Annotated in this window: 55 protein-coding genes, 1 tRNA gene and 2 riboswitches (1 of these 58 only partly in view); of the genes, 39 read left to right on the forward strand and 17 right to left on the reverse strand. The window is 72.5% G+C overall.

What is annotated here, in order from left to right; all coding sequences use genetic code 11:
* Positions 1 to 231 precede the first annotated feature (231 nt).
* From ACH4FX_RS32295 to ACH4FX_RS32310, 4 genes are all read left to right on the forward strand, one after another.
* Complete coding sequence (locus ACH4FX_RS32295) at positions 232 to 1596, forward strand: FAD-binding oxidoreductase (RefSeq protein ID WP_398484980.1); 1365 nt, start codon at positions 232 to 234, stop codon at positions 1594 to 1596.
* Positions 1597 to 1654: 58 nt separating this feature from the next.
* Positions 1655 to 1948 (forward strand): ribosomal protein L7/L12, encoded by a 294-nt coding sequence (locus tag ACH4FX_RS32300; RefSeq protein WP_398484981.1) that lies wholly within the window; start codon positions 1655 to 1657, stop codon positions 1946 to 1948.
* A gap of 104 nt (positions 1949 to 2052) precedes the next feature.
* Positions 2053 to 3513, forward strand: coding sequence for a dihydrolipoyl dehydrogenase family protein (locus ACH4FX_RS32305; protein WP_398484982.1), 1461 nt, complete (start codon positions 2053 to 2055; stop codon positions 3511 to 3513).
* Between the two features lie 171 nt (positions 3514 to 3684).
* On the forward strand, positions 3685 to 4095 hold the full coding sequence (locus ACH4FX_RS32310) for a VOC family protein (RefSeq protein WP_398484983.1): 411 nt from the start codon (positions 3685 to 3687) through the stop codon (positions 4093 to 4095).
* Positions 4096 to 4142: 47 nt separating this feature from the next.
* On the opposite strand, the gene ACH4FX_RS32315 is transcribed toward ACH4FX_RS32310, so the two are convergent.
* On the reverse strand, positions 4143 to 4619 hold the full coding sequence (locus ACH4FX_RS32315; protein WP_398484984.1) for an SsgA family sporulation/cell division regulator: 477 nt from the start codon (positions 4617 to 4619) through the stop codon (positions 4143 to 4145).
* Positions 4620 to 4865: 246 nt separating this feature from the next.
* Between ACH4FX_RS32315 and ACH4FX_RS32320 the strand changes: the two genes are divergently transcribed.
* Both ACH4FX_RS32320 and ACH4FX_RS32325 read left to right on the forward strand, forming a co-directional pair.
* Positions 4866 to 6497, forward strand: coding sequence for an RDD family protein (locus tag ACH4FX_RS32320; protein WP_398484985.1), 1632 nt, complete (start codon positions 4866 to 4868; stop codon positions 6495 to 6497).
* Positions 6498 to 6636: 139 nt separating this feature from the next.
* On the forward strand, positions 6637 to 7413 hold the full coding sequence (locus ACH4FX_RS32325; RefSeq protein WP_398484986.1) for an RDD family protein: 777 nt from the start codon (positions 6637 to 6639) through the stop codon (positions 7411 to 7413).
* Between the two features lie 141 nt (positions 7414 to 7554).
* Here ACH4FX_RS32325 and ACH4FX_RS32330 read toward each other — a convergent pair whose 3' ends face one another.
* Complete coding sequence (locus tag ACH4FX_RS32330; RefSeq protein WP_398484987.1) at positions 7555 to 7869, reverse strand: hypothetical protein; 315 nt, start codon at positions 7867 to 7869, stop codon at positions 7555 to 7557.
* Between the two features lie 381 nt (positions 7870 to 8250).
* Here ACH4FX_RS32330 and ACH4FX_RS32335 point away from each other — a divergent pair, with 381 nt between their 5' ends.
* Together ACH4FX_RS32335 and ACH4FX_RS32340 are read left to right on the forward strand one after the other, a co-directional pair.
* Positions 8251 to 10656 (forward strand): immune inhibitor A domain-containing protein, encoded by a 2406-nt coding sequence (locus ACH4FX_RS32335; protein WP_398484988.1) that lies wholly within the window; start codon positions 8251 to 8253, stop codon positions 10654 to 10656.
* 115 nt (positions 10657 to 10771) lie between these two features.
* Positions 10772 to 11083, forward strand: a complete 312-nt coding sequence (locus ACH4FX_RS32340) for a hypothetical protein (RefSeq protein WP_398484989.1) — start codon at positions 10772 to 10774, stop codon at positions 11081 to 11083.
* A gap of 79 nt (positions 11084 to 11162) precedes the next feature.
* Here the strand turns inward: ACH4FX_RS32340 and ACH4FX_RS32345 are convergent, their stop codons facing one another.
* Together ACH4FX_RS32345 and ACH4FX_RS32350 are read right to left on the reverse strand one after the other, a co-directional pair.
* A complete protein-coding gene (locus tag ACH4FX_RS32345) occupies positions 11163 to 11759 on the reverse strand; it encodes an isochorismatase family protein (protein ID WP_398484990.1) in 597 nt (198 codons plus the stop codon).
* Positions 11760 to 11904: 145 nt separating this feature from the next.
* Positions 11905 to 13233, reverse strand: a complete 1329-nt coding sequence (locus ACH4FX_RS32350; RefSeq protein ID WP_398484991.1) for a nicotinate phosphoribosyltransferase — start codon at positions 13231 to 13233, stop codon at positions 11905 to 11907.
* Positions 13234 to 13326: 93 nt separating this feature from the next.
* Here ACH4FX_RS32350 and clpS point away from each other — a divergent pair, with 93 nt between their 5' ends.
* From clpS to ACH4FX_RS32405, 11 genes are all read left to right on the forward strand, one after another.
* Positions 13327 to 13686, forward strand: coding sequence for an ATP-dependent Clp protease adapter ClpS (gene clpS, locus ACH4FX_RS32355; RefSeq protein WP_398484992.1), 360 nt, complete (start codon positions 13327 to 13329; stop codon positions 13684 to 13686).
* On the forward strand, positions 13686 to 14306 hold the full coding sequence (locus tag ACH4FX_RS32360; RefSeq protein ID WP_398484993.1) for a DUF2017 domain-containing protein: 621 nt from the start codon (positions 13686 to 13688) through the stop codon (positions 14304 to 14306). Before clpS ends, ACH4FX_RS32360 begins: the two co-directional genes overlap by 1 nt.
* Before the next feature lie 510 nt (positions 14307 to 14816).
* Positions 14817 to 16292, forward strand: a complete 1476-nt coding sequence (locus ACH4FX_RS32365; protein ID WP_398484994.1) for an amino acid permease — start codon at positions 14817 to 14819, stop codon at positions 16290 to 16292.
* Between the two features lie 90 nt (positions 16293 to 16382).
* Complete coding sequence (locus tag ACH4FX_RS32370) at positions 16383 to 16805, forward strand: Mov34/MPN/PAD-1 family protein (RefSeq protein WP_398484995.1); 423 nt, start codon at positions 16383 to 16385, stop codon at positions 16803 to 16805.
* Positions 16806 to 16873: 68 nt separating this feature from the next.
* A riboswitch (cobalamin riboswitch) is annotated at positions 16874 to 16948 on the forward strand.
* Between the two features lie 58 nt (positions 16949 to 17006).
* Positions 17007 to 18005, forward strand: a complete 999-nt coding sequence (locus tag ACH4FX_RS32375; protein ID WP_398484996.1) for an ABC transporter substrate-binding protein — start codon at positions 17007 to 17009, stop codon at positions 18003 to 18005.
* A 6-nt stretch (positions 18006 to 18011) separates the two neighbouring features.
* A complete protein-coding gene (locus tag ACH4FX_RS32380; RefSeq protein ID WP_398484997.1) occupies positions 18012 to 19058 on the forward strand; it encodes a FecCD family ABC transporter permease in 1047 nt (348 codons plus the stop codon).
* A complete protein-coding gene (locus ACH4FX_RS32385; RefSeq protein WP_398484998.1) occupies positions 19055 to 19885 on the forward strand; it encodes an ABC transporter ATP-binding protein in 831 nt (276 codons plus the stop codon). Before ACH4FX_RS32380 ends, ACH4FX_RS32385 begins: the two co-directional genes overlap by 4 nt.
* A gap of 40 nt (positions 19886 to 19925) precedes the next feature.
* A complete protein-coding gene (locus tag ACH4FX_RS32390; protein WP_398484999.1) occupies positions 19926 to 20714 on the forward strand; it encodes a (2Fe-2S)-binding protein in 789 nt (262 codons plus the stop codon).
* A gap of 101 nt (positions 20715 to 20815) precedes the next feature.
* Positions 20816 to 20929 (forward strand): putative leader peptide, encoded by a 114-nt coding sequence (locus ACH4FX_RS32395; protein WP_312024637.1) that lies wholly within the window; start codon positions 20816 to 20818, stop codon positions 20927 to 20929.
* A 155-nt stretch (positions 20930 to 21084) separates the two neighbouring features.
* Entirely contained in the window at positions 21085 to 21390 is a 306-nt protein-coding gene (locus ACH4FX_RS32400; RefSeq protein WP_398485000.1) for a MoaD/ThiS family protein, read from the forward strand.
* Positions 21390 to 22340, forward strand: a complete 951-nt coding sequence (locus ACH4FX_RS32405) for a PLP-dependent cysteine synthase family protein (RefSeq protein WP_398485001.1) — start codon at positions 21390 to 21392, stop codon at positions 22338 to 22340. Before ACH4FX_RS32400 ends, ACH4FX_RS32405 begins: the two co-directional genes overlap by 1 nt.
* Before the next feature lie 261 nt (positions 22341 to 22601).
* On the opposite strand, the gene ACH4FX_RS32410 is transcribed toward ACH4FX_RS32405, so the two are convergent.
* On the reverse strand, positions 22602 to 23108 hold the full coding sequence (locus ACH4FX_RS32410; protein WP_398485002.1) for a type II toxin-antitoxin system PemK/MazF family toxin: 507 nt from the start codon (positions 23106 to 23108) through the stop codon (positions 22602 to 22604).
* Positions 23109 to 23470: 362 nt separating this feature from the next.
* Between ACH4FX_RS32410 and ACH4FX_RS32415 the strand changes: the two genes are divergently transcribed.
* Positions 23471 to 24223: an MBL fold metallo-hydrolase gene (locus tag ACH4FX_RS32415; RefSeq protein ID WP_398485003.1), complete on the forward strand. Its 753-nt coding sequence runs from the start codon at positions 23471 to 23473 to the stop codon at positions 24221 to 24223.
* Between the two features lie 98 nt (positions 24224 to 24321).
* Here the strand turns inward: ACH4FX_RS32415 and ACH4FX_RS32420 are convergent, their stop codons facing one another.
* Positions 24322 to 25590, reverse strand: a complete 1269-nt coding sequence (locus ACH4FX_RS32420) for a PTS transporter subunit EIIC (protein WP_398485004.1) — start codon at positions 25588 to 25590, stop codon at positions 24322 to 24324.
* A gap of 275 nt (positions 25591 to 25865) precedes the next feature.
* Positions 25866 to 27176, reverse strand: coding sequence for a PTS transporter subunit EIIC (locus ACH4FX_RS32425; protein ID WP_398485005.1), 1311 nt, complete (start codon positions 27174 to 27176; stop codon positions 25866 to 25868).
* A gap of 226 nt (positions 27177 to 27402) precedes the next feature.
* Between ACH4FX_RS32425 and ACH4FX_RS32430 the strand changes: the two genes are divergently transcribed.
* The 5 genes from ACH4FX_RS32430 (at position 27403) to rdgB (ending at position 30085) form a co-directional block, all read left to right on the forward strand.
* Positions 27403 to 27636: a glucose PTS transporter subunit EIIB gene (locus ACH4FX_RS32430; RefSeq protein ID WP_003986022.1), complete on the forward strand. Its 234-nt coding sequence runs from the start codon at positions 27403 to 27405 to the stop codon at positions 27634 to 27636.
* Between the two features lie 152 nt (positions 27637 to 27788).
* Positions 27789 to 28520, forward strand: coding sequence for a ribonuclease PH (rph, locus tag ACH4FX_RS32435; RefSeq protein ID WP_398485006.1), 732 nt, complete (start codon positions 27789 to 27791; stop codon positions 28518 to 28520).
* Between the two features lie 144 nt (positions 28521 to 28664).
* Entirely contained in the window at positions 28665 to 28832 is a 168-nt protein-coding gene (locus tag ACH4FX_RS32440) for an SCO1431 family membrane protein (protein WP_398485007.1), read from the forward strand.
* Positions 28833 to 29062: 230 nt separating this feature from the next.
* The gene (locus ACH4FX_RS32445; RefSeq protein ID WP_398485008.1) at positions 29063 to 29473 is read left to right on the forward strand and encodes a hypothetical protein; all 411 of its coding nucleotides are present in this window, start codon (positions 29063 to 29065) and stop codon (positions 29471 to 29473) included.
* Positions 29474 to 29482: 9 nt separating this feature from the next.
* Positions 29483 to 30085 carry an RdgB/HAM1 family non-canonical purine NTP pyrophosphatase gene (rdgB, locus tag ACH4FX_RS32450; RefSeq protein ID WP_398485009.1) on the forward strand — a complete coding sequence of 201 codons (603 nt, stop codon included), beginning with the start codon at positions 29483 to 29485 and terminating at the stop codon, positions 30083 to 30085.
* 72 nt (positions 30086 to 30157) lie between these two features.
* On the opposite strand, the gene ACH4FX_RS32455 is transcribed toward rdgB, so the two are convergent.
* From ACH4FX_RS32455 to ACH4FX_RS32470, 4 genes are all read right to left on the reverse strand, one after another.
* Positions 30158 to 30243: transfer RNA gene (locus tag ACH4FX_RS32455), tRNA-Leu, on the reverse strand.
* Between the two features lie 42 nt (positions 30244 to 30285).
* Positions 30286 to 30942, reverse strand: a complete 657-nt coding sequence (locus ACH4FX_RS32460) for an HNH endonuclease signature motif containing protein (protein ID WP_398485010.1) — start codon at positions 30940 to 30942, stop codon at positions 30286 to 30288.
* A complete protein-coding gene (locus ACH4FX_RS32465) occupies positions 30939 to 31601 on the reverse strand; it encodes an HNH endonuclease signature motif containing protein (protein ID WP_398485011.1) in 663 nt (220 codons plus the stop codon). Before ACH4FX_RS32465 ends, ACH4FX_RS32460 begins: the two co-directional genes overlap by 4 nt.
* Before the next feature lie 161 nt (positions 31602 to 31762).
* Positions 31763 to 33301: an MFS transporter gene (locus ACH4FX_RS32470; RefSeq protein WP_398485012.1), complete on the reverse strand. Its 1539-nt coding sequence runs from the start codon at positions 33299 to 33301 to the stop codon at positions 31763 to 31765.
* Positions 33302 to 33791: 490 nt separating this feature from the next.
* Here ACH4FX_RS32470 and ACH4FX_RS32475 point away from each other — a divergent pair, with 490 nt between their 5' ends.
* Positions 33792 to 34307 carry a hypothetical protein gene (locus ACH4FX_RS32475; RefSeq protein WP_398485013.1) on the forward strand — a complete coding sequence of 172 codons (516 nt, stop codon included), beginning with the start codon at positions 33792 to 33794 and terminating at the stop codon, positions 34305 to 34307.
* A complete protein-coding gene (locus ACH4FX_RS32480) occupies positions 34307 to 35599 on the forward strand; it encodes a sensor histidine kinase (protein WP_398485014.1) in 1293 nt (430 codons plus the stop codon). The genes ACH4FX_RS32475 and ACH4FX_RS32480 overlap by 1 nt, the downstream gene beginning before the upstream one ends.
* Before the next feature lie 99 nt (positions 35600 to 35698).
* On the opposite strand, the gene bcp is transcribed toward ACH4FX_RS32480, so the two are convergent.
* Complete coding sequence (gene bcp, locus ACH4FX_RS32485) at positions 35699 to 36166, reverse strand: thioredoxin-dependent thiol peroxidase (RefSeq protein ID WP_398485015.1); 468 nt, start codon at positions 36164 to 36166, stop codon at positions 35699 to 35701.
* A 223-nt stretch (positions 36167 to 36389) separates the two neighbouring features.
* Here bcp and ACH4FX_RS32490 point away from each other — a divergent pair, with 223 nt between their 5' ends.
* From ACH4FX_RS32490 to ACH4FX_RS32500, 3 genes are all read left to right on the forward strand, one after another.
* On the forward strand, positions 36390 to 36710 hold the full coding sequence (locus ACH4FX_RS32490) for a DUF3618 domain-containing protein (RefSeq protein ID WP_398485016.1): 321 nt from the start codon (positions 36390 to 36392) through the stop codon (positions 36708 to 36710).
* A 101-nt stretch (positions 36711 to 36811) separates the two neighbouring features.
* Positions 36812 to 37114, forward strand: coding sequence for a co-chaperone GroES (locus tag ACH4FX_RS32495; RefSeq protein WP_176564603.1), 303 nt, complete (start codon positions 36812 to 36814; stop codon positions 37112 to 37114).
* A 68-nt stretch (positions 37115 to 37182) separates the two neighbouring features.
* Positions 37183 to 37255, forward strand: a riboswitch (guanidine-III (ykkC-III) riboswitch).
* A gap of 34 nt (positions 37256 to 37289) precedes the next feature.
* A complete protein-coding gene (locus ACH4FX_RS32500; RefSeq protein WP_189306382.1) occupies positions 37290 to 37610 on the forward strand; it encodes a multidrug efflux SMR transporter in 321 nt (106 codons plus the stop codon).
* Positions 37611 to 37695: 85 nt separating this feature from the next.
* Here ACH4FX_RS32500 and ACH4FX_RS32505 read toward each other — a convergent pair whose 3' ends face one another.
* The gene (locus tag ACH4FX_RS32505; RefSeq protein WP_398485017.1) at positions 37696 to 40116 is read right to left on the reverse strand and encodes a transglycosylase domain-containing protein; all 2421 of its coding nucleotides are present in this window, start codon (positions 40114 to 40116) and stop codon (positions 37696 to 37698) included.
* Positions 40117 to 40409: 293 nt separating this feature from the next.
* Here ACH4FX_RS32505 and ACH4FX_RS32510 point away from each other — a divergent pair, with 293 nt between their 5' ends.
* From ACH4FX_RS32510 to ACH4FX_RS32525, 4 genes are all read left to right on the forward strand, one after another.
* A complete protein-coding gene (locus ACH4FX_RS32510; RefSeq protein WP_398485018.1) occupies positions 40410 to 41207 on the forward strand; it encodes an ABC transporter permease in 798 nt (265 codons plus the stop codon).
* 70 nt (positions 41208 to 41277) lie between these two features.
* On the forward strand, positions 41278 to 42042 hold the full coding sequence (locus ACH4FX_RS32515; RefSeq protein WP_398485104.1) for an ABC transporter permease: 765 nt from the start codon (positions 41278 to 41280) through the stop codon (positions 42040 to 42042).
* Positions 42043 to 42051: 9 nt separating this feature from the next.
* Positions 42052 to 43089 (forward strand): ATP-binding cassette domain-containing protein, encoded by a 1038-nt coding sequence (locus ACH4FX_RS32520; RefSeq protein WP_398485019.1) that lies wholly within the window; start codon positions 42052 to 42054, stop codon positions 43087 to 43089.
* Positions 43090 to 43106: 17 nt separating this feature from the next.
* Complete coding sequence (locus ACH4FX_RS32525; RefSeq protein WP_398485020.1) at positions 43107 to 43820, forward strand: DUF1707 domain-containing protein; 714 nt, start codon at positions 43107 to 43109, stop codon at positions 43818 to 43820.
* A 111-nt stretch (positions 43821 to 43931) separates the two neighbouring features.
* Here the strand turns inward: ACH4FX_RS32525 and ACH4FX_RS32530 are convergent, their stop codons facing one another.
* The gene (locus ACH4FX_RS32530; protein ID WP_398485021.1) at positions 43932 to 45221 is read right to left on the reverse strand and encodes an SGNH/GDSL hydrolase family protein; all 1290 of its coding nucleotides are present in this window, start codon (positions 45219 to 45221) and stop codon (positions 43932 to 43934) included.
* A 315-nt stretch (positions 45222 to 45536) separates the two neighbouring features.
* Between ACH4FX_RS32530 and ACH4FX_RS32535 the strand changes: the two genes are divergently transcribed.
* From ACH4FX_RS32535 to ACH4FX_RS32550, 4 genes are read left to right on the forward strand one after another with little or no spacing between them, the layout of a single operon-like run.
* Entirely contained in the window at positions 45537 to 46910 is a 1374-nt protein-coding gene (locus tag ACH4FX_RS32535; RefSeq protein ID WP_398485105.1) for a DUF445 domain-containing protein, read from the forward strand.
* 20 nt (positions 46911 to 46930) lie between these two features.
* On the forward strand, positions 46931 to 47770 hold the full coding sequence (locus ACH4FX_RS32540) for a class E sortase (protein ID WP_398485022.1): 840 nt from the start codon (positions 46931 to 46933) through the stop codon (positions 47768 to 47770).
* Between the two features lie 11 nt (positions 47771 to 47781).
* Positions 47782 to 48015, forward strand: a complete 234-nt coding sequence (locus ACH4FX_RS32545) for a DUF3311 domain-containing protein (protein WP_398485023.1) — start codon at positions 47782 to 47784, stop codon at positions 48013 to 48015.
* Positions 48012 to 49592, forward strand: coding sequence for a sodium:solute symporter (locus ACH4FX_RS32550; protein ID WP_398485024.1), 1581 nt, complete (start codon positions 48012 to 48014; stop codon positions 49590 to 49592). The genes ACH4FX_RS32545 and ACH4FX_RS32550 overlap by 4 nt, the downstream gene beginning before the upstream one ends.
* Here the strand turns inward: ACH4FX_RS32550 and ACH4FX_RS32555 are convergent.
* The 3 genes from ACH4FX_RS32555 to ACH4FX_RS32565 form a co-directional block, all read right to left on the reverse strand.
* Positions 49570 to 50628, reverse strand: coding sequence for an SCO0930 family lipoprotein (locus ACH4FX_RS32555; RefSeq protein WP_398485025.1), 1059 nt, complete (start codon positions 50626 to 50628; stop codon positions 49570 to 49572). The two genes, ACH4FX_RS32550 and ACH4FX_RS32555, sit on opposite strands and share 23 nt — an antisense overlap.
* Before the next feature lie 236 nt (positions 50629 to 50864).
* The gene (locus ACH4FX_RS32560) at positions 50865 to 52439 is read right to left on the reverse strand and encodes an NADH-ubiquinone oxidoreductase-F iron-sulfur binding region domain-containing protein (RefSeq protein ID WP_398485106.1); all 1575 of its coding nucleotides are present in this window, start codon (positions 52437 to 52439) and stop codon (positions 50865 to 50867) included.
* 129 nt (positions 52440 to 52568) lie between these two features.
* The gene (locus tag ACH4FX_RS32565) at positions 52569 to 53279 is read right to left on the reverse strand and encodes a hypothetical protein (RefSeq protein ID WP_398485026.1); all 711 of its coding nucleotides are present in this window, start codon (positions 53277 to 53279) and stop codon (positions 52569 to 52571) included.
* 441 nt (positions 53280 to 53720) lie between these two features.
* On the opposite strand from ACH4FX_RS32565, the gene ACH4FX_RS32570 reads away from it, so the two are divergent.
* Positions 53721 to 54105, forward strand: the beginning of a protein-coding gene (locus ACH4FX_RS32570) for a PucR family transcriptional regulator (protein ID WP_398485027.1). 671 nt of this gene lie beyond the right edge of the window; 385 of the gene's 1056 nt are visible here — the first part of the coding sequence; its start codon is at positions 53721 to 53723; the stop codon falls past the right edge of the window.

A 54105-nucleotide genomic window follows, 5' to 3' on the forward strand; every position in this document is an offset into this window, starting at 1 on the left:
CACGCCCCTTTGGGTGGCGTTCGGGGGGGTGCAGGCCGGGGGCGCAAACCTGTGCCCGCGGGCCCCCCCCGGCCCCCCCCCCCCCCCCCCCCCCCCCCGCGCCCCCCCCGGCCCGCCCCGGGGGGGCCCGCGGCCCTTCCCGCGGGGAGCGGCGCTCCCGCACCCGGGGACCACCACCCGGGTGCGGGAGAGGATCTTCCGTGTACGGCCCACGGATGGGAGGCTGGCGGTATGGACCTCATCGCACGTCTGCGCGACGGCCTCCCCGCGGAAGCGATCCTCACCGACCCGGACGTCACCGGCGCCTACGCCCACGACATGGCGAGCTTCTGCGCGGCCGGCACCCCCGCCGTGGTCGTCCTGCCGCGCACCGTCGAGCAGGTCCAGCACGTGCTGCGCACCGCCACCGCACTGCGCGTCCCGGTCGTCCCCCAGGGCGCCCGCACCGGCCTGTCGGGCGCCGCCAACGCCAGCGACGGCTGCATCGTGCTCTCCCTGGTCAAGATGGACCGGATCATCGAGATCAACCCCGTCGACCGGATCGCCGTCGTCGAGCCCGGCGTGGTCAACGCGGTGCTCTCCCGCGCCGTGAGCGAGCACGGCCTGTACTACCCGCCGGACCCCTCCAGCTGGGAGGAGTGCTCGATCGGCGGCAACATCGGCACCGCCTCCGGCGGCCTGTGCTGCGTCAAATACGGCGTCACCGCCGAGTACGTCCTCGGCCTGGACGTCGTCCTCGCCGACGGGCGGCTGCTGAAGACCGGCCGGCGCACCGCCAAGGGCGTCGCCGGCTACGACCTCACCCGCCTCTTCGTCGGCTCCGAGGGCAGCCTCGGCATCGTCGTGCGCGCCGTGCTCGCCCTCCGGCCCGAGCCGCCCCAGCAGCTCGCGCTGGCCGCCGAGTTCCCCTCCACCGCCGCGGCGTGCGAGGCCGTCTGCCAGATCATGGCGCGCGGCCACGCCCCCTCGCTGCTCGAACTCATGGACCGTACGAGCATCCGCGCCGTCAACGCGATGGCCAACATGGGTCTGCCGGACAGCACCGAAGCCCTGCTGCTGGCGGCCTTCGACACCCCCGAACCGGCCGCCGACCTGGCCGCCGTCGGCGCGCTGTGCGAGGCCGCCGGCGCCACCGAGGTCGTACCGGCCGGGACCGCGGCCGAGTCCGACCTCCTCCTCCAGGCGCGGCGGCTGACGCTCACCGCCCTGGAGCGCGTCCGGTCCGCCACGATGATCGACGACGTGTGCGTACCGCGCTCGCAGCTCGCCGCGATGCTCGACGGCACCGCCGCCATCGCCGAGAAGTACGGCCTGACCATCGGCGTCTGCGCGCACGCGGGCGACGGCAACACCCACCCCACCGTCTGCTTCGACCCCGGCGACGCCGACGAGTCCCGGCGCGCCCGCGAGTCGTTCGACGAGATCATGGCGCTCGGCCTGGAACTGGGCGGCACGATCACCGGCGAGCACGGCGTCGGCGTCCTGAAGAAGGAGTGGCTGGCCCGCGAGCTGGGCCCGGTGGGCCTGGAGATGCACCGCGGCATCAAGGCGGTCTTCGACCCGCTGGGCCTGCTCAACCCCGGGAAGCTGTTCTGAGCGGGCCGTACGGGGGTACGGACACCGGGCCCGACCGGCACCTTCTAGGGTCAGGGCCATGAACTCCGACCTCTGGACCGCCATCGCCATCGCGGCCGTCATCATCGTCGTCCTCGCCTCCGCCGGGGACGCGCGCCACAAGACCCTCGACCGCCGGCTCCGGTACATGGACCGCAAACTCGACCTGATCATGGAGCACCTGGGCATCGAGGAGACCGGCCCCGAGGGCATGGCCGAGATCGACGCGCTGCTGCTCAAGGGCAGGAAGATCGAGGCCATCAAGCGCTACCGGGAGCTGACCGGCGCGGGTCTCGCGGAGGCCAAGGAGGCGGTGGACCGGCGGGAGCGCTGATCACCGGCCGTCCGGCGGACACCCCGCCACATGTGGCCGGGCCGGGCACCCGGGACGAGGATGGAGCCGATGGCCGCGACGCCGATCCCAGGGAGCGATGAGCGATGCCAGCCACCACAGAGGCCGACGGGGCCGCCGGACAGGACACGTACGACGTCGTCGTACTGGGCGCCGGGCCCACCGGTGAGAACGTGGCCGACCGGGCGCACGCCCTCGGCCTGAGTACGGTGATCGTGGAGAGCGAACTGGTCGGCGGCGAGTGCTCGTACTGGGCCTGCATGCCCAGCAAGGCGCTGCTGCGTCCGGTCACCGCCCGCGCCGACGCGCGCCGGGTGCCCGGCCTGCACCACGCCGCGTCGGCGCCGCTCGACACCAAGGCGGTGCTCGCGCACCGCGACGCCTACGCCTCCCACTGGCAGGACGACGGCCAGGTCCGATGGCTGGAGTCGGCCGGCATCGACTTCGTCCGCGGCCGGGCCCGTCTCGACGGCCCCCGGCGCGTCGTCGTCGCCACCGGCACCGGCGAACGCGCCCTGACCGCCCGGCACGCCGTCGCCGTGTGCACCGGCAGCCGCGCCGTACTGCCGGACCTCCCCGGGCTGGCTGCCGCCCGCCCGTGGACCAGCCGCGAGGCGACCAGCGCCCAGTCCGTGCCGCCGCGCCTGGTGGTGGTGGGCGGCGGGGTCGTCGGCGTCGAAATGGCCACCGCCTGGCGGGCCCTGGGCTCCGCGGTGACCCTCCTGGTGCGCGGCGGCGGGCTGCTTCCCAAGATGGAACCGTTCGCGGGCGAACTGGTCGCCGAAGCGCTGGCCGAGGCCGGCACCACCGTACGCACCGGCGTCTCGGTGACCGCGATGCGCCGCGAGATGCCCAACGGACCCGCCACCGTCGTGCTCGACAACGGCGAGGAGATCGTCGCCGACGAGGTGCTGTTCGCCACCGGCCGCGCGCCGCGCACCGACGACCTCGGCCTGGAGACGGTGGGCCTGGAGCCCGGCTCCTGGCTGGAGGTGGACGACACCTGCCGGGTACGCGGCGTGGCGGACGGCTGGCTGTACGCCGTCGGCGACGTCAACCACCGCGCGCTGCTGACCCACCAGGGCAAGTACCAGGCCCGGATCGCCGGCGCCGCCATCGCGGCCCGTGCCCGGGGCGGCACCGGCCTGGACACCGGCCGCTGGGGCGCGCACGCCGCGACCGCCGACACCGCCGCCGTACCCCAGGTCGTCTTCACCGACCCCGAGGCCGCCTCTGTGGGCCTGACCGCCGCCGAGGCCGAACGCGCCGGCCACCGCACCCGCGTCGTCGACCACGACCTCGGTTCGGTCGCGGGCGCCGGCCTCTACGCCGACGGCTACCGCGGCCGCGCCCGCATGATCGTCGACCTGGACCGCGAGGTGCTCCTCGGCGTCACCTTCGTCGGTCCCGCGGTCGGCGAACTGCTCCACTCGGCGACCGTCGCGGTGGCCGGCGAAGTCCCCCTCGACCGCCTCTGGCACGCGGTGCCCGCCTACCCGACGATCAGCGAGGTGTGGCTGCGGCTGCTGGAGACGTACCGGGGCTGAGGACACCGGACCGGCCGCGCCCGGACCCGCGGCGCAGGGCGCAGGTCCGGGCGCGGCCGGTCCGCCGACGTAGGTCGGATTCCCGATGGCCGCGCGCGGGACGCCGCCGTACGGTCAGGAGTGCAGGGCTCAACGGGCCTGAAAAGCACCGGACTTCGCAGGAGGCTCACCGTGTCCGTACACCTTGACCACACCATCATCCACGCCACCGACAAATTCGCGTCCGCCCGCTTCCTCGCGGGCCTGGCCGGGCTGGACGAGCCGACGGCGTTCGGCCCGTTCGCCGCCGTGCAGGTCGCGGACGGCCTGACCATCGACTACGCCGAACACGTGGTCGAGCGGGACGCGATCGTGCCCCAGCACCTCGCCTTCCGGGTCTCCGAGGAGGACTTCGACGCGATCTTCGCCCGGATCCAGGAGCGCGAACTGCCGTACTGGGCGGACCCGTACCGCCGCAAGCCGCAGGAGATCAACCATCTCGCGGGTGGCCGCGGGGTCTACGTCAGCGACCCGGACGGCCACGCCATCGAGTTCCTCACCCGCAAGCACAGCCTGGCGGACCTCGGTACCGGGACTTCCTGACCCTGCTCCGCCCCTGATACGTCCGGCCCGGACCGTACGGCACGCCCTCAGGCCCCGGCCTCCGGCGACTCGTCGGACGGCCACGGGTCGGACAGCCACAGGTCGTCCCGCGGCGCCATGGCGAACAGTTCGCTCAGCCCTTTGTCCAGCCCCAGGTGCTCGTGCTCGGTGCCCGGCGGCACCACCCGCAGCGTGCGCTCCAGCCACGCCGAGACCGCCGCGGCCGGCGCCTCCAGCAGCGCGTCGCCGTCCGGGGAGCTGAGCGCCATGCAGATCAGGTTGCGCCCGTCCACCTTCGCGGGCCACACCCGCACGTCACCGTGACCGCACGGCCGGAACACCCCCTCGACGAGCAGTTCGCGGGCGAACGTCCAGTGGACGGGGGTGTCCGAGCCGATGTGGAAGGTCACGTGGATGGCGTAGGGGTCGTCCGTACGGTAGGTCAGCCGGGCCGGTACGGGAATGCTGCGCTCCGGCGACAGGACCAGACCCAGCTCCAGCTCTCGTTCCACCACGGTGTGCATGCGGTCCGCCTCTCTCTCTACCTGCTGCGGGCCCATGGGACGGGGCCCGCACCTGGATAGAGGCCGTGGCGCGCAGACCATTACGCGACTTCGCACAACTTTTTTCGCGGGCCTCTTCCAGGTGGTCCGGCCCGGCCGGGGCGCCCGGCCCGACCCTCCGTCTGATAGATGTGGACGCTGCGTTGCGGCAGACTGCACATGCCCCACCCACCACACCAGGCCGAGAACAGATACGGGACTTCGGACATGAGCGCCCCTTCCTCAGGATCCGCCGGCGGCAGCCCCACGCCAGGCTTCTACCCGGACCCGTCCATCCCCGGCTACATCCGGTACTGGAACGGTGCCGCATGGGTGCCGGGCACCAGCCGTCCGGCGCCCGCCGAAGGCGAGGCGCTGCCCGCACCGCCGCCCGCCGCCGCCGCACCGGCCCCCGCGCCCACCCCCGCCGTGGAGGAGACCGGGCCGGTCTTCCTCGACGAGGAGGAGCCCGACGGGCCGGCCGAGGCGGGCGGTGCTCCCGGCGCGGGCGCGCCGGCCTCCGCCTGGCAGGCCGACACCGCCCGGCAGAACGGCTTCGGGGGCGAGCCGGACCGCCGTATCTCCTGGGGTTCGCCCGAGGAACAGCGGCAGGCCGGGCTGCCGCAGCAGCGGGACGAGGCCGCCGCTCCCGCCGGGGCCCCGGCGGAGGGCGAGACGGCCCCGCGCTCCGAGGGCACGGTCACCATCCGCGCCGTACGGGACGACGAGGGCCCGCGCGGCGACCACGGGACGACCACGATCCGCGCCGTACGCCCCGGCGGGAACACGGGCGGCAAGAGCGACACGATGGCGATCCGGGTGGCGCCGCAGTCCGCGCCGCAGTCCGGCCCCGCGCCGTCGTCGCCCGTGCCCGGCACCACGGCACCGCAGCCGCTGCCGTCCACCGGAGCGCAGCAGCCGGCCGCTCCCGGGCCGCGGCAGGGGGTCGCGCAGCCGGGCCCCGGCGGTCCGGTCCCCGCCGCCCAGGGCCCGGCCCAGCAGGCGCCGCAGGGCCCCGTACAGCCGCAGTCCGGCCCCGCGCCCGCCGCACCGCCGGTCCAGCACCAGCCGTTCCCGGCTCAGCAGGCTCAGCAGGCTCAGCAGGCTCAGCAGGCTCAGCAGGCTCAGCAGGCTCAGCAGGCACCGGCTCCGCATGTGCCGGTGCACCAGGCGCCGCCGCAGCCCGCCCCGGGCCCCGCTCCGCAGGCTGCCGCCCCGGCCCCGGCCCCGGCCCCCGCCCCCACTCCGCAGGCCCAGCCCGGCGGCCCCACCCCGTTCTCCGGCTTCGCGCCGCAACAGGACGGCGGGGCGGCGGAGGGCGTCGTACCCTGGAAGCCGCCGGCCTCCGACCCGTTCCTCGCGGCGGCGCAGGCGCAGGGCCGCCCGGCCTCCCTGGGCCGCCGGTTCGCCGCGCGCCTGATCGACACGCTGGTCCTGGCCGCCATCACCGGCGCCGCCGCCGTACCACTGTGGGGCCCGGCCGTCGACCACATCGACGCCAAGGTGGAGGCCGCCAAGCAGTCCGGGCGCGAGGTCACGGTCTACCTGCTGGACGGCACGACCGGCCCCTACCTGGCCATCGTGCTCGCCGTGCTGCTGATCGGCGGTGGCCTGTACGAGGTGCTGCCCACCGCCAAGTGGGGCCACACGCTCGGCAAGAAGCTGTGCGGCGTCAAGGTGCTGGACATCGAGAGCCACGACACCCCGCCGCTGTCCGCGGTGATCAAGCGCTGGCTGGTGTACGGGGTGCTCGGCGTCCTGGCGGTCGGCGTCGTCAACGCGGTGTGGTGCCTGTTCGACCGCCCGTGGCGGCAGTGCTGGCACGACAAGTTCGCGCGTACGTTCGTCGCGGAGAAGTAACGCCGGGAAGCAGCCCGAGAAGCCCCGGGAAGTCCCCGGGAGCACCTCGGAAAGCGCCCTCCGCCGCGCCCGGCCCGGCCGCTCACCCGGACGGCCCTCCTCGGATGCGGGGACCGGCGGACCGGGTTCGACTCGGGCCATGAGCACCGACCAGCCCAGGCCCGGCTCCGGCGGCGAACCGCCGGAGGACGACCCGTTCCTGAAGAAGCCGCAGGAACCGCCGTCGGGCGGCGCTCCGTACCGGGACGAGCCGGCCGGTGGCCCTCCGTACGGCGGCCGGCCGGCGGACGGCTCCCCGTACGACCGGCCCGCCAACGCCACCCCGTACGGCGAGCCGCCTGCCGGCGGGGACCCGTACGGCGGCGCTCCGCCGCCCGGCGGGCCGCCCCCGCCCCCGTACGGCGGTGATCCGTACGGCGGCAACCCCTACGGCGGCCAGTACGGCGCCGCCGACCCGCTCGCCGGGATGCCGCCGCTGGCGGGCCGGGGCCGCCGGCTGGTGGCGCGCATCATCGACTGGATCATCGTCTGTGTACCGGTCGGCCTGATCATGAGCGCGGTCGTCGGCGGCTTCGACTACTGGACGACCGACGGCACGGACACCGGACGCCAGGCGTCCGTCTCCTTCGTGACGATGCTCGTCTATCTCGTCTACGAGGGGCTGATGCTCACCAGCCGCGGCCAGACCGTCGGCAAGATGGTGATGAAGATCCGGGTGGGGATGCTGGAGAACGGCGCGGTGCCGGCCGGACAGGCGGGGTGGGTGCGGGCGGCGGTCTACACGCTGCCGGAGATCGTGCCGTGCTGCGGCTTCATCTTCTGGCTCGTCAACGTCCTGTGGTGCACTTGGGACAAGCCCTACCAGCAGTGCCTGCACGACAAGGCCGCGAAGACCGTGGTGGTCTCCGCGGCCTGACGGGCGGCGGTCCGGGCCCGGCGCGTCCGGCGCCCCGAGCCCCTTACGGCGCGGCTCCGGCGCGTCAACCGGCGGTCGGCGCACCCCTCCTGCGAGCGGTGCCCGGCCGCCTACGCGCGTCCACCAGCCACGGACGGATGACTAACGGGAGTGCTCGCTGACGCGGGTCCGGGAGGAGACGCCCGCGTGGGGGCGCTGGCGCGGCAGGCGCGCGGCCGGCGTACCGGTGGCGGCCGGCAGGTGTGCGCCCGCGCGCCGCGCCGCACGGCGCGCCACATGAGAAGCCCCCGGCAGCGGCGCCGTGATGGCGACCAGCAGGCCGAGGGCGAGAGCGGCGACGGCGATGACCGCGATGCCTGCGCCGTTGCTCGTCTGGGAGAGCAGCAGCATGGCGAGGGCCGAGAAGACGACGGTGGCCGAACCGTAGGCGAGCTGTGCGGCAGTCGGACGAGGCATGGCGGATCCGTCCTCAAGAGGTCGGCAGGGGTGTGGTCGACAGGGGCGCGCGCCGTCAAACGACTCTACGGTCCTTACTGCCCGAGCGGAACTGGCGGTAAGCGTGACCTAACCCACGGTTCCGGAGCATAGGGGGCGCACGGATTCATCCCTGGTTTGAACGTCCCTGACCGGTGCATCGATCGGCGTGTGCGGAGCACGCCGTGGGGGAGGCGCCGGGGGGAGTGCGGGTACGTACGGAAACGTGCACGGAAGTGTCCGATAGACGCAACCCAGGGGTCGAAAACCGTACTTCTCTGTCGTGACCAAGTCAAGGTCTGTCTTTTCCCCTCCCCTTCCGGTCAAATGCTGGCATCCAGTGACCGTTTCCTTAGGGGAGGAATGCGCCAAGTGAGAGCCAAGAGACGGGCGTTCAGACCGGCCGCCCTGGCCACCGCCGCCGCCGCGATCGGGGCGGCCGCCCTGTCTTCCGGCGCGCCGGCGCAGGCCGACGACGGCCACCGGCCGCTCGCCGTCCAGCGGCAGGACCCGGGAACCCCCGCCAGGCAGGCCGTCGACCACGACCTGAAGGGCCCGTTCAGCGACCAGCAGGCGGCGCAGCGCAAGGAAGCGCTCCAGCAGGTCATCTCCGGCGACGCCACGCCGACCCGGCGCGGCGCCTCCCAGGTCGTGAAGGTGGGGGGCAAGTACGTCGAACTCGCCCGCGAGAAGACCGACAAGATCTTCACCATCCTGGTCGAGTTCGGCGGCAAGGTCGACGACACCACGATGTACGACCCGGACGGCGACGGCCCCAAGCCCCCGGTGAAGAAGTACGGCGGCAAGCCGGGCCCCGCGCACAACACCATCGCGCAGCCCGACCGCCGCAACGACAACTCCACCGCCTGGCAGAAGGACTACGACCGCCGGCACTTCCAGGACCTGTACTTCTCGCACGACAAGAACAAGGAGTCCCTGGCCAAGTACTACGAGAAGCAGTCCTCGGGCCGCTACTCGGTCGACGGCGAGGTCTCCGACTGGGTCAAGGTCGACTGGAACGAGGCCCGTTACGGGTCCAACTACTGCGGCTCCACCAACTGCCCCAGCGCCTGGGACCTGATCCGCGACGGCGTCAACCGCTGGGCCGAGGACCAGAAGGCCAAGGGCCGCACCGACGCCCAGATCAAGGCCGACCTCGCCAAGTACGACCAGTGGGACCGCTACGACCACGACGGCGACGGCAACTTCAACGAGCCCGACGGCTACATCGACCACTTCCAGATCGTGCACGCCGGCGAGGACGAGTCCGCGGGCGGCGGCGCGCAGGGCACCGACGCCATCTGGGCGCACCGCTGGTACGCGTACGGCAGCGACTCCGGCCGCACCGGCCCGGCCGGCAACAAGGCCGGCGGCACCCAGATAGGCGGCACCGGCCTCTGGGTCGGTGACTACACGATGCAGCCCGAGAACGGCGGCCTGGGCGTCTTCGCCCACGAGTACGCCCACGACCTCGGTCTGCCCGACGAGTACGACACCACCGGAACCGGTGAATCCTCCGTCGACTCCTGGTCGTTGATGTCCGGCGGCTCCTGGCTCGGCCGCGGCAAGGACTCCATAGGCGACCTCCCCGGCGACATGAGCGCCTGGGACAAGCTCCAGCTCGGCTGGCTGAACTACGCCAAGGCGAAGGCGGCCACCCGGTCCACCCACAAGCTGGGCGTGGCCGAGTACAACACCAAGGACAAGCAGGCCCTGGTCGTCGAACTGCCCGCCAAGTCGGTCCGCACCGACATCGTCAAGCCCGCCGAAGGCTCCCACCAGTGGTGGAGCGGCATGGGCAACGACCTGAAGAACACCCTCACCCGCACCGTGGACCTCACCGGCACGAAGAAGGCCGCGCTGACCCTCAAGGGCTGGTGGGACATCGAGCAGAACTACGACTACGCCTACGCCGAGGTCTCCACGGACGGCGGCGCCAACTACACGCCGCTGGACGGCACCGCCGACGGCAAGCCGATCTCCCGCGACGGCAGCGACCGGCCCGCGCTGACCGGCACCTCGGGCGCCTACCAGGACCTGGTCTTCCCGCTCGACGCCTACGCCGGCAAGAAGATCGAGCTGCGCTTCCGCTACCAGACCGACGGCGGCGCCGCCCAGAAGGGCTTCACCGCGGACACGGTCACCGTCACCGCCGACGGCAAGCCGCTGTTCACCGACAACGCCGAGGCCGGCGACAACGGCTGGACGGCCAAGGGCTTCTCGCGCATCGGCGCGTCCTTCACCAAGGACTACCCGCGCTACTACATCGCCGAGAACCGGCAGTACGTCTCGTACGACAAGACCCTGAAGACCGGTCCGTACAACTTCGGCTGGGCGTCCACCCGTCCGCAGTGGGTCGAGCACTTCCCCTACCAGAACGGCGTGCTGATCTGGGTGTGGGACACCTCGCAGCCGGACAACAACGTGGGCCGGCACCCGGGGTACGGGCAGATCCTGCCGGTCGACGCCCACCCGAAGGCCGAGAAGTGGTCGGACGGCAAGCTGATGCGCAACCGCTTCCAGACCTACGACTCGACCTTCACCCGGCACCGCACGGACGCGCTCACCCTCCACAAGGACGGCAAGGTCACCAAGATCAAGTCGAAGCCCGGGGTGACCGTCTTCGACGACCGCAAGGGTGACTACTACGACGAGACCAACCCGACCGGTGGCGTGATCGTTGCTGACACCAACACCCGGATCACGATCCTCAAGGAGGCCGGGAACGGCTCCACGGTGACCCTCCAGGTGGGTCCCTCCACCAGGTAATCAGCAAAACCGCAGGTCAGAAGCTAATCGGCCGTCGCCCCCTAGCGGGCGGCGGCCGATCGCGTTTAGATGCATCCTGCGAGTTCTTGTTGACACCGAGTCTTACGGGGTAACCATGCCGACCACCGGAGGAGGGTTCACCAGGCTTCCGGGCGGAAGCGTGGTGGTCGCCCTCGCACTGCCCAGACCGGGCGACCACGGCCACCGCGTCCGCGTCCTGGTCCACGCCGTCAACCGCCAGCGCGCCCTGACCAGGCTGCGCAACCTGGGCCTGCGCGCGGTCTACCTGCGCGGCAACACGGAACCGCCCACCCCGGACGAGATCACCGCCGTCCTGCACCACCCCGACGGCCTGGTCTGGCGGGAGTCCCCCGAGGACGACACGGAGTCGTGGCACCCGATACGGGCGCTGCTGCGGCCCGCCTGAGGCCCTCGGAAGGGCGCCCGGGCCCGCCCCCGGCGGACCGGCGGCGCAGGGCGCGCAGCCACCGAGTGAGCCCGGCCCCTCAAGCGGCGATGATCACCGGCTTGCCCGTGAGCTCGACCCCGGCGCCCCGCATCTCCGCCACGGCCCGCTCCGTCGTCCCCGGCGCCACTCCGGCCGTCAGGTCCAGCAGCACCCGCGTACGCAGCCCCTCCCGCACCGCATCCAGGGCCGTGGCCCGCACACAGTGGTCCGTGGCCAGCCCGACCACGTCCACCTCCGTGACCCCGTGCGCGCGCAGCCAGTCCGCCAGCGGGCGCCCGTTCTCGTCCACGCCCTCGAAGCCGCTGTACGCGGCGGTGTGCGCGCCCTTGGAGAAGACCGCGTCCACCGCCCCTGACGTGAGCGCCGGCGCGAAGTTCGGGTGGAAGCCGCTGCCCTCCGTACCGGCCACGCAGTGCGGGGGCCAGGACGTCGCGTAGTCCGGGCGCGCCGAGAAGTGGCCGCCGGGGTCGATGTGGTGGTCGCGGGTCGCCACGACGTGCCGGTAGCCGCTGCCCGCCGCCTGCCCCACCAGATCGGTGATGGCGGCGGCCACGTCCGCACCTCCTGCCACGGCGAGGCTGCCGCCCTCGCAGAAGTCGTTCTGCACGTCTACGACGATCAATGCCCGGTGCATGGTGCGAGCCTTCCGGCTGGGGAGCGGTGGGGGAGTGGGCGCGGAGCGATGTGACCGAGGGTAGCCACTGCCCGCGCCGAGGGGGAGTGGGCACCGGGAGCGCGGACGGGCCGGCGCCGCGGCCCGCGGCTGCCCCCGGGCCCCCTCACACCTGCTCCGTGGGCAGCACGGCCTCCCCCCGCGACAGCTGCATCGCGGACATCGGCAGCCCGCCCCGCGCCGCGATGTGCCGCTCCCGGGGCGCGTCCAGGGGCTCGCGGGCGACCACCTCGCCGCCGCGCACCAGCGGCACGGCCAGCTGCCGGTCGGCCAGCTCCGGCGGTACCGGGCCGGTCCCGACGACCTCCGCCTCGGCGACGCCGTGCTCGTCCAGCCGGCGCGCCGCCCACTTGCGGCCGCCGAGCGACGCCTTGCCGCCCATGGACTTCTTCGCCACCGGCCGCAGCGGCGCGTCCGGCGCGTCGCTGTCCGCGCGGGCGACCAGCTTGTAGACCATCGAGCAGGTCGGGTGGCCGCTGCCGGTGACCAGCTGTGTGCCCACGCCGTACGCGTCCACCGGCGCCGCCGCGAGCGAGGCGATGGCGTACTCGTCCAGGTCGCTGGTCACGACGATCTTCGTGTGGTGCGCGCCCAGCTCGTCCAGCTGCTGGCGCACCCGGTGGGCGAGCAGCAGCAGGTCGCCGGAGTCGATGCGGACCGCGCCGAGGCCCGGGCCGGCGGTCTCCACGGCCGTACGGACCGCCTCGGCGACGTCGAAGGTGTCCACCAGCAGCGTCGTACCGCTGCCCAGCGAGTCGACCTGGGCCCGGAACGCGTCCCGCTCGCTGTCGTGCAGCAGGGTGAAGGAGTGGGCGCTGGTGCCGACCGTCGGGATGTTGTAGCGGAAACCGGCCGCCAGGTCGGACGTGGAGTGGAAGCCGCCGACGTACGCCGAACGGGCGGCGGCCACCGCCGCCAGCTCGTGGGTGCGGCGGGCGCCCATCTCGATCAGCGGCCGGTCACCGGCCGCGACCGCCATGCGGGACGCGGCGGCGGCCACCGCGGAGTCGTGGTTGAGGATGGAGAGGATCACCGTCTCCAGGAGGACCGCTTCGGCGAAGGTGCCCTCCACCCGCATGATCGGCGAGCCGGGGAAGTAGACCTCGCCCTCCGGGTAGCCCCAGATGTCGCCGCGGAAGCGGTAGTCGGCCAGCCAGTCCAGCGTGCGCGCGTCCAGGATGCCGCGCTCGCGCAGGAAGCCGAGAATCGTTTCGTCGAAGCGGAAGTTCTCCACCGCGTCCAGCACCCGGCCGGTCCCGGCGACGACCCCGTAGCGGCGCCCTTCGGGCAGCCGCCGGGTGAAGACCTCGAAGACCGAGCGGCGGTCCGCGGTCCCGGACCGCAGCGCGGCCTGCAGCATGGTGAGTTCGTACTGGTCGGTGAAGAGCGCAGTCGACGGCACGGCCACCGGCAGCCCCAGGTCTGCTGTGTTCATGGTGAGGATGCTACCTCCCGTACTCGTCACTCTGACGATTTCCCCGGGCCTTTCCCCGGGCCGTTTGTGCGATGCCCCACCACGGGTGGCAGCATGGACACCGTGAGCGCCGACCCGTCTGCCACCATCGCCCTTCGATCGACGCGCTGCGCGCTCAGCGCCCCCGTGGAGATCGAACGACCCGAGTCCAGCGAGGCACCCTCCGAGGTGCCCGACCCGGACGTGCCCTGGGTCACGTTGGTGCACAACGACCCCGTCAATCTCATGAGCTACGTGGCGTACGTCTTCGAGACGTACTTCGGCTACTCGAAGAGCAAGGCCCGGCAGCTCATGCTCGACGTTCACCACAAGGGGCGGGCGGTCGTCTCCAGCGGCAGCCGCGAGGAAATGGAGCGTGACGTGCAAGCGATGCACGGCTACGGCCTGTGGGCGACCCTCACACAGGACCGCTGATGGCCGGCCACTTCGAGCCCCTGCCCGGCGGCGGCGCGGCCGCCCCCCTCGACGAGGTCGAGATCTCCATCCTGCGCAGCCTCGCCGTCCAGCTCATGGAGCTGATCGGACCGGGCGAGGAGGCGGCCGAGGGCGAGGACCCGCTCGCCGCGCTGTTCACGGAAGGGCCCAGCGAGCCGCCCTCCGACCCGGCGCTGGCCCGGCTCTTCCCGAACGCCTACGGCGGCCCGGACGAGGTGCCGGACGACGCCACGCAGGCCGCCGCCGCCGAGTTCCGCCGCTACACGGAGAACGACCTGCGTGCCCGCAAGCGCGAGGACGCGCTCGCCGTCGTACGGGCCCTGGACGCGCTCGGCCCGGTCGGCGGGGCGGGCGGTACGGACGCGGAGGGCGCCGTGGACGGCGCGGTGCTGCGTCTGAAGCCGGACGAGTCGCGGCAGTGGCTGGGGGCCCTGAACGACCTGCGGCTGGCCATCGGCACCCGCCTGGAGGTCACCGACGAGGACGAGGGCGGCGAGCTGCTGCGGCTGCCGGACAGCGACCCGCGCAAGCCGATGGTGATGGCGTACCTGTGGCTGGGCGGCCTCCAGGAGAGCCTCATCGAGACGTTGACGGCCTGAGTCTGCGGGCGTACGGGGTGGCGGAGACGGCCCGTGCCGGCCTCCCGGCCGGTGATATTCGTCGCTCCCGGTGCGGCGTCCGGAGTCGTCCACCCCGGCGGTCCGGCGCCTCCGGGCGGCCCGCTCCGGCCCCCGCCCGGGGGCCCGCGGCCCGTCCCGCGCCCGGCTTCCGGGGCGCCGCGCGCCCCGCGGATGCCCCGTCCCGGATGTCCGGTTCGGCGGGGCCCGCTCAGCGGACGCTCAAATCCGGATAACGATCGCGTCACCGGCCCTGACTACCCAGCAGCCCATTACAGCATTTATCCTACTTTTCTTGTGCTCGGCTCCACGACATCACTGGTAGCTGTGCGCGGGGCCGTGATAGATGTTCACGACCTGCCGTGAGTGACGCCACCCCTGTTGCTCCGGGAGCGCTTGGCCGGCCGACCGTCGGCGTGCAGGAACTCCATCCGGGGGGATCGGAACCCGATCCGGACAGACCGGGTCGGAATGGAGAAGGGCGCACCATCCATGACCTCTGTGCAGGTCGAAAAGAAAGCAAGCGGCAGCGACGCCGCGGGATCTGCCTCCGAAGAGGGGTACCAGCGGGGGCTGGGAAACCGGCAGATCCAGATGATCGCCATTGGCGGCGCCATCGGAACCGGCCTGTTCCTCGGAGCGGGCAAGGCGATCTCCAAGGCAGGACCCAGCATCATTCTGGCCTACGCCATCGTGGGCCTGGTCATTTTCTGCATCATGCGGGCCCTGGGCGAGCTGCTCATGTACCGCCCGGTGTCGGGCTCCTTCTCGGAGTACGCCCGTGAATTCCTCGGTCCGTTCATGGGATTCGTGACGGGGTGGACGTACTGGCTGTTCTGGGTGGTCACCGGCATCACGGAAGTGACTGCAGCCGCCACCTATGTGCAGTACTGGAACAAGGGAATACCCCAATGGGCGTCCGCCCTGGTCTTCACGGTCGCCCTGTTCGGAATCAACCTGATCTCCGTGAAGCTCTTCGGTGAGCTGGAGTTCTGGTTCTCGATGGTCAAGGTCACCGCGATCATCGGCATGATCCTCATCGGTCTCGGCGTGATCACCATCGGATTCTCCGACGCCGGTGACACCGCTTCCTTCACCCTGCTGTGGTCGGACGGCGGATTCTTCCCGAAGGGCATCGGCGGCACGCTGATGACCCTGCAGATCGTGATGTTCGCCTTCCTGGCGGTCGAACTCGTCGGTGTCACCGCGGGCGAGGCCACCAACCCGAAGAAGGTCCTGCCCAAGGCGATCAACACCGTGCCGTGGCGGATCGGCCTCTTCTACATCGGCGCGCTGATCATCATCCTGTCCGTCGTCAGCTGGACCGTCTTCAAGCCGGGCGTGAGCCCGTTCGTCGCGGCCTTCCAGCAGATCGGCCTGCCGGCCGGCGCGGCCATCGTCAACTTCGTCGTGCTGACCGCGGCGCTGTCCTCGGCCAACTCCGGCATGTACTCCACGGGCCGGATGCTGCGCGACCTCGCGCTCAACGGACAGGGCCCGAAGCTGTTCACCCGCCTGAGCAAGAACGGCCTGCCGACCTGGGGCACCGGTGTCTCCGTCGCGATGATGCTGTTCGGCGTGTGGATCAACTACCAGTGGCCGGGCAAGGCGTTCGACCTGGTGGTCTCCTTCGCGACGATCTCCGGCATGTGGGCCTGGATCATGATCCTGCTGTCCCAGCTGCGCTACCGCGCCAAGGCCAACCGCGGCGAGCTGCCGCAGTCGGAGTTCAAGGCGCCCGGCGCCCCGTACACCTCGATCTTCGCGCTCGCCTTCATCGGCATGGTGATCGTGATGATGGGCGTGGACCCGGACGCCCGGGTCTCGCTGTACGCGGCACCGTTCTGGGCGCTGGTCCTGGGCGTCAGCTACCTGGTGCTCAAGGCCCGCAACCCCGACATGTTCGGCAAGTCGACCGCTGCCGCCGTGGGGGCGGATGCGGCCGGCAAGGGCGGCGGGAAGAGCTGAGAACCGCCCGCGCCAGGCGGGCGGTCCAGCATGCGGGCCGGTTCGTACCAACCTTCGGTACGGGCCGGTCCGCCTGCTTATTCTGGCCCCATGCTGACCCTTACCAAGGCCCTGTACGACCAGATCGTGGAACACGCCCGCAAGGACCACCCGGACGAAGCGTGCGGCATGGTCGCGGGCCCGGCCGGCAGCGGCCGCCCCGAGCGGTTCATCCCGATGCTCAACGCCGCCCGCTCGCCCACCTTCTACGAGTTCGACTCGCAGGACCTGCTCAAGCTCTACCGCGAGCTGGACGACCGGGACGAGGAACCGGTGATCATCTACCACTCGCACACCGCGACCGAGGCGTACCCGTCCCGTACGGACATCTCCTACGCCAACGAACCCGGCGCGCACTACGTTCTGGTCTCCACGGCCGACACCGACGACGCGGGGCCGTTCCAGTTCCGCTCGTTCCGGATCGTGGACGGCACGGTCACGGAGGAGGACGTCGAGGTCGTGGACGCGTACTGACCACCGCGACGGCCGGCGCCGTCCGCGCACCTGACACACTGTGCCGCATCACCTCGGGCGGCAGGACCCAGGAACCCGGTGCGAATCCGGGACGGTCCCGCCACTGTGACCGGGCCGCCGCACGGCCCGGAAGCCAGGAACTGACCTGCCGCCCTCAGCACACCGACCAGGGGACGCGGATCCCCCGGAGGAGGCACGGCCATGTCCAGGTCCCGGTCGCGCGCCCTGCGCGCGCTCATATCGGCGGCGCTCCTGCTGCCGCTCGCCGCCTGCGGCAGCGGCGGCGACGACGGCAAGTCGTCCGGCAAAGCAGAGGCCAAGGCGGCCGGCTTCCCGTACACCGTCACCAACTGCGGCGTCCGCACCACCTTCGAGGCACCGCCGCGGCGCGCGGTGACCATGAACCAGCACACCACCGAGATCATGCTCGCCCTCGGCCTCAAGGACCGGCTGGCGGGCACCGCCTACCTCGACGACAAGGTGCTGCCCCAGTACGAGAAGGACTACAAGAGCGTCAAGGTCCTCGCCAAGGAGTACCCGTCGTACGAGACGCTGCTGGGCGCCAACCCCGACTTCGTCTACGGCGGGTACGCCAGCGCCTTCGACAAGGGCGAGGGCCGGGAACGGTCCGCACTGGAGAAGTCCGGCATCAAGACCCGGCTGAACATCGAGTACTGCTCGCGCGGCAGGACCGGTGTCCAGCAGCTCGCCCAGGAGATCCGCGAGGTCGGCGCCACCTTCGGGGTACGCGACCGGGCCGAGGCCCTGGTCAAGAAGGCCGAGACGTCGATCGCCGCCACCCAGGACCGGCTGAAGGGCGTCGCCCCGGCCTCCGTCTTCGTCTACGACAGCGGCGACTCCGCCGTGCACACCGCGGGCGGCCAGGGCATCGGCAACGAGATCATCTCCCTCGCCGGCGGCCGGAACGTCTTCGCGGACCGGGCCAAGACCTTCACCGACGTGTCCTGGGAGCAGATCGTCGAGCGCAAGCCGGAGATCATCGTGATCTACGACTACGGCGGCACCACCGTCGAGGCCAAGAAGAAGCGGCTGCTGGACGACCCGGCGCTCCAGGACGTACCGGCCGTGAAGAACAAGCGGTTCGCGGTGCTGCCGCTGTCCAGCGCGGTGCTCGGCGTACGCGTACCGGACGCGGTCCGGTCGCTGGCCGGACAGCTGCACCCGGACGCCTTCAAGTAGCCCCCGGTGACCTGCGAGACCGCGGCACCGCCGCGCCGGCTGCGCTACACCCTCGTGCTGACCGTCCTGCTCGCCGTCCTGCTCGCGGCGGCACTGGCCGGCCTCGTCCTCGGCTCCGTCCACGTCCCGCCCGGCGACGTGCTGCGCATCCTGTCCGGGGACGCGCCGCCCGGCCCGTACCCGACCATCGTGCTCGACGTCCGGCTGCCGCGGGTGCTGCTCGGCGCCGTCGTCGGCGCGGGACTGGCCGTCATCGGCACCGTCCTCCAGGCACTGGTCCGCAACCCGCTCGCCGATCCGTTCCTGCTCGGCGTCTCCTCGGGCGCCTCGACCGGCGCCGTCATGGTCGTCGTCCTGGGCATCGGCAGCGGCGTGGCCACCACCGTCTCGATGCCGCTGGGCGCCTTCGCGGGCTCGCTGGCCGCGCTGGTCGCCGTGTACGCCATGGCCCGGCGCGGCGGCACCATGACCACCGGACGGCTGGTGCTGGCAGGCGTCGCGGTGCAGTACATCCTCTCCGCGCTCACCAGCCTCGTCCTGGTCACCGCGGCCGAGGCCGAACACCTGCGGGCGATCATGTTCTGGACGCTGGGCGGCCTCGGCCAGGCCCGCTGGAACACGCTGTGGCTGCCCGCCGCCGTGCTGCTCGCCGGGCTCGTCCTGCTGCTCGCGCTCGCCCGGCCGCTGGACCTGCTGCTGGTGGGGGAGGAGGGTGCCACCGTCCTCGGCCTGGACACCGGCCGCTTCCGCGCCGCCGTCTTCGTCCTCGCGTCGCTGGTCACCGGTGTGCTCGTGGCGGCCAGCGGCTCGATCGGCTTCGTCGGCCTGATGGTGCCGCACGCCGTACGGATGCTCGTCGGCGCCTCGCACCGGGCCCTGCTGCCGGTCGCGGCACTGGCCGGCGCGGTCTTCGTGGTCCTCGCCGACCTGCTGGCCCGGACGGTCGCGGGGTCCCAGGAGATCCCCGTCGGGGTGGTCACGGCGCTGGCCGGCGGACCGTTCTTCCTGTGGCTGCTGCGCCGCACGACGCGTACGGAAGGGATCACCGGATGAGCGGCCGGACCACGGACGCGGCCCCCGCCCCCGCCGAACTGCGGGCCGAGGGCCTGTCGTACGGCATCGACGGACGGCACCTGGTCGACGGCGCCGACCTCCACGTCGCGCCCGGCGAGACGGTGGGCCTGGTCGGCCCCAACGGCAGCGGCAAGACCACCCTGCTGCGCTGCGTCTACGGCACCCTGGCCCCCACCCACGGCCGGCTCACCCTCGACGGGCGGGACCTGGCCGGGTTCTCGGCCAAGGAGCGGGCCCGGCGCATCGCCACCGTCCCGCAGGACGGCGGCGGCGCCTTCGAACTGACCGTGCGCGAGATCGTCGCCATGGGCCGCTCCCCGCACAAGCGCTTCTGGGAGACCGACTCGGCGGCCGACGCGGCCCTCACCGACCAGGCCCTGGCCCGGGTGGGCGCCGCGGCGCTGCACGACCGTTCCTTCGCCGCGCTCTCGGGCGGCGAGCGGCAGCGCGTACTGGTCGCGCGGGCCCTCGTCCAGCAGCCGTCGCTGCTCGTCCTCGACGAGCCGACCAACCACCTCGACATCCGCTACCAGCTCGACATCCTCTCCCTCGTCTCCGGCCTCGGCACCAGCACCCTGCTCGCCCTGCACGACCTCAACCTCGCCGCGTACTACTGCGACCGCCTGTACGTGCTGCGCGCGGGCCGCGTCGTCGCCCACGGCACGCCGCACGAGATCCTCACGCCCGGCCTGCTGGCCGACGTGTACGAGGTCGCCGCGGAGGTCGGCGTGCATCCGGTGACCGGGGCGCCGACGGTGGTGTATCTGCCGCCGGACGCGGCGAACCGTGCGGCGGGGCGGCGATGAGCGTCCGTGCGGAGCGGCCGTCCCCGGCGGCGGGGCGGCGATGAGCGCATACGAGGAAGGGGCCGCGCACGGCGGGGCGGACGGCACGCTCGCCGCCCTCGCCGTACACGGCCCTCGCTACCGCCTCGGGCTCGGCGCCCCGCCGCCCGGCGCGTCCGGCTGGCTCGCCGCCGACCGGCTGCTCGACCCGCACGGCCCGGAACTCGCCCGCCTGCTGGAGACCGAGCACCGGGGCAGCGGTCACCGCACCGCGCACGCCGCCGCCCTCACCCTCATCGCGGTCTACGCGGGCCGGGTCACCGCGGCCGCCGTCCTGCACTGGGCGCTGACCGGCCGCGTCCTGGACGTACGGCCCGGCAACGTGCTGCTGCGTCCGGACCCCGGACACGGCATCGCGGAGGTACGGCTACGGACGTTCCGCATGCTGGACGCGCCGGAGACGGACGCCGAAAGCGTGGCCACCGTCCAACGCACCGTCCTCGGCCGGCACTTGCTCCCCCTGGCCGACGCCCTGCGCGAGCGCACCCGGGCCGGCCTGCGGCAGCTGCGCGGGGGAGTGGCCCACGGCTGCGCGACCGCCCTCGGCGCCTCCCGCGCCGCCCCGGAACTGCTGGCCCGCCGCTGGGCCGGCTTCCTGGACGGAGCCCCCGGCGGGCTCGCCGCGCTCGGCGATGTGCCCACGGTCACACGGCCGGACGGCACCCGGCGCCTGGTCTACCTCCGCCGGACCTGCTGCCTCTTCTACACGAGCGCCGAAGCCGTACGCTGCGCCAGCTGCTGCCTGACCAGCAGGGACGACCGGATCGCGGCGTACGAGGGCCGCCGCTGAGCCGTACCGCCGCCGCACCGCGTCCCACCTGGCGTACAGCGACCGTCCGTATCGCAAGACGAGGTTCCAGTCACCGGACCGGGAATCGATACGATGACCGCATGGTTTTCCACGACGTGAGCGAGAAGACGCCGGGCATGTTGCTTGTGGCGCGGCTGCACGTCGACCTGTGCCGCCTTGCCAGCGCCATCTGTCCGAAGCGCGCTGCCGCCTGACGCCGCCGGACACCGGCCGCGCGGCGGTCGCCGCGCGCAGCACCCCTGCGCGGGCCCCTCGCGCCCTCCCGCACAGCGCCATCCGCGGCGCCTGCCCCGGCCTGCGCCGTCCGCATGCCCAGCCCGCACGTCACCGCCCTCCCACAGGAGCTCTCATGGCCATCGAGGTCCGTATCCCGACCATCCTCCGCACCTACACCGACGGCCGGAAGGCCGTCGAGGGCAGCGGGGACACCCTCGCCGACCTCATCGCCGACCTGGAGAGCCGCCACACCGGCATCCGCGAGCGCCTCGTCGACGGCGACCAGCTGCGCCGCTTCGTGAACGTCTACCTCAACGACGAGGACGTGCGCTTCCTGGAGGGCATCTCCACCAAGCTCAGCGACGGCGACAGCGTCACCATCCTCCCGGCCGTGGCCGGCGGCTCGGGCATGTCCGACGACCCCCGGGAACAGCGCTGATGCGGTACGACTCCCCGCTGGCGGCGGTCGGCAACACCCCGCTGGTCCGCCTGCCGCGGCTGTCGCCCTCCGCCGACGTCCGCATCTGGGCCAAGCTGGAGGACCGCAACCCCACCGGCTCGGTCAAGGACCGCCCCGCGCTCCACATGATCGAGCAGGCGGAGAAGGACGGCCGGCTCACCCCCGGCTGCACGATCCTGGAACCCACCTCGGGCAACACCGGCATCTCGCTGGCGATGGCGGCCAGGCTCAAGGGCTACCGGATCGTCTGCGTCATGCCGGAGAACACCTCCGCCGAGCGGCGCGAACTGCTCGCCATGTGGGGCGCCGAGATCGTCTCCTCACCCGCGGCGGGCGGCTCCAACACGGCCGTACGGGTCGCCAAGGAACTGGCCGCCGAGCATCCCGACTGGGTGATGCTCTACCAGTACGGCAACCCCGACAACGCCGGCGCCCACTACACCACCACCGGCCCGGAGATCCTCGCCGACCTCCCGTCCATCACCCACTTCGTGGCCGGCCTGGGCACCACCGGCACCCTCATGGGCGTCGGCCGCTACCTGCGCGAGTACGTCCCCGGCGTGCAGATCGTCGCCGCCGAGCCGCGCTACGACGACGTGGTCTACGGGCTGCGCAACCTCGACGAGGGCTTCGTGCCCGAGCTGTACGACGGGTCGGTGCTCACCTCCCGCTTCTCCGTCGGCTCCGAGGACGCCGTACGCCGCACCCGCGAACTCCTCGCCGAGGAGGGCATCTTCGCGGGCGTCTCGACGGGCGCCGCCCTGCACGCGGCGATCGGCGTGGCCCGCAAGGCGGTCAAGGCCGGGCAGCCCGCCGACATCGCCTTCATCGTCGCCGACGGCGGCTGGAAGTACCTCTCCACCGGCGTCTACACGGCCGAATCCACCGAGGCCGCCATCGAAGCGCTCCACGGCCAGCTCTGGGCGTGACGCACGGGGCGGGCCCCGGCGGGCCGGCCGGTGTGCTCGGTGCGCCGTACGGATCAAGGCTCCTGCCGTACGGAACTCCCGGCGCAGCGCGCTCGAACGGGCGGCCGCTGAACGGGCCGCCCTCCGGCAGCGTATGAAGCGGCGATGCCGGAGGCGGACGTCCCCCGTCGCCTGCCTCCGGCATCGCCGCGCCGCCAGTAGTGCGGCCCCGCCGTCCCCTCGGGGCACGACCGTTCATCGCCTCTCCAGTGGCGCGACCGTTCACCGCCCCCTCAAGCGGCGTACCCGCTCCCACAGAGCCGTGTCGACGGTTCCCGCGCGGCGGCGGAAATCCCGTAGCAAAACGTTCCGCGGCTCGTCCGTCTCCAGGTAGCTCGCGCGCTGCCGGCCGTCCTCGACCGTGCCGGGCGGCAGCGGGAGGACGCCCGGCCGGTCCGGGTGGTGCCGGGTGGTGATCTTGGCGACGCGCGCCGTCCGGCCGCGTACCGACAGCACCAGGCAGGGGCGGTCCTTCGCGCCCGGCCCGTCCTCGTACGGCACCATGGCCCACCAGATCTCACCCGCGCGCGGCGTGCGGACGCCGGGCCGCGCGGGCTCCGTGGGCCGTCCGCCGGGGCGCGTCCGGTCGCGGGCCCGCGCTCTTGGCCTGAAGCGCGCGCCCCACCGTCCCCGTGCGCCCCGCGCCCGCGCCCGCCCGTCCACGAGCGCCGCCACCAGTGCCAGCGCCGCGACCACGGCCAGTGCCGGCCACCACCCCGTGACGTCCAAGCCCGCTCCCTCCGAGATCCCGGCCCCACCGCGACCGTACCGGCCGGCGCCGCCGCGGAGCAGGGCCGTACGGGCCGGACGCGGGACGGGCGGCACCCCCGTGTAGGCGTCCGGCAGCGGGGAACCACAGGGAGGGAACCCGGCCCTGTACACACCCACCCGGACTGGTGATTCCGCCCACAGCTCGCCCCGCCGGAGGAGCCACCGGCCCTTTCGCGCCTTACCCTCGTGGGCACCGCAATGACCGCTCGGACCCGGCACGGACGCCCGCCGGGCGAGGCCGGCGGGGACCGGCGCACGCCCCCGCCGGAGCCCCGCATGGACCCGCCGCTCCGCCCCCAGCCACGGAGGTTCACGCCCGCATGAAGCTCACTGTCGTCGGTTGCTCGGGGTCGTTCCCTTCCACGGAATCGGCCTGTTCGAGCTACCTCTTGGAGGCCGACGGCTTCAGGCTGCTCATCGACATGGGCAACGGCGCCCTGGGCGAGCTGCAGCGCCACTGCGGTCTCTACGACCTCGACGCCGTACTCCTGTCGCATCTGCACGCCGACCACTGCATCGACCTGTGCGGCTACTTCGTCGTGCGCTACTACCGGCCCGACGGCGGCCGTTGCGCGCCGATGCCGGTGTACGGGCCGGCCGGCACCGAGCGCCGGCTGACGGCCGCGCACGCGGACCTGCCGACCGACCAGGCGATGAGCGAGGTCTTCGACTTCCGCACGCTGTCCCCGGGCACCTTCACCGTCGGTCCCTTCACCATCCGTACGGACCTGGTCAGCCACCCCGTCGAGGCGTTCGGCTTCCGTATCGAACACGACGGCAAGTCGCTGACGTACTCGGGGGACACCGGGGTCTGCGACGCCCTGGACGGCCTCGCCGCGGGCACCGACTTCTTCCTGTGCGAGGCGTCCTTCACGCACGGCAAGGAGGACATCCCGGACCTGCACCTCAACGGGCGCGAGGCCGGGGCGCACGCCGCGCGCGCCGGCGCGGGACGGCTGGTCCTGACCCACATCCCGCCGTGGACCGACCCGGGTATCAACCTGCGGGACGCGCAGGAGGTCTTCGAGGGCCCGGTCGAGGTCGCCAAGGCGGGCGCGGTCTACGAGATCTGAGCCCGGCGGACCCGTGGCCACCGGCCCGCACCATGCGGCAGGCCCCCGCGATCACATGATCGCGGGGGCCTGCCGTCGGACGGGGTGCCGGGCGGGGTCTACTTGCCCTCGGCCTTCTGGAGCTCGGCGAGTTCCTCGTCGGTCTCGCGGCCCGGTGTCTTGATGTCGAACTTGATGATCGCGAACCGGAAGATCACGTAGTACACGACCGCGAAGCACAGACCCACCAGGGCGAGCATCCACGGCTTGGTCGCGATGCCCAGGTTCAGCACGTAGTCGATCGCGCCGGCCGAGAAGCCGAAGCCGTCCTTCATGCCCAGCGCCCAGGTCAGCGCCATCGAGACACCGGTCAGTACGGCGTGGATCGCGTACAGCACCGGGGCGATGAACATGAACGTGAACTCGATGGGCTCGGTCACGCCGGTGACGAAGGCGGTGAGCGCGAGCGAGAACATCATGCCGCCGACGACCTTGCGGCGCTCGGGGCGGGCACAGTGCACGATCGCCAGGCAGGCGGCGGGCAGCGCGAACATCATGATCGGGAAGAAGCCGGTCATGAACTGGCCGGCGCTCGGGTCGCCCTCCAGGAAGCGGGCGATGTCACCGTGCTTGCCGTGGTAGTCGCCGGCCTGGAACCAGGGGAAGGAGTTCAGCAGGTGGTGCATGCCGACCGCGATCAGACCGCGGTTGGCGACGCCGAAGATGCCCGCGCCGACCGCGCCGGAGCCGACCAGCCACTCACCGAAGCTGTGCAGACCGGTGCCGAGGACCGGCCAGATGTAGCCGAAGACGATGCCGATGACCAGACCGGCGAAGGACGACAGGATCGGGACCAGGCGGCGGCCGCTGAAGAAGCCGAGCCAGTCCGGCAGCTTCTTGCGGCTGTAGCGCTGGTAGATCAGGGCCACCACGATGCCCATCACCACGCCGCCGAGCACCTTCGCGTCGGCGGGCGCGGCCTCCTGGACTATCTTCCCGTCGACCACCTTGGCGATCTTCGGGAGGCTGTCGTCGCCGAACGTCGCCAGCACCTTGCTGAAGACCAGGTAGCCGACGACGGCGGCCAGACCGGTCGAGCCGTCCGCCTTCTTGGCGAAGCCGATGGCGATGCCGACGGCGAACAGCAGCGGCATGTTGTCCAGGAGCGCGCCGCCACCGGCCGCCATGAACTCCGCGATCTTGTTCAGGAACGCCGGCAGCGACTCCTTGCCGAGCATGTCCGCCTGGCCGAGGCGGACCATGAGTGCCGCGGCGGGCAGCGTCGCGATCGGCAGCATGAGGCTGCGGCCGATGCGCTGGGCGACGGCCATGGCGCCGGAGCCGCGGCGCTTCTTGTCGGGAGCCGCCGTAGCGGTGGCCGAACTCATCGGATTCCTCCTGGGGAGGCGGGCCCTCGGGGAAAGGGGGGATGGCCCGCTGGCTTGGTCTACACCACTCAGTGGTTTAGACCATTCTTAGCATGTCGCCCACACATAAAGGAATCCGTTGTTCCTCAACGTTTAGATCACACACCAAGCGGCCCTCAAGCCGGGATACTTGAGGGCCGTCCGGACGGGGCCGACCGGGCCCGTCCGGCGCGGGTGCGACGGGCCCGGACGCTCCCCGCGCGCCCGCCCCGCCTGCTGCGGATTCCGCCGCCCGGCTACTTCAGATTCTGCTGCTCCAGTTCCTCTTCCACCTCTTCCGGTTCCCGGCCCGGAGTGTGCAGGTCGAACTTGGTGATCACAAAGCGGAAGAGCACGTAATAGACGACCGCGAAGCACAGACCGATCGGAATGATCAGCCACGGCTTGGTCGCCAGCCCCCAGTTGATCACGTAGTCGATCAGACCGGCCGAGAAACTGAAACCGTCCTTGACGCCCAGCGCCCAGCTCACCGCCATCGAGACACCGGTCAGTACCGCGTGGATCGCGTACAGCACCGGCGCGATGAACAGGAACGAGTACTCGATCGGCTCGGTCACACCGGTGACGAAGGAGGTCAGGCCGACCGACAGCATCAGACCGCCGATCTCCTTGCGGCGGTGCGGCTTGGCGCAGTGCGTGATCGCCAGCGCCGCGGCCGGCAGCGCGAACATCATGATCGGGAAGAAACCGGTGGTGAACTGCCCGGCCGTCGGATCGCCCGCCAGGAACCGGTTGATGTCGCCGTGCACGGACGTACCGTCCGGCTTGGTGAAATCACCGAACTGGAACCACATGAACGTATTCAGGAACTGGTGCATCCCGATCACCAGCAGCGCCCGGTTGGCCACGCCGAAGATGCCCGAACCGGTGGCCCCCAGATCCGTCAGCCACTTGCTGAAGCTGGTCAACGCATCGCCGATCGGCGGCCAGACCCACAGACACAGCGCCGCGAAGGCCAGCCCGACGAAGGCCATGATGATCGGCACCAGACGGCGCCCGTTGAAGAAGCCCAGCCAGTCCACCAGCTTCACCCGGTGGTAGCGCTGCCAGATCCACGCGGCGAAGAAGCCCATCACGATGCCGCCGAACACCCCCGGATTCTGGAAGCCCGCCGGCGTGGCCTTCCCCTCCCCGTCGACACACACCCCGCTCCACTGCCCGGCTGTGGCGTACGCGGAGCCCGCCGCGCAGTCCTGCGGGAACTGGTGCAGCACCGAGTAGTAGACGAGGAAGCCCACCACCGCGGCCAGCGCTGTCGAGCCGTCCGCCTTCTTCGCCATCCCGATCGCCACACCCACGCAGAACAACAGCGGCAGACCGAGCGACGAGTCCAGCAGCGCGCCGCCCGCGCCCGCGAACACCTTCGCCACGTCCTCCCAGCCCAGACCGTCCGCGCCGAAGACGTCCGGCTGGCCGAGGCGGTTCAGGATGCCCGCGGCCGGCAGTACCGCGATGGGGAGCTGGAGGCTGCGCCCCATCTTCTGCAGGCCCTGGAAGAGGCCCGCCGACCGCTTCTTCTTCGGTGCCGCCGCCGCGTTCGAACTCATCCGCGTCCTTTCGGCCCCCGGCCCGCAGCGGGCCGGCTCGGTACGTGCCGCATACTTGTGGTGTAGACCATTTGTGGTGCGTTTCGGACCCCCGGAAAGCGCCGCCGGGTGGTCGCCATCTTTCGCCAGACGGCGGACATGCGCCCGGGCAACTGGGCTGAACGTGCGTTACCGTGTGATCACCGAGCGGCACCGCCGCCGGTGGCCGAGACAAGCAGGAGTGGACATGGCCAGCAAGGCTGAGAAGATCGTCGCCGGGCTCGGCGGGCTCGACAACATCGAAGAGGTCGAGGGCTGCATCACCCGCCTCCGCACCGAGGTCGCCGACCCCTCGCTCGTCGACGAGGCCGCCCTCAAGGCCGCCGGAGCGCACGGCGTCGTGAAGATGGGCACCGCCATCCAGGTCGTCATCGGCACCGACGCGGACCCGATCGCCGCCGAGATCGAAGACATGATGTGAGCCGCTGAACGGAGCGACTCCCACGAGGGGCCCGGCACCCGCCGCACGGCGGGGCCGGGCCCCTCGGCACAGCCGCCCCCGCCCCACCCTCCGGGACGGGACCTCACCCGATCCGGAACCGGCCCCTCTACAGAGCCGATAGGGTCGGGGCCATGTCTCGTATCGACGGCCGCACCCCCGACCAGCTCCGCCCCGTCACCCTGGAACGCGGCTGGAGCAAGCACGCCGAAGGCTCCGTACTGGTCTCCTTCGGCGACACCAAGGTCTTCTGCACCGCCTCCCTCACCGAGGGCGTCCCGCGCTGGCGCAAGGGCAGCGGCGAGGGCTGGGTCACCGCCGAGTACGCGATGCTGCCGCGCTCCACGAACACCCGCGGCGACCGCGAATCCGTCCGCGGCAAGATCGGCGGCCGGACGCACGAGATCTCCCGCCTCATCGGCCGCTCGCTGCGCGCCGTCATCGACTTCAAGGCACTCGGCGAGAACACCGTCGTCCTGGACTGCGACGTCCTCCAGGCCGACGGCGGCACCCGCACCGCCGCCATCACCGGCGCCTACGTCGCGCTGGCCGACGCCATCGCCTGGGCCCGGACCAAGAAGACCATCAAGGCCGGCCGCCAGCCGCTCATCGGCACCGTCTCCGCCGTCAGCGTCGGCATCGTCGGCGGCGTACCGATGCTCGACCTCTGCTACGAGGAGGACGTGCGCGCCGAGACCGACATGAACGTCGTCTGCACCGGCGACGGCCGCTTCGTCGAGGTCCAGGGCACCGCCGAGGCCGAGCCGTTCGCCCGCGAGGAGCTCAACGCGCTCCTCGACCTGGCCGTCGCCGGCTGCGCCGGCCTGGACGCCGCCCAGCGCGAGGCGCTCGCCCGCACGCTGTGACCGCGCCCGCCCCGCTTGACGCGCCGGCCCCCGCAACGGCGGGCCGGCGCGCCGCGCACCACCCCGCGCCGCCCGCCCTGTGACCTTTCCCTCGTGGGATCTGCGTCTCTAGGAATCCGGCGAACCGCCGCGCACCGTGGACGCATGACCAGTTCCGCTGCCACCGCCACCACCGCCGCGGCACCCGCCGCCACCGCGTCCCGGGCCCGCACCGGCGGCCCCAAGGACGACTCCAACCTGCTGGAACACATCGTGGGCTGGACGCTCGTCGTCGTCCTGGCCATGCTGCTCACCCAGACCGGCCTGGTCTGATCACCCGGATCGGCGTGCTCTGATCACCCGGATCGGCGTGGGCTGATCACCCGGGCCGGCGTGGCCTGATCATCCGGACCGCCCCGGTCCGACGGCCGGGGCGCCCGCCCCGCCGCCGCTTCCTGCCGCGACTTCCTGCCGCGACCCTGTCAACCAAAACCCGTCCGGCGGCGTTATCCCTGGTACCGATGCACCACCGTGCACGGCACATACAGGGGAGGATCCGTTCCATGGCCGTACGCCGCCGCACCGCATCCCGCCGTCCCACGGCCGCCACCGCCGTCGCCCTGGCCACGGCCGCGCTGGCCGTACCCCTGCTCACCGCCTGCGGAACGGTCGAGAAGGCCGTCGGCTGCGCCAAGATCGCCACCACCTTCGCCAACGACCTGGACGCGCTCACCCAGGACCTGGGCAACGCCGCCGACAGCCCGCAGGACGCCCGGCGCGCCGTCGACCGGCTGAACACGGACCTCGGCAAGATCCAGAAGTCGACGGACGACCCCGACGTGCAGAAGTCGCTCGGCGAGCTGACCACGGCCCTGGACAAGGCCGACGACGCGGTACGCGACGGCAGGGTCCCCGACCTCGACGGCCTGAAGAACGCGGCGGCCTCGCTCACCAAGACCTGCACGCCGGGATAATCGGGTCCCATGAAGCGCCTGATCCTCGCCACCCGCAACGCCGGCAAAATCACCGAACTCCGCGCCATCCTGGCCGCCGCCGACCTCGACGTCGAACTGGTCGGCGCCGACGCGTACCCGGACGTCCCCGACGTCAAGGAAACCGGCGTCACTTTCGCCGAGAACGCCCTGCTCAAGGCACACGCCCTGGCCCGGGCCACCGGGCACCCGGCCGTCGCCGACGACTCCGGGCTGTGCGTCGACGTCCTCGGCGGCGCGCCCGGCATCTTCTCGGCCCGCTGGTCGGGCCGGCACGGCGACGACCGGGCCAACCTGGACCTGCTCCTCGCCCAGCTCTCCGACATCGCCGACGGCCACCGCGCGGCGCACTTCGCGTGCGCCGCGGCGCTCGCCCTGCCCGACGGCACGGAACGCGTCGTCGAGGGCCGCCTCGAAGGCACCCTCCGCCACACCCCCGCCGGCACCGGCGGCTTCGGCTACGACCCGATCCTCCAGCCCCTCGGCGACACCCGCACCTGCGCCGAACTGACCCCCGCCGAAAAGAACGCCATCAGCCACCGCGGCAAGGCGTTCCGGGGCCTGGTACCGGTGGTGCGGGAGCTGTTGGGCTGAGGAGGGGCGGCCTGCCGTACGACGAAGGCCCGGCCCGCACCTTCACGGGACCGGGCCTTCGATTCAAAGGCGTGCGGCCGGAGGGACTCGAACCCTCACGGGGAATTACCCCCACTGGTACCTAAAACCAGCATGGCTGCCAATTACATCACGGCCGCTGGGCATTGCCATGGTACTGGTTGCCGAACGCCGCACGAGAGCTACTCCCGGGGACGGCCGCCCCGGCACCAAGTGGATGTGGCGGCGTGACAGTTGGGACAGAGCAGGCGGAGGTTGTGGGGCCGGTTGTCGCTCCAGTCCCCGTTGATGTGGTCGATCTCCAGCGTCATCGGCAGCCCCTGCCATACCGGCCCGGTTCCGCACCCCGCGCACCGCTCGGCGACGCCGCTCTCCCATAACGCCCGTCGCAGCTGCGCTGCGCCGGTGCGGCGCCCGCTGTCGTGCTTCCTGAGAATGTCGTGTGCGGTTCGTCGGTTGTGCGTCTTCTTCCCCCGCCCGTGGGCCTGGCCCAGGAAACGGCTGGTGTCGATGGCGTACTCGTCGACCCAGCATCGGAAAAGTGCGCGCGTACGGGCATTCACCGGCCTTTTCAGGTGCCGCAGGGCGGCTGCGACGGAACAGCAGCAGGCGACAGCGTCCTGAAGCTCTTCCCTCGTGGGACGCGGATGCGCGGATCGGCTTCGCACGGCTTCGAAGTGCGAGATGTCGATCCCGAAGTGGGCGAAACGCCGCAAGAGGTGCCGCCGCAGTTGGTGATAGGGGCGCACGCCGCAGAAGGCGATGACCTCGTCGACGTTCTTGCACTGCCGGGCGGCTTCCTCCAGCAGTTCCCGGGTATAGCGCATGGTGCTGCTCACCGCCGTACACCCGCCCGCCCGGCTCGGGTGCCTTTGCTGCGGCCGCGATAGGAGTCCGTCACCGAGTGGCAGTTGGGGCAGAGAATCCGGAGGTTCTCCAGGCGGTTGTTCCGCCAGTCGCCGTCAAGGTGATCGACTTCGAGCGGGATGGTGCTGCCGTGCCAGACCGGTCCTGTACCGCACCACGCACACTGGTCCGTCACGCCACGGGCAAGCATGGCCGCCTTCAAGCTGCTGCTCGGCACCCGGCGGGCTCCGGTGGCCGGCATTTCCACCAGCAGGCGATCGCCGCAGCGACGGCGGGAAACCGGCTTCGTACGGCTTCTGCCCGTGAAGTGCGACGTGTCGATCCCCAGGGCGCGGATACGGCGGCTGATGTGGGTGTGGTGTCCGCCCACCACGTCGAGGCCGAGGTGCCGCAGTACCTCGCAGACGTTCGTGGAGGAAGCCACCGCGTGCTCCAGCACTTCCCTGGTCCAGCGGACACCGTCACCCGTGAAGTGCGAGGTGTCGATGCCCATCGACCTCATGCGCTCGCGGAGATAGCGACGCCCCGGCCCCTTCGGATCCACGCCCAACGCGACCAGCGCCTCCGACAGCGTATGAGACGAAGCCGCCGCCTCTGCCAGGCGTTCGCGGGTGTAGGGACTGGTCGGCATGTGATCCCCCGTTACGGTTCCGGCCGTTTATCGGCCGTGCGTTGTGCCTTCGAACTCTTCAACGACCTTCGCCCCGCCCGGTTACGCCAGGTGGCGCAATGAACGGCGGCGGCCCCCGTCCGTCATGGACGAGGGCCGCCGCGCGGGAAGAACGGGCCGGGTCAGAACCGGGGGTCCGGGGACTGGGCCGTGACGATTTCGACCGCCTCCTCCTTGGTGGCCACGGCCGGCGGGGAGCCCTCCAGGGGCTGCTGGGCGGTTTCCTTCATGCAGGCGACGGCGATGGCGCCGACCAGGGCCGCGCCCATCGCGTAGTAGGCGGGGACCATGTCGTTGCCGTCGGCGGCGTCCATGAGGGCGGTGATGACCAGGGGGGTGGTGCCGCCGAAGAGGGAGACGGCGAGGTTGTAGCCGATGGACAGGGAGCCGTAGCGGACGCTGGTGGGGAAGAGGGCCGGCAGCGCGGCGGACATGGTGCCCAGGAGGCAGACCAGGCAGAGGCCCAGGATCAGCATGCCGGGGATGATCGCGGCCAGGCTGCCCGCCTTGACCAGCAGGAAGGCGGGGACGGAGAGGACGAAGAAGCCCAGCATGCCGGTCATCAGCAGGGGCTTGCGGCCGAAGCGGTCGTTGAGCTTGCCGACGGAGCTGATGATGCACATCAGCACGACCATGGTGCCGATGACGATCAGCAGACCGTGCGCCTCGTCGTAGTGGAGGGTGTCGGTCAGGTAGGTCGGCATGTAGGACAGCAGCATGTAGTGGCAGATGTTGTACGCGCCGACCAGCGCGATGCACAGGATCAGCATCGGCCACTGCTGTGCGAAGATCTCGCCGAGCTTCTTCTTGGGGGCGTTCTCCGAGAGGTGGGAGAACTCGGTCTCGGTCTCGGTGACGGACGCCTCGCCGGTGTGCGTCTGGGAGGCTTCGAGCTTCTGGAAGGCGGGGGTCTCGTCGAGCCGCATCCGCAGGTAGAGGCCGACCAGGCCGAGGGGGCCGGCGACCAGGAACGGGATGCGCCAGCCCCAGTCGTGCATGGTCTCGGAGCCGAGCCAGGTGTTGAGGACGAGGACCAGGCCGGCGGCGCCGGTGTAGCCGGCCAGGGTGCCCATCTCCAGGAAGCTGCCGAAGAAGCCGCGCTTCTTGTCGGGCGCGTACTCGGCGATGAAGGTCGAGGCGCCGCCGTACTCACCGCCGGTGGAGAAGCCCTGGACCATGCGGAAGACGATGAGCAGGACGGGGGACCACAGGCCGATGCTGGCGTACGAGGGGATCAGGCCGATGCACAGGGTGCCCGCGGCCATCATGATCATGGTGAGGGCGAGGACCTTCTTGCGGCCGATGCGGTCGCCGAGCGGTCCGAAGAACGCGCCGCCGATCGGCCGGACGAGGAAGGCGACCGCGAAGGTGGCGAAGGAGGACAGCAGGCTGACCGTGTCGCTGCCGCCCGGGAAGAACACCTGGCCGATGGTGACCGCGAGGTAGCTGTAGATGCCGAAGTCGAACCATTCCATGGCGTTGCCGAGTGCGGCGGCCTTCACGGCGCGTTTGACGACGCGCTCGTCGGTCACCGTGATGTCGGTGCGCCGCAGCCGGGGGTTGCGGCGGCGGGCGACGGCCCGGAAGAGGTTTCTGTGGCGTTTGAACGCCTCCGGGTCCCGGTCGGTCGTGGGTTCGGCTTCGGTGCTGCCGGTCGGCACGAGTCGAGTCCTCTCGGTCGGTCAGCGCGCTCATGCGCGGCAGGTGGGTCGCAACAGTCGTGGGCGGCCTCACGGTGTGCGCGGCCGTCGGCGGTCGCCGGTGATCACCCAAAGGTGGTCGTACGACTGGAGCGCCTGCGCGCTGGAGCGCGGCTCAAACCACTCTGACCCCACAACGCGATGTACGTCACGTGTCCTGCGCCGTCCGGAGCAGCGGTTTCTCCCGGTTTCGGGCTGGATTTCGCCAGGGGTGCGACGGCTGCTGTTACAGGACTGGTACAAAGCCGAGTGGTCACCGAAGCGTCCGGGCAATCAGCCTGTGTGGCGGGGAGGGGAAAGTTGCGGGTATCGAAACCGCCCTTATGCTCCGAACCGTTCGTTCTGCGGATACCTCGCGTACGTGTACCGCGTTCCGCGCGCGCGTGACGCGTTCGGCCGTGGTGGCCCGTTCCGCGCCGGCACGGGGCCGCCGCCCCGGAAGGAGAAGTTCATGACCGACTGCGAAGGCTCCCGCCGGTTCAGCGGGCGCACCGCCCTGGCGACCTTCGCCGCGGTCACCGCGCTGGCGGCGGCCGGTGTGTGGTTCAGCCAGGCGACGGACCGCGCGTCGGCGGTGGACGCGGCGCCGAAGACGTCGGCGGTGCGGGACGTGCGGTCGTCGGGGAAGGCGACCGGCGGGCTGCCCGGGCTGCCCGGGGTGCGCGACTGCGGGTTCGGGGAGCCGGAGATCAAGCCGAAGGTCATCACGCTGACGTGCGCCGACGCGGGCATGGTGGCGACCGGTATCACCTGGGAGCGGTACGGCGCGGCGGAGGCCGAGGGCAAGGGCGTGGTGCAGGTCGAGAAGGCCGCCGCCGGGGCGGGCGCGGACGCCGGGTTCCCGGCTCGGTTCCGGCTGTACGGGGCGAAGACGGTGGACGGCGCGCGGGCGTTCACGGGGCTGGAGGTCACGTACGAGGGCTCGACGCCGCTCGGTGACTCGACGGAGATGTACAACCTCGCGTGATGGGCATCCGAGGCCGGATCGCCCTGGCCATTTCGTGCGTGACGGCGCTGGCGGTGGTGGTGCTCGGGTTCGCGGTGCACCACATCGCGGACGCGGAGCGGGAGCGTTCGGCGCGCTCCTACCAGGACGACCGGCTCAGTTCGGCGCTGCAGATCTACGAGCGGGACGGCACGCTGGCGCTGGGCGCCCAGCTGGACGACGCGACGCTGCCGAGTCCGCTGCGCGCCGCGGTCTTCGACGGCAAGTCCGGTACGTACGTGAGTCAGGGCGAGGACCCGCGGGTGTGGGCGGCCACCGGGGTGGGCGGCGGGGCCGGCGGGCAGCCGCGGACGCTGTCGGTGTCGGCGGCGTTCCCGGACAACGACCCGGCCCAGGAGGCGCTGGACCGGGCGCTGCTGATCGCGGGCGTCGGCACGGTGGTGCTGATGGCCGGGGTGTCGTGGTTCGTCTCGCAGCGGCTGTCCCGGCGGCTGCGGCACAGCGCCGCAGCGGCGCGCCGGATCGCCGCGGGCGAGCCGCCGGACGCCCAGGCGCTGGCGGCGTCCGGCCGGGACGAGGTGGCCGAGCTGGGCCGTTCGGTGCACCACATGGCGACGTCGCTGGCCGCGCGGGTGGAGGCGGAGCGCAAGTTCACCGCGGACGTGGCGCACGAGCTGCGTACGCCGGTGGCCGGGCTGGTCGCGGCGGCCGAGCTGCTGCCGCACGAGCGGGCCGTCGAGCTGGTGCGGGACCGGGCGCAGACCATGCGCAACCTGGTCGAGGACCTGCTGGAGGTGTCCCGGCTGGATGCGGGCGTGGAGTCGGCGCAGCTGGACGCGGTGGACCTGCCGTCGCTGGTGCGCGGCATCGTGGGCCGGGCGGAGCGGGTGCGCGGCATCACGGGTGTCGAGGTGGTCGTGGTGGGCCCGGCGCAGGTGGTGGAGACCGACCGGCGCCGAGTGGAGCGGGTGCTGGTCAACCTGCTGGCGAACGCGGCGAAGCACGGCAGGCCGCCGGTGGAGGTGCGGGTCGAGGGCGCGCGGATCGTGGTGCGCGACCATGGGCCGGGGTATCCGCCGGAGCTGTGCGCGGAGGGGCCGCGCCGGTTCCGTACGGCGGCGCCGGAGCGCGGTACCGGTCACGGCCTGGGCCTGACGATCGCGGTGGGGCAGGCGGAGGTGCTGGGCGGCCGGCTGGTCTTCGGCACGGCCGAGGGCGGTGGTGCCGAGGCGGTGCTGGAGCTTCCGGAGCCGTCCGGTCCGGAGGGCGCTGCGGAGCCGGTGGAAGAGCGGGGGGCGGTGGCGGCCCCGTAGGGGGCCGTGCCGGACCGGGGCCCGCGGGGGCCGGGCCGGTGCCTGGGAGACACCGGCCAAGGCCGTCACGGCCGCCCTGTCGGCCGCCGGGCCAGGCTCTTACAGCCCCAGATCCTTGATGATCTTCGCGACGTGGCCGGTGGCCTTCACGTTGTACAGGGCGCGCTCGACCTTGCCCTGCTCGTCGACGATCACGGTGGAGCGGATGACGCCGGTCACGACCTTTCCGTACAGCTTCTTCTCGCCGAAGGCGCCGTACGCCTCCAGGACCTTCTTCTCGGGGTCGCCGAGCAGGGTGACCGACAGTTCCTCCTTCTCGCGGAACTTCGCGAGCTTCTCCGGCTTGTCGGGGGAGATGCCGATGACGTCGTAGCCGTGGCCGGCCAGGAAGTCGAGGTTGTCGGTGAAGTCGCACGCCTGCTTGGTGCAGCCGGGGGTCAGCGCGGCCGGGTAGAAGTAGACGATGACCTTGCGGCCCCGGTGGTCGGCGAGGGAGACCTGCTTGCCGTCCGCGTCGGGGAGGGTGAAGGCGGGGGCGGTGTCGCCGGGCTGCAGTCGCTCGCTCATGGCTCTCCTTGGGCGTGGGTGGGGCGTGGGTGGTGGTCGGGTGGCGGGTGCGCGGCACACGGGGGCCGCGTGCGGCGACGGGTGCGCGAGCGGGTCGCGCCCCGTTTCGTCATGTCCCGAGATTACTGAGCCGCCCCGAAAGGGGGTGCTGTGGGGCGCCGGGGCGGCCGGGCTGACAGACTGTCCGCACGGAAGACGGATCGAGACGACCGGAGGCAGCGCGGTGTCGGAGGCCAGGACCCCTGCGCAGATCGAGAAGGACATCGTCCGCAGGCGGCAGGAGCTCGCCGTGACGCTGGACGAGATCGGCGTGCGGCTGCACCCGAAGACGATCTTGGGGGACGCGAAGGCGAAGACGGCGGCGGCCGTGGACCGCACGGCGGGGCGGGCGTACGTGGCCGCCAACCGGGCGGTCTCCGACATCCGCGCCCAGCTGGTGTCGGAGGACGGCGCGCCCCGCCTGGAGCGGGTGGTGCCGCTGGCGATGATCGGCGTGGCCGTCGTGGGCCTGCTGGTGGTGGGCTCGAAGCGGCGCCGGTCCTAGCGCGGGGCCCGGGGCGGGCGCGGTACGGCCGCGCGGCCAGGTACCGTCTTGCCGTGAGCCCGAATAACGCCAAGGACACCCACGACAAGCTGCCCATCCGGATGCTGCACGACCGGGTGCTGGTCCGTACCGACATCGCCGAGGGCGAGCGCCGTTCCAGCGGCGGCATCGTCATTCCGGCGACCGCGGCGGTCGGCCGCCGCCTGGCCTGGGCCGAGGTGGTCGCGGTGGGGCAGAACGTCCGGACCGTGGAGCCCGGTGACCGGGTGCTGTACGACCCGGAGGACCGGGCCGAGGTCGAGGTGCGCGGCGTCGCGTACGTGCTGATGCGCGAGCGCGATCTGCACGCGGTGGCGGCGGAGCGCCTGGAGGGGGCCGAGGACGCGACGGGTCTGTATCTGTAGGTCCGTTCCCGCGGCGGTACGGCCGTAGGGGCGAAGCGGCGGGCGGTGACCGAGGTCACCGCCCGTTTTGTTCGCTTTTTGCTAGGGTCGGAGCTATCCCGACGAGACGCGCCGTACCGGGTCACGACAAGACGACGCACCCCTGTAGAAGCTCGTTTTCCACGGAGGTGCCGTCATGGCATGGATCCTGCTCGTCGTCGCCGGCCTGCTGGAGGTCGGCTGGTCGATCGGCATGAAGTTCACCGAGGGGTTCACCCGGCTGTGGCCCAGCGTCTTCACCGGCGCGGGCATCGTCGCCAGCATGCTGCTGCTCTCGTACGCCGCCCGGACGCTGCCGATCGGTACCGCGTACGGCGTATGGGTCGGCATCGGCGCGGCGGGTGCCGCGGTCGTGGGCATGCTGGTGCTCGGCGAGCCCGCCACCGCCGCCAGGATCTTCTTCATCTGTCTGCTGCTGGTGGCGGTGGTGGGGCTGAAGGCGACGTCCGGCCACTGAGCCGGCCGGGGGCCGGGGTCCGCTCGGGGCGCACACTCGCCCCTGGGGCCAGGACTCCGCGCGGCCCCTGGCCCCTCGGTGCCCGCTACATCCCCGAAAAGTCCTCCCAGCCCCCGTAGGTCCCGCCGTATCCGGCCCCGGTGCCGCCGCCGATGCCGCCCCGGCCGCCGCCGACGCCCCCGCCCATGCCGCCGCCGATACCGCCGTCGATGCCCCCGGTGGGCGGTTCGACGGTGGGCCAGTCCTCGGTCGGTGCGGTCGTCGGCTGCTGGGTCGGAAAGGTCGGGAAACTGGGGCCGGGGGCGGTGGTGGGCCCGCTGGTCGGCGGGGTGCCGGTGGGGCCCGTGGGCGGGGCGCTGTCGGTCGGCGGCGCGGCGCTGGTGCTCGGCGACTCGCCGGGCGTGGACGGCTCCTGCGAGTCCGGCCGGTCCGCGCCCTTCTCCAGTTCCAGGTCGAAGTCCTTGACCGGCTTCCCGTCCAGGGCCGCCGCCGTGTACTGCGCCCAGATCTTGGCGGGGTAGCCGCCGCCGTTGATGCGGGCCTGCCCCGCGGCGCCGTACAGCGGCTTCTGGGCGCCGGTGTCCGGGTCCTGGCCCAGGACGGCGACGACGGTGGCCAGCTCGGGCGTGTACCCCGCGAACCAGGCGGCCTTGTCATGCTCCGCGGTGCCGGTCTTGCCGGCCGCGGGCCGTCCGGCGGCGCGGGCCTCGGCGCCGGTGCCGCCGGGGCTCTCGATGACGCTGCGCAGGATCGAGGTGGTGGTGTCCGCGGCGTCGCGGGGCACCGCGGTCTTCGGTCCGCGGTCCGGCAGGTCGACGCTCTCGCCGCCCTTGGCGGCCTTGCCGACGAGGCTGTACGCGCGCTGCTTGCCGTGGTTGGCGAGGGTCGCGTACACCTGCGTCATGTCGAGCACGCTGGGGGTGGCGGTGCCGAGGGAGATCGCGCCCTGGGAGGAGCCGAGGCTCGGTGTGTCCTTGGGGACGCCGAGGTCGATGGCGGTGTCCTTCACCTTCTGCGGGCCGACGTCCACGCCCATTTGCGCGTAGACCGCGTTGACGGACTTGTCGGTGGCGGTGGTGACGGTGATCGGCCCGTAGGAGCGGCCGTCCTCGTTCTCGGGCGCGAAGCCGGTGCCCTTGCCGTTGCTGACCGCTTCGCGCTTGTTGGTGCCGTCGTAGACGGTGTTCGGGGTGATCTTGCGGCCGTCCTGGGTGACGGAGCCGTTGGCGACGGCGGAGGCGAAGACGATCGGCTTGAAGATCGAGCCGACCTGGTAGTCGCGCCGGGTGGCGCTGTTGACGTACTGCTTGGCGTAGTCGATGCCGCCGTACATGGCCACCACGTTGCCGGTGGCGGGGTCGATGGAGGTGCCGCCGGCCCGTACGTACCGGTCCGTCTTCGAGCTGCCCAGCTCGTCCATCAGCTGCTCGTCCACCGCCTTGACCAGGGCTTCCTGTCGTTTCCTGTCGATGGTGGTGGTGATGCGGTAGCCGCCCGCGGCCAGCGTTCGGTCATCGATGATCTCGTTCTTGGTCAGGTAGTCCTTGACCGCCTCGACGAGGTAGCCGCGCTGCCCGGACAGGCCGGTCGGCGGCTTGGCCTTGCCCGGGGCGGGGAACTTCAGCGTGGCCCGTTCGGTCTCGCTCAGCCACTTCTTCTTGACCATGCCGTCCAGCACGTAGTTCCAGCGGTCCAGGGCGCGCTGCCGGTTCTCGGGGTGGGCGGCGACGTCGTACGCGCTGGGCGCGTTGAGCAGGGTGGCCAGGTAGGCGCCCTCGGCGGTGCTGAGCTGGTCGGAGTTCTTGCTGTAGTACGCCTGTGCCGCGGCCTGGATGCCGTACGCGTTGCGGCCGTAGTAGCTGGTGTTGAGGTAGCCCTCCAGGATTTCGGACTTGCTGCGCTCGCGGTCCAGCTTGATCGCGATGAAGAACTCCTTGGCCTTGCGGGTGAGGGTCTGTTCCTGTCCGAGGTAGTAGTTCTTCACGTACTGCTGGGTGATGGTGGAACCGGACTGCTTGCCCTTGCCGGTGACGGTGTTCCAGGCGGCGCGGAGCATGGCGACGGGGTCGACGGCGGACTCCGAGTAGAAGTCGCGGTCCTCGGCGGCCAGGACGGCTTCCTGGGTGGTCTTCGGTACCTGGCTGAGCGGGACGTTCTCGCGGTTGACCTTGCCGTCGCGGGCGATCTGGCTGCCGTCGGCGTACAGGTAGACGTTGCTCTGCGCCTGGGCGGCCTGGTTGGCGGCGGGGATGGGGACGAGGACGTATCCGGCGACGAGGCCGCCCGCGATCAGCAGCAGGATGAGCAGGACGCCGCCCAGCACCATCCGCCAGGTGGGGATGGCGCGCCGCCAGCCGGTGCGCCGGGGCCGGGACTTGCCGCCCTTCGCGCCCGGCCCGGTGGCCTCCGGTCCGTCGCCGCCGCCGGCCGAGGGCAACTCGGAGCGCGCGGCCCACCTCGGAACGCGGGGACCGGCCTTGCCGTCCTGCTGCGGATCGTCGCTCATGTCTGTATGGACTCCTCGGCCGCCGCCGAGGGTTGTACCGCGGCGGATCGGTGACGTGTCGGGTGAATCGCGCCCAAAGCCGGAAAAGGAACTGTCGCCCGATACGAAACTCTCGCATCAAGCCCTTCACTCACGAGGGGCGGCGCGCACCTGTGACCGCTCCGTGACCGGCCGAACGGGTCGTTCGGCTCACCGGAACGGGTGAATAAATGTGTGGCCGGGCAACGCCCGCCGGACTAGGCTCCGGTGTTCGCGCCGGGCCGGCGCGCAGTCGGGTACGGGAGGCCCGGAACGTGTTGTACGCCGCCGTCGCGGCCCGGAGCTTCCGGCGCTACGCCACCTACCGTATCGCCACCGCCTCCGGTGTCTTCACCAACACCGTCTTCGGCTTCATCCTCGCCTACACCTACATCGCCCTGTGGACCGAACGCCCCCACCTGGGCGGTTACGGCCTGCCGCAGGCCCTGACCTTCGTCTGGACCGGCCAGGCGCTGCTGGCCGCCACCGGGCTGCTGATCGGCGGCGGGATGGACGAGCTGCAGGACCGCATCCGCAGCGGGGACGTCGCCGTCGATCTGCACCGGCCCGCCGACCTCCAGATGTGGTGGCTGGCCGCGGACCTCGGGCGGGCCGCCTTCCAGCTGCTCGGCCGGGGCCTGGTGCCGATGGCGGTGGGCACCCTCGCCTTCCCGTCGGCGCTGCCCGCCTCCCCGGTGACCTGGCTGCTGTTCCTGGTGTCGGTGGCGCTCGGCGTGGTGGTCGGCTTCGCGCTGCGCTACCTCGTGGCGCTGACGTCGTTCTGGCTGCTGGACGGCGCGGGCGTGTCCATGGTCGCCGGGCTGTTGTGCATGTTCTTCTCGGGGATGGTGCTGCCGCTGAACGTCTTCCCGGGCGCTTTCGGCGAGACCGTACGGCTGCTGCCGTGGTCCTCCATGCTCCAGGTGCCGGCCGATGTGCTGCTCGGTGTGCACGACGGCCTGGGCCTGGTGCGGGCGCTGGCCTTCCAGGCCGGGTGGGCGGCGGTGCTGCTCGCGGCCGGGCGGCTGGCGCAGTCCGTGGCGACGCGCAAGGTGGTGGTGCAGGGTGGCTGAGGAGCGGGCGGGTGCCGCGGCGGTCCTGCGGACGGCCGAGGGGGTGCGGGCGTACGGGCTGATCGTGGCGATGTGGGTACGCTCCACGCTCGCCTACCGGGCGTCCTTCCTGCTGACCGCGTTCGGCAACTTCGCCGCCACCGGGCTGGACTTCCTGGCCATCCTGCTGATGTTCTCGCACATCACCGCCCTCGGCGGCTTCACGCTGCCCGAGGTGGCGTTCCTGTACGGCACGTCCAGTGCCGCGCTGGGCCTGGCGGACCTGGTGCTGGGCAGCATGGACCGGCTCGGCGCCCGGATCCGGGACGGCACGATGGACGTGCTGCTGATCCGGCCCGTGCCGGTCTTCGCGCAGGCCGCCGCGGACCGTTTCGCGCTGCGCCGGCTCGGCCGGATCACCCAGGCGGCGCTGGTGCTGGGCTGGTCGCTGGCCCGGCTGGACGTGGCCTGGACACCGGGCACGGTGCTGCTGGTGCCGCTCATGCTGCTGTGCGGTGCGGTGATCTTCGGAGCGGTCTTCACCATCGGGGCCGCTTTCCAGTTCGTCGCGCAGGACGCCGCCGAGGTCCAGAACTCGTTCACGTACGGCGGGACGACGATGCTCCAGTACCCGCCCACCGTCTTCGCCAAGGACCTGGTGCGCGGTGTCACCTTCGTCGTGCCGCTCGCCTTCGTCAACTGGCTGCCCGCGCTGCGCCTGCTGGGCCGCGACGACCCGCTCGGGCTGCCGGGCTGGGTGGACTTCCTCGGGCCTGCGGTGGCGGCGCTGATGTGCGTACTGGCCTGGCCGGCCTGGCGGGTGGGCCTGCGGAACTACCGGAGTACGGGGAGCTGAGGGGACGGCATGCGAGTGGGTACGCGGGACGACGCGCCGGGCGCCGGGCGTCAAAAAGGGCGGGACGGGACGGGCCCCCAGGAGGACGGCTTCATCGAACTGGACGGCGTCGAGAAGGTCTTCCACGTACGGCGCAGGGCGGGGCGGCTGCGGCGGGTCCGGGAGCAGGTGCGGGCCGTGGACGGCATCAGCTTCAGCGTGCCGCGCGGTGCGATGGTCGGCTACATCGGCCCGAACGGCGCGGGCAAGTCCACCACCGTCAAGATGCTCACCGGCATCCTGGTGCCCAGCGGGGGCCGGCTGCGGGTCGCGGGCATCGACCCCGCGCGCGAGCGCACCCGGCTCGCGCGCCGCATCGGGGTGGTGTTCGGTCAGCGGACGACGCTGTGGTGGGACCTGCCGCTGGAGGACTCCTACGAGCTGGTGCGGCGGATGTACCGGGTTCCGGAGGCCGCCTACCGCCGCAATCTGGAGCGCTGTGTGGAACTGCTCGGCCTCGGGCCGCTGTTGCCGGTGCCGGTGCGCCAGCTCTCGCTCGGGCAGCGGATGCGCGGTGACATCGCGGCGGCCCTGCTGCACGACCCGGAGGTGCTCTACCTCGACGAGCCGACCATCGGCCTGGACGTCGTCAGCAAGGCGAAGGTGCGCGGCTTCCTGCGCGAGGTCAACGCGGAGCGCGGCACGACCGTCCTGCTGACCACCCACGACCTGACCGACATCGAGCAGCTGTGCCGCCGGGTGATGGTCATCGACCACGGACGGCTGGTGTACGACGGCGGCCTGGACGGACTGCACGCCGTGGGGCGCGGCGAGCGGACGCTGGTGGTGGACCTGGAGCGGGAACTGCCGCCGATCGAGGGCGTGCCCGGCGCCCGTACGGTCAAGGTCGAGGGGCCGCGTCAGTGGCTGGCGTTCCCGGCGGCGCAGAGCGCGGCGCCGGTCGTCTCGGCGGTGGCGGAGCGCTATCCGCTGGTGGATCTGTCGGTGCGCGAGCCGGACATCGAGGACGTCATTTCCCGTATGTATGCGGACAGTACGGCGCCGTGAAGCATTAATCTGTCCGTATGACTGAGGAACTCCCCGATCTGCGCGCTTCGGACGCCGACCGTGACCAGGTCGCCGAGATCCTGCGCGAGGCCCTCGCCGAGGGGCGGCTGGCGATGGAGGAGTTCGACGAGCGGCTGACCGCGGCGTATCAGGCGCGTACGGTCGGCGCGCTGCGGCCGCTGGTCGCGGACCTGCCGCAGACGTACGACGGCCGGGCGGGGGTCGCACCCGCCGCTCCCTCCGGGGCGCCGTCCTGGCGCGAGCGGATCGGCGGCGAGCCGTCCTCCCGTGGCGCCTTCGCCTTCTGGAGCGGGTTCTCGCGCAAGGGGCGCTGGACGGTGCCGCGGGTCTTCACCGCGGGGGTGTTCCAGGCGGGCGGCGAGATCGACCTGCGGGACGCCAACTTCGAGGCCGGCGAGGTCACGGTGCGCTGCTTCGCACTGATGGGCGGCATCGACGTCGTGGTGCCGCCGGGCGTCGAGGTGCAGGTGACGGGCTGGGGCTTCATGGGCGGCTTCGACAACGGCGACGGCGAGTTGGGGGACCCGGGCGCCCCGCGTGTGAAGATCACGGGGTTCGCGATGATGGCCGGTGTCGGGGTCCGGCGCAAGGTGTCCAAGAAGGAGAAGGAGCGGCTGAAGCTGGAGCGCGAGCGCCGGGAGGCGTCGGGGCTCCCGGGGGAGCCGGACCGGCACGGGGTGTCGGAGTGGCGGCGCAAGGAACTGGGCTGACGGGGAGGCGAGCCGGAGCGCCGGGAAAGCGGGGAGCCGGGGCTGACGGCTGTGCGGCCGCCGTCCGGCCCGGCCGTGCGGTGGCCCCTGATCGACGCCCCCCGGTCCCCCTCACCGTGCCGCCGGCACCGGCCCCGTGAGCTGCCGGAGGTCCACCGCGCCGGCCATCGCCCGGTAGCCCGCGTCGCTCGGGTGCAGATGGTCGCCCGAGTCGTAGGCGGGCCGCAGCCGCAGCGGTTCCCGCGGGTCGCGCAGTGCCGCGTCGAAGTCCACGTACCGGCCGTAGACCTCCCCGGCACGGATCTTCGCGTTGAGCGCCTGCCGTACGGCGTCCAGCTCCGCCCGGTAGCCGCGGTGCCCGCCGAACGGGGTGAGCGTGCTGCCGACGACGTGGATGCCGCGTGCCCGCGCCCGGCGCACGATCTCCCGCATGCCGTCCGCCAGCTGCTCCGGGTCGAGCTGCCGTGGTGACTTGAACAGGTCGTTCAGGCCGATCTCCACGATCACCGACCGCACCCCCGCGCGGGAGAGCACGTCGCGCTCCAGCCGCGACAGCACGCTCGGCCCGCCGCTGACCGACCAGCGGTCGGCGTCGGTCAGCAGGCGGTTGCCGCTGATGCCCTGGTTGAGCACGCCGTAGCGGGGCGCGCCCGGCTCGGTGCGCAGCCGGGCGGCGAGGAAGTCCGGCCAGCGGTGGTTGGCGTCCGGGGTGGAGGTGTTGCCGTCGGTGATCGAGTCGCCGATGGCGGCGACGGCGCCCTCGGTGTGCGGGCCGCGGACGTCCACGCCGGTCAGATAGCGCCAGGAGGAGACCTTCTCGGTGTAGGTGGTGCCGGTGGTGTCCGCGGCCCGGTCGCCGTGCGCCAGATAGGACGTCTGCCGGGCGTGCGGGTGGTGGGTGACGGGCCCGGAGGGTGCCGGGGAGTAGGTGGTGACCAGGAGGTCGGCGGCGGGCGGTACGGCCAGCCGGGCCGGGTCGCTGGTCACCGTGCCGCCCGCCGGAACGGTCACCGCGGGCCGCCCCGAGAAGGTCAGCCGGCGCATGGTGCCGGGCCGGGCCGCCGGGGTGCCGGGGGCGGCGGCGCGGGCGAGGGTGGCGTGGCCGACGGTCAGCGGGCGGGTGCCGTAAAGGTTGGAGAGCTGGATGCGGGCGCTGGTGCCGCCGATGCTGGTGTGCACCACGTTGCGCAGCGACCTGCCCGCGTAACCGTCGGTGGTGCCGTGCTCGGCCGCCGCCGCGGCGGCCGACCACGTACCGGCCCACCGGCCGGCGGCGGGCGCCGGTCTGCCGTCCGTGGCACCTCCGCTGCCATCGCCCGGGGCGAGGAGGGCCACGGCGGTGATGAGCGCGGCGAGTGCCGCCAGGCCGGCGAGCAGGGCGCGGCCTCCTCTGGTGAACATGCGGCACGGTCTCCTGGGGGAGGCGGAGCGGCGTGCTCCGGGCGGGCACAGGGCAGCGTGGTCGGCGGCGCCGTTGCGGTCCGGGCGGCCTCCTCATGCTGCCACGGGGGTGCGGCGGTCCGCCCGGTGGTCCGCCCCGGTGCCCCGGGTTCCGGTTGGTTCGCCCGGTGTCCCGGGTCCCGGCGGGCCGGACGCGGGAACTCGTGGTTCGCCGCCGGAGTAGGACACAGTTGAACGCACGTACCGGCACGGAGCGGGGCACCTGCCGTTACGTACGGTCCGAACGGGTGCGAGCGGGTGGAGCGGATGGAACGGATGAAGACGGACGTGATTCCCGGGGCGGATACGGCCGCGGGGGCGCACGGGGCGCCGCCCGGCGGCGCGCACGCGGGCACCGGCCGGGTCCGCGGCCCGGTGCCGCCCGGCGGCTTCCCGTACAGCCCCGCCGACGAGGAGAAGCGGCGCGGCGTACGGCGCATGAAGACCCTGGCGACCTGCCTGCTGCTCGGGGTCGCCCTGGTCTACGCCCTCGCCACCTGGGCGAAGGCCGCCGGAGCGGGCGGCTGGGCGGGCTATGTCGCGGCGGCGGCCGAGGCCGGCATGGTCGGCGCGCTGGCCGACTGGTTCGCGGTGACCGCGCTGTTCAAGCGCCCGCTGGGCCTGCCGATCCCGCACACCGCGATCATCCCGACGAAGAAGGACCAGCTGGGGGTCAGCCTCGGCGACTTCGTCGGCGAGAACTTCCTGTCCGGCGAGGTCGTCCGGCAGCGGCTGCGCAAGGTCGGCATCGGCCGCCGGCTCGGCGCCTGGCTCGCCGAGCCGAAGAACGCCGACCGGGTCACGGCGGAGCTGTCCACCGCGCTGCGCGGCGCGCTGACCGTGCTGCGCGACTCCGACGTGCAGGCGGTGGTCGGCGAGGCGATCACCCGGCGCGCCGACGCGCAGGAGGTGGCGCCGGGCCTGGGCAAGATGCTGGAGAAGGTCGTCGCGGACGGCGGGCACCGGCGGGTGGTGGACCTGGTCTGCGTCCGGGCCCACGACTGGCTGGCCGCGCACGGCGACTCGGTCATGACGGCGGTCTCCGGCGGCGCGCCCGGCTGGACGCCGCGCTTCGTGGACCGCAAGGTCGGCGAGCGGGTCTACAAGGAGCTGATGCGGTTCGTCACCGAGATGCGTGACATGCCCGAGCACCCGGCGCGCGGCGCGGTGGACCGTTTCCTCCGGGACTTCGCGGGCGACCTCCAGTCCGACACCGACACCCGGGAGCGGGTGGAGCGCCTGAAGTCGGAGGTGCTGGGGCGCGGCGAGGTGCAGGATCTGATCGCCTCGGCGTGGAGCTCCGTACGCACCATGATCGTGGCGGCGGCCGAGGACGAGAACAGCGAGCTGCGGCAGCGTACCCGGGAGGCGCTGCTGTCGCTGGGCCGGCGGATGGCCGGGGACGGGCGGCTCCAGGGCAAGGTGGACGGCTGGCTGGAGGGCGCCGCGGTCTACGTCGTGACGACCTACCGGAACGAGATCACCTCGTTGATCACCGACACGGTGGCGAGCTGGGACGCCGAGCACACCTCGAAGAAGATCGAGGCGCACATCGGGCGCGACCTCCAGTTCATCCGGATCAACGGCACGGTGGTCGGCGCGCTCGCCGGGCTGTGCATCTACACGGTGTCGCGGCTGCTCGGCGGATAGCACGCGGGGCGCCGCGGACTATGGAAGTCTCAGGGCCCAGGGCCTACCGTGCCCGCGTGCGCGAGCGGATACCGGTGGTGGTGCAGGGGCAGCGGCGACGGAGGCCGGTCGCCGTCCGGGCGTTGTGGGCGGGTGCGGAGCTGGCGGTGACGTTCGGCGTACTCGTCCTGCTGCTGGTCGTACATCAGCTGTACTGGACCAACCGGCAGGCGCAGGCGGGCGCGCGCGACCAAGTGGCCCGGCTGGAGCGGCAGTGGGACACGCAGCGACCCGGCGGCCGGGCGGAGCCCTCGCCCGGTCCCGCCGCCCCGGAGCCGGAGTCCGGGCCGGAGCCCGAGCGGCACGGGGCCCGGATGAGCCAGGAATTCCGCACCACCCTGGAACCGGCCCCGCCGCCGCGCCCGCGCCGGGACGACGCGTACGCGGTCCTGCGCATCCCGCGCCTGGGCCTGACCGTCCCCGTCGCCGAGGGCACCAGCCGGACCGCCGTCCTGAACAAGGGGTACGCGGGCCACTACGCGCACACCGCGCAACCCGGCGAGCAGGGGAACTTCGCGCTGGCCGGGCACCGCAACACGCACGGCGAACCGTTCCGCTTCCTCGACCGGCTGCGGCCCGGCGACACGGTGGAGGTGGTGACCGCGACCGCCCGGTACACGTACGCGGTCGACCGGACCCTGCCGCGCACCGCGCCGTCCGACGGCACGGTCATCGCCCCCGTCCCGTACAGCAGCGCCCGTCCGGCGTACCGCTACACCGCGCCGGGCGCCTATCTGACGCTGACGACCTGTACGCCGGAGTACTCCTCGGCGTACCGCCTGGTGGTGTGGGGGCGGCTGGCCGGCGCGGCGCCCCGATAGGCTCTCGCGCTGTGCTGAAACGTCCCACGCTGCTGTGGCTCCTGGTCCCCCATGTGCTCTACCTCGGCGCGCTGCCGCTGGTGAACCGCGTGACCCCGACCGTGCTCGGGCTGCCCTTCCTCGTCTTCTGGATGCTGCTCGCGACCCTGCTGACGCCCGCTTCGGTGTGGCTGGCCTGGCACGGCGACCGGAAGCGGGCCGCGCGGCGGGCCGGGGCACCGGCCGGAGAGCGGGGCGCGGCGTGAACGCGACGATCGCCACCTCCATCTTCGCCGCGTTCATGGTGCTGACGCTGGCCCTGGGCCTGCTGGCGGTCCGCGGCGGCGGGCGCCGCAAGGGCGGGCTCGCCGAGTGGTCGGTGGGCGGCCGCAGCCTCGGCACGGTCTTCATCTGGGTGCTGATGGCGGGCGAGAGCTACACCAGCTTCAGCTACCTGGGCGCCGCGGGCTGGGGCTACAACTTCGGCGCCCCGGTCCTCTACGTCCTGGCGTACATGTCCTGCGGCTACGCGATCGGCTTCGTGGTCGGCCCGATGCTCTGGTCGTACGCGCGCCGGCACGGCCTGGTCGGCATCACCGACCTGGTGGCGCACCGCTACGGGCGGCGCTGGCTCGGTACGGCGGTGGCCGTCCTCGCGACGGTCTGCCTGCTGCCGTACATCCAGCTCCAGATCACCGGCATGGGCGTCGTCGTCACCACCATCTCCTACGGTGCGATCAGCCTGAACTGGGCGTACTTCATCGGCTTCGCGGTGACCACGCTCTTCGTCGTGGTCAGCGGGCTGCGCGGGAGCGCGTGGGTCTCGGTCCTCAAGGACGTGCTGGTCATCGCGACCCTCGCCTTCCTGGCCGTCTACGTGCCGCAGCACTACTTCGGCGGGTACGGGCCGTTCCTGGACCGGATCGTCGCCGAGAAGCCGCAGTGGCTGACCTTCCCCGGCCACCACTCCGGCGGCCTGGACCAGGGCTGGTTCATCACCACCTCCCTGCTGAACTCGCTGACCGTCGTCATCTTCCCGACGACCGTCGCGGGCTACCTGGGCGCGCGCAGCGCCGACGCGCTGCGGCGCAACGCGGTGCTGCTGCCCTTCTACAACGTGCTGCTGTTCGTGCCGATGCTGCTGGGCATGGCGGCCCTGTTCGTGGTGCCGGGGCTGACCGGCGCGGACTCCAATCTGGCGCTGTTCAAGCTGGTGGTGGACTCGCTGCCGGCCTGGCTGGTGGGCGTCACCGGGGTCGCGGCGGCGCTCTCCTCCATCGTGCCGATGGCCGTGTTCATGCTGGTCATCGGCACGATGTGGGGGAGGAGCGTGCTGGGCGCGGTGCCCCGGCTGGCGCACCGTCAGAAGCTGTGGTCGCAGGTGGTCGTCGTGGTGGCGGGCGGGCTGGCGCTGCTGCTGACGTACACCGCGCCGAACACCCTGGTGCGGCTCTCGCTCATCTCGTACGAGGGGATGGCGCAGCTGGTCCCGATGATTCTGCTGGGACTGGTGTGGCGGCGGCTGACGCTGTACGGGGCGGTCGCCGGGCTGGTCGTGGGCCTGGTGGTGGTCTGCGGGCTGGTGTTCACCGAGCACGATCCGGTGTGGGGCATGAACGCGGGCATCGTGGCGCTCGCGGTGAACCTGGTGACGGCGCTCGCGGTGACCTGGCTGGGCCCGGTGCCCGTGGACGGCCGGCCGGACGCCGAGGTGCTGGCGTCGGACCTGGATACGGGCGACGGCGGGGAGCAGGACGGGCCGGGGGAGGCCGGCGCGGCCGTCGGCACCGGGAAGGGCGGGGAGCCCGGACCGGCCGGGGTCAGCCCGTCGCCGGCGAAGTGATCTTCTTGCCCTCCGGGGAGACGGCGAACCACGTGCCCATCTTCCCCTGCCCGTTGACGTCGCCGGGCTGTTTGTCGCCGCTGAAGGTGTAGACCGGCCAGCAGTCGACGGCCAGCTGCTTGGTGCCGTCGGGCCGGGTGACGGTACTGATCAGCTTCTCGGGGACGCCCTCCAGCTTGCTCTTGTCGGCGGGCCCGACGGGTTTCCAGGTGTCCAGGCAGGCGCCGTTGCACCCGAATTTCATCGGCCAGGCGCTGTCCTTGTTGAAGCGGTAGACGGTCCGGCCGTCCTTGTCGACGAGCAGCTTGCCCAGCTTGGGCTGGTCGAAGACGGAGACGTCGGCGGCGGGCCCGGCGGTGGCCTTCTTGCCGTCGGGCGCGAACGCGTTCCAGGTGCCGCCGACACCGTGGCCCTTGGTGTCGCCCGGGGCGGTGTCCTTGGCGTAGCGGTACGCGGGCCAGCCGTCGATGGTGAGCTGTTTGCTCCCGTCGGCGCGGGTCACCGAGCCGAGGGCGCTCGCGGCCATGCCGGAGGCCGCGGCGGCGTCGTCGGCGGGGACCGGGGGCCAGGTCGTCGCGCAGGTGCCGGAGCAGGTGGATTCGGGCGGATCGGCGGTGTCCTTGTCGAAGCGGTACAGGGTCATGCCCTTGCTGTCGGTGACGACCGGGCCGAGTGCGGGGGACTGGCGCAGGGCGAGGGTCCCGGCGGGAGCGCCCTGCGCGGCGGGCCGGTTGGTGTCGTCGGCCGAGCCGTAGCCGTCACCACCGGCCTGGCCCTTGTCCGCGCCGCTGTCGGTTCCGTAGCCACTGCCACTGCCACTGCCGCCCGAGCCGTAGCCGGCGGTACTTCCGCTGCTTGTACGCGCCTTGTCGTTGGCCACCGGCGCCGCGTCGGTGCCGTCGCCGGAGCCGCAGGCGGTGGTGAGCGCCATGACGGCGGCGGCGGTCACGGCCAGCGCGGCGTGCCGCCGCCGGCCGTCGGGGCGGCGGGAGGCGGGCGGGATGCGGTCGGTGGGCGGGTACGTCTGCGGGCTCATCGGTGTCTCCTTCGGGAGGGGCTGGTTTCGGGAGGTTCCGGCTTCGTGTGGTGCCGGCCTCCGGGGAGGCCGACTCCGGGAGGTTCCGGCTTCGCGTGGTGCCGGCGTCGGGCCGGGCCGGGGGCGTGCTGTCCGCGGAGGTACGAGGGGTGGGAGGCCGGTGTTCAGGTGGGGCGGAAGTTGTCATCGGAGGACAGAAACGCGCCGAAGTGGTCTTGCCATCGCGGGCGTTCGGGTCATTCGCCGCCTTGGACGCGCAGCGCGAGCGCCGGGCAGCGGCGCACCGCGAGCTGCGCGCGGCGGCGCATCCGGGCGGGCAGTGGCATGGCGGCCCGCTCCGGGTAGCCGTCGGCGCCGAGCCGGACCAGGCCGGGTGCGAGGTCGGCGCACAGGCCGTGGCCCCGGCACAGCGTCCAGTCCACGAGCAGCCGCTGGCCGGGCGCGGGGGAGCGGGCCGCGGCGGCGTGCTGACCGGCGCGCCGCCCGCCGCCGGGGCCGGGCGGGCCGTCGGTGCCGTACGCCTCCCGGCCGGTCACCGGCAGCACGCCGAGGACCGGGCGACCGCACCCGGCGCCGTGCGCGTGCCCGGCGAACTCCTCCGGAAAGGCGGCCAGTGCCGAGGCGACGAAGCGTGCGGTGCCGTCGGGGTGGCTGCATGCGCCGCGCCGTTCCACGGCCCGCATCCGGGCCCGTACGGCATCCAGCGCGCGCTGCCCGCCGCCGCCCACCACTTGGCCGAGGGCGTCGGCGAGGGCAGGCAGGCCCAGGACGCAGGGCCCGCACTGCCCGGCGGATTCGGCCGCCATCCAGCGCGCGACCCGTACGGTCTCGCCCGCCGGACAAGTCCCCTCCGGCAGCGGTAACACCGCGCCCGCCCCCAGCACCGCGTTGTGCGCGGCCAGGGATTCCCGGGTGAGGACGGCCGTACGGGCGGCGGACGGCGGCAGCCAGGTGCCGTGGTAGCCGCCGATCAGCACGCCCTGGCCGGGGCCGAGACCGCACAGGGCCAGTACGCGGGCGAGCGGCACCCCGGTCGGTGCTTCCACGACCCGTTCACCGGCCACGGTCAGCAGGGCGGTGCCGGGTTCGGCGGGGTCGCCGGTGGCGCGGTAGCCGAGGGCGCCGAGCCGTGCGGCGACGGCGAGCTGGGCGTATGTCTCGGTGTTGGACAGCAGGGTGGGCAGGCCGTTCAGGCCGCGCTCGCTGGAGCGCACCTTGCGGCCCGAGGGAAGGCCCGGGCCGTGGTCGAGGCCGTCGGTGAGCGCGGTGCCCTCGCCGGTGACGAAACGTTCCGCCAGCAGCTGTACCCGTACCGGTGTGGACAGCGGGCCGCGCTCGGCGACCGCCCGGCGCACCGAGCGGGCCACGTCCGCGCGGGTCACCCCGACCGCGACCGCCTCGGCGCCGAGCGCCCGCGCGGCCAGCAGGGCCCCGTCCAGCACCAGGTGCGGCGCGTACAGCAGGAGGGCGGTGTCCTTGAGGCAAGTGGGCTCGCCCTCGCTGCCGTTGACGACCACGGCGGCCCGCCCGCCCGTGCGCCGCTGCCCCGCCAGGACGGCGTTCAGCTTGCGCGCGAACGGGAAACCCGCGCCGCCGCGGCCGCGCAGCCCGGTGTCCTCCGCCAGCGCCACCAGCTCGCTCGCGGACAGGTCGGGCGGGCTGCCGTGCCGGGTGAGGTGCGCGACCCGGCCCAGGCCCTCCACCCCGTCCAGCCCGGCCAGCAGCCGGGGCGGCCCGAGAGCCGCCAGCGCCGGCACGGCGGGCACCCGCCCGACGGCAGGCAGTGGAATCGTGACGTCCTTCGCAAGCATCGCCATCCGGGGAACTCCGATCCATTCACAAGACGTTTCGGTAACCGGGGACCCACGAGAGCCGCACCTGTAGGTGCGCCCCCGAACCGCCACAAACGCACCAACACCCCCCGCACGCGCAGCTGTACGTCACGGCCGCCCGCCACGGGTATGCCGGGCCTGCCGGTCCGGAGCCCGCGGCCCGCCGGTGTCCACGCCCGGTGGCCGACCGCCGGGAACCGGCACGCGCCGCGGTGCCCGCAGCCGCAGGACGAGCACCACCGCGACCCCGGACACGCACAGCAGGTAGCCGGCCGTCACCCAACCGGCCGCCGGCCGCCCCGACTTCAGCCCGTGCACCAGTGCCGCGCACCACGCCGCGTACGCGCCCATGTGCAGCACCCGCCACCACCGCGACCCGCGGCGCGAGGTGAACGCGCCACGTACCGCGCCCGTCACCGCCGCCACGAGGAACAGGTAACCGGCCAGCGTGCCGAGGCCGATGAGCAGCGGCCGGCCGCCGTCGGCGAACGGCACCGCGGCGGCCGTGCCGTCGGCCCGGCCGCGGGCGGTCTTCACCCCGATGTGCAGGGCGAGGAAGCCGAGCCCGGCGACGCCGGTGCCGCGGTGCACGGCCTGGGCGACCAGCCGGTGCCCCGAGCGCAGCAGCATCCGGTCGGTGGCGGCCAGGCCCCACAGCACGGTGCCGGTGAGCGAGACCAGGGCGAGCACACCGGCACCGAAGTCCAGGAAGGCCAGTACGTGCCGGGGCGCGCCGGCCCGGGTGGCCACGGCCAGGAAGAGCAGCACCACGGCCGGCAGGGCCGGGCGCAGGACGGTCCGCAGACGGGACGCGGGCATCGGGCCTCCTTCGAGGAGGGGCGGAGAGGGGAGCGTCGGGGCGGCGCGCCGAGTGCGGTGCCGCCCCGGCGCGTCGCGTACGGCGCGTGTCCGGACGCGGCGGCGGGAGCGGGATGCGGCGGGCGGGGGCGGGATGCGGCGGGGCCCGGGGGTTGGGAACGCCGGTTATTCGCCACGGTTTTCCGTGCGGTGGCCCGCCGGGCGCGCAAAGGCAGGTGCCGAACGGCGGTGATCGGGGTGTGCAGCAGCATCACGGAAGGCCGCCGGAGCGTCCTGCGGTTTATCGCGCTGTGACAAATTCCTGCACCGGCATCGAAGTTACGCGGGGTAACTCCGGATGGTGCCCCTCCAGGCCCGGCTCCCGCTCGGAGCACTCGCGCACCGTGCTTTCGGGCAGCGGGGCCGTACCCCCCTCCGCATCACGCCAGGAACGAGGTAGCGATGTGTGATCTCCTGAACCGCATCTGGTCGCGCCCCCGCGGGGAATGGACCCGCGTCCTGAGAAAGGAACTCCCGGCCCTCGCCGGGAAGGTGACCGAGGAGCTGCGGAGCGGATTTCCCGCCTTTTCCGCACTTCTCGCGGAAACGGGCGCCGAAGAGGCCCGCCGGGCCGTGGAAGGGGCCATGCTGGTGGCGCTCGGCTACCAGGAGAGCACGGAAGCCGTCCGGCGCCCCAAGGACCTCGTCGTCACCCCGCTGCCGGTGGCGCCCGCCCGCCGCGAACTGTTCGCCGCGCTCCGCGGGGCCAAGGACGTCTCCGACATCGCCCTCTGCGAGGTGGCCCGCTGCGCCGGCTGGCCCGTACCGGCCTTCGTCCAGGCCATCG

This window comes from Streptomyces sp. NPDC018019, from assembly GCF_044327805.1.
GTDB lineage: Bacteria > Actinomycetota > Actinomycetes > Streptomycetales > Streptomycetaceae > Streptomyces.

Excerpts from the sequence above, each read along its gene's own strand:
- ACH4FX_RS32295 (WP_398484980.1), top strand. The coding sequence starts at position 232 with ATGGACCTCATCGCACGTCTGCGCGACGGCCTCCCCGCGGAAGCGATC.
- ACH4FX_RS32300 (WP_398484981.1), top strand. The coding sequence starts at position 1,655 with ATGAACTCCGACCTCTGGACCGCCATCGCCATCGCGGCCGTCATCATC.
- ACH4FX_RS32305 (WP_398484982.1), top strand. The coding sequence starts at position 2,053 with ATGCCAGCCACCACAGAGGCCGACGGGGCCGCCGGACAGGACACGTAC.
- ACH4FX_RS32315 (WP_398484984.1), bottom strand. The coding sequence starts at position 4,619 with ATGCACACCGTGGTGGAACGAGAGCTGGAGCTGGGTCTGGTCCTGTCG.
- ACH4FX_RS32320 (WP_398484985.1), top strand. The coding sequence starts at position 4,866 with ATGAGCGCCCCTTCCTCAGGATCCGCCGGCGGCAGCCCCACGCCAGGC.
- ACH4FX_RS32325 (WP_398484986.1), top strand. The coding sequence starts at position 6,637 with ATGAGCACCGACCAGCCCAGGCCCGGCTCCGGCGGCGAACCGCCGGAG.
- ACH4FX_RS32330 (WP_398484987.1), bottom strand. The coding sequence starts at position 7,869 with ATGCCTCGTCCGACTGCCGCACAGCTCGCCTACGGTTCGGCCACCGTC.
- ACH4FX_RS32335 (WP_398484988.1), top strand. The coding sequence starts at position 8,251 with ATGCGCCAAGTGAGAGCCAAGAGACGGGCGTTCAGACCGGCCGCCCTG.
- ACH4FX_RS32340 (WP_398484989.1), top strand. The coding sequence starts at position 10,772 with ATGCCGACCACCGGAGGAGGGTTCACCAGGCTTCCGGGCGGAAGCGTG.
- ACH4FX_RS32345 (WP_398484990.1), bottom strand. The coding sequence starts at position 11,759 with ATGCACCGGGCATTGATCGTCGTAGACGTGCAGAACGACTTCTGCGAG.
- ACH4FX_RS32350 (WP_398484991.1), bottom strand. The coding sequence starts at position 13,233 with ATGAACACAGCAGACCTGGGGCTGCCGGTGGCCGTGCCGTCGACTGCG.
- clpS (WP_398484992.1), top strand. The coding sequence starts at position 13,327 with ATGGACACCGTGAGCGCCGACCCGTCTGCCACCATCGCCCTTCGATCG.
- ACH4FX_RS32360 (WP_398484993.1), top strand. The coding sequence starts at position 13,686 with ATGGCCGGCCACTTCGAGCCCCTGCCCGGCGGCGGCGCGGCCGCCCCC.
- ACH4FX_RS32365 (WP_398484994.1), top strand. The coding sequence starts at position 14,817 with ATGACCTCTGTGCAGGTCGAAAAGAAAGCAAGCGGCAGCGACGCCGCG.
- ACH4FX_RS32370 (WP_398484995.1), top strand. The coding sequence starts at position 16,383 with ATGCTGACCCTTACCAAGGCCCTGTACGACCAGATCGTGGAACACGCC.
- ACH4FX_RS32375 (WP_398484996.1), top strand. The coding sequence starts at position 17,007 with ATGTCCAGGTCCCGGTCGCGCGCCCTGCGCGCGCTCATATCGGCGGCG.
- ACH4FX_RS32385 (WP_398484998.1), top strand. The coding sequence starts at position 19,055 with ATGAGCGGCCGGACCACGGACGCGGCCCCCGCCCCCGCCGAACTGCGG.
- ACH4FX_RS32390 (WP_398484999.1), top strand. The coding sequence starts at position 19,926 with ATGAGCGCATACGAGGAAGGGGCCGCGCACGGCGGGGCGGACGGCACG.
- ACH4FX_RS32395 (WP_312024637.1), top strand. The coding sequence starts at position 20,816 with ATGGTTTTCCACGACGTGAGCGAGAAGACGCCGGGCATGTTGCTTGTG.
- ACH4FX_RS32400 (WP_398485000.1), top strand. The coding sequence starts at position 21,085 with ATGGCCATCGAGGTCCGTATCCCGACCATCCTCCGCACCTACACCGAC.
- ACH4FX_RS32405 (WP_398485001.1), top strand. The coding sequence starts at position 21,390 with ATGCGGTACGACTCCCCGCTGGCGGCGGTCGGCAACACCCCGCTGGTC.
- ACH4FX_RS32415 (WP_398485003.1), top strand. The coding sequence starts at position 23,471 with ATGAAGCTCACTGTCGTCGGTTGCTCGGGGTCGTTCCCTTCCACGGAA.
- ACH4FX_RS32420 (WP_398485004.1), bottom strand. The coding sequence starts at position 25,590 with ATGAGTTCGGCCACCGCTACGGCGGCTCCCGACAAGAAGCGCCGCGGC.
- ACH4FX_RS32425 (WP_398485005.1), bottom strand. The coding sequence starts at position 27,176 with ATGAGTTCGAACGCGGCGGCGGCACCGAAGAAGAAGCGGTCGGCGGGC.
- ACH4FX_RS32430 (WP_003986022.1), top strand. The coding sequence starts at position 27,403 with ATGGCCAGCAAGGCTGAGAAGATCGTCGCCGGGCTCGGCGGGCTCGAC.
- rph (WP_398485006.1), top strand. The coding sequence starts at position 27,789 with ATGTCTCGTATCGACGGCCGCACCCCCGACCAGCTCCGCCCCGTCACC.
- ACH4FX_RS32440 (WP_398485007.1), top strand. The coding sequence starts at position 28,665 with ATGACCAGTTCCGCTGCCACCGCCACCACCGCCGCGGCACCCGCCGCC.
- ACH4FX_RS32445 (WP_398485008.1), top strand. The coding sequence starts at position 29,063 with ATGGCCGTACGCCGCCGCACCGCATCCCGCCGTCCCACGGCCGCCACC.
- rdgB (WP_398485009.1), top strand. The coding sequence starts at position 29,483 with ATGAAGCGCCTGATCCTCGCCACCCGCAACGCCGGCAAAATCACCGAA.
- ACH4FX_RS32465 (WP_398485011.1), bottom strand. The coding sequence starts at position 31,601 with ATGCCGACCAGTCCCTACACCCGCGAACGCCTGGCAGAGGCGGCGGCT.
- ACH4FX_RS32475 (WP_398485013.1), top strand. The coding sequence starts at position 33,792 with ATGACCGACTGCGAAGGCTCCCGCCGGTTCAGCGGGCGCACCGCCCTG.
- ACH4FX_RS32480 (WP_398485014.1), top strand. The coding sequence starts at position 34,307 with ATGGGCATCCGAGGCCGGATCGCCCTGGCCATTTCGTGCGTGACGGCG.
- bcp (WP_398485015.1), bottom strand. The coding sequence starts at position 36,166 with ATGAGCGAGCGACTGCAGCCCGGCGACACCGCCCCCGCCTTCACCCTC.
- ACH4FX_RS32495 (WP_176564603.1), top strand. The coding sequence starts at position 36,812 with ATGCTGCACGACCGGGTGCTGGTCCGTACCGACATCGCCGAGGGCGAG.
- ACH4FX_RS32500 (WP_189306382.1), top strand. The coding sequence starts at position 37,290 with ATGGCATGGATCCTGCTCGTCGTCGCCGGCCTGCTGGAGGTCGGCTGG.
- ACH4FX_RS32505 (WP_398485017.1), bottom strand. The coding sequence starts at position 40,116 with ATGAGCGACGATCCGCAGCAGGACGGCAAGGCCGGTCCCCGCGTTCCG.
- ACH4FX_RS32515 (WP_398485104.1), top strand. The coding sequence starts at position 41,278 with ATGTGGGTACGCTCCACGCTCGCCTACCGGGCGTCCTTCCTGCTGACC.
- ACH4FX_RS32520 (WP_398485019.1), top strand. The coding sequence starts at position 42,052 with ATGCGAGTGGGTACGCGGGACGACGCGCCGGGCGCCGGGCGTCAAAAA.
- ACH4FX_RS32525 (WP_398485020.1), top strand. The coding sequence starts at position 43,107 with ATGACTGAGGAACTCCCCGATCTGCGCGCTTCGGACGCCGACCGTGAC.
- ACH4FX_RS32530 (WP_398485021.1), bottom strand. The coding sequence starts at position 45,221 with ATGTTCACCAGAGGAGGCCGCGCCCTGCTCGCCGGCCTGGCGGCACTC.
- ACH4FX_RS32535 (WP_398485105.1), top strand. The coding sequence starts at position 45,537 with ATGAAGACGGACGTGATTCCCGGGGCGGATACGGCCGCGGGGGCGCAC.
- ACH4FX_RS32540 (WP_398485022.1), top strand. The coding sequence starts at position 46,931 with ATGGAAGTCTCAGGGCCCAGGGCCTACCGTGCCCGCGTGCGCGAGCGG.
- ACH4FX_RS32555 (WP_398485025.1), bottom strand. The coding sequence starts at position 50,628 with ATGAGCCCGCAGACGTACCCGCCCACCGACCGCATCCCGCCCGCCTCC.
- ACH4FX_RS32560 (WP_398485106.1), bottom strand. The coding sequence starts at position 52,439 with ATGCTTGCGAAGGACGTCACGATTCCACTGCCTGCCGTCGGGCGGGTG.
- ACH4FX_RS32565 (WP_398485026.1), bottom strand. The coding sequence starts at position 53,279 with ATGCCCGCGTCCCGTCTGCGGACCGTCCTGCGCCCGGCCCTGCCGGCC.